Below are 53989 nucleotides of genomic sequence, written 5' to 3' on the forward strand. Positions count from 1 at the left end.
GCGAGTGCGGCAATGGCGGCAAGCAGCCGGCCACCCGCAAGGCGGTGCATCAAATTGATCATTTTGCGGGTCTCCTAGTGTGCGTGGCCGTCGCCGAAAGCGTCTTTTTCAAGCTGCGCTTTCAGGGTGAAGGCGCCCTCGGCAACGAATGCTTCGTCGGCCTCGACCCCGGAAATGATCTCGGTGTAGCCCCTCGCGCTGTTCCCTGTGCGGACCTCGCGCGGTTCGAACCCGTCATCGGTCGGGACGAAGACGGACATCCTGTCCTCGACGCTGACAATCGCATCGGAGGGAACGCGCACGACGGGGCGCCCCTCTCCCGTGTCGATCCGCGCCGTTACGAACTGACCGGGCTTCAGCCTGTGTTCGGCATTGTCGACAATGACGCGCGCTGTTGCTGTCCGGGACGCCTCGTTAATGACAGGCAGAACATTTGAAATTGTCCCTTCGGCCAGGACGCGGCCATCCTCCTGCTGGAATGTCACGGTCTGGCCTTCGCTGACCTTGCCGAGATCTTCCTTGTAGACCGCGATATCGGCCCACACGACGCTATCATCAATGATGACAAAGATGGGCGCGCCGCCAGCGGATACGGTTTCTCCAAGCGAAACGCTTCGCTGGATCACTTCTCCGGCCAGGGGCGCCGTGACATAGGCTTGCGCAAGCGACCCGTCCGCAGCCTCATCCAGCATGTCCAGCGTGCCATGACCGATGCCGATGGCATGCAGTCTGTTTTCGGCAGCTTCCCGGCCGGCATTGGCTGCGGCGAATGCCGCACGCGCCGACTGCAGATCGGCCTCGGCGGTGATTTTCTGCTCCCAGAGATTTTCCTCACGCTCAAGCTCGGCTTGCGCGAGGCGCTCGGCGCTCAGGGCATTCAGATAATCGGCCTTTAGGCCGGCAAGTTCACGACTGGTCAGCCGGGCAAGCGTGGCGCCGGCTTTCACGATGTCGCCTTCGCCTGCATAGAGCTGAGCAACGGTGCCCTCGACCTGTGGCGAGACCCTTGCGACACGGTCCGCATCGAAACGGATCTCGGCCGGCAGTTCCAGCTGGCCCGAAACCGCTCCTGTTTGGGCTGGCCCGGTCCGGATACCGGCAGCTTCCGCCTCCTCGGCGGTCAGCTCGACATGATCATTGCCGTCTTCTGCATGGCTCTCATGGTCGCCCTCGCCCTCCGGGGCCGTCTGGTCTGCAGGTGGTGAAGCGGGAGCGTCATTGCCACAGGCGCCAAGATATAGAAGCGCCGAAGAAAGCAGCGCCGCATAGAACAAATTCAGTTTCATTGGATCTCTCCGTCGAAGGGCGCTGCGCCAATCAGCGCACGCAGCCGCAGGGTTTGTGTAAGGAGCGCCAGCCGGGCATCGATCACGGCGGCGCGGGTTTCAATTAGGCTGCGTCTTGCATCGAGCGTGGCGGTGAGATCGAACTTGCCAACCCGGTAGCCTTCGGCGGCTGAAGCGTAGGCATCTTCGGCGAAGGGCAGGGCCTCTTCCTCAAGACGCTGCAATCGGGATTCTGCGCCCCGGATTTGCGCGGCGCGGCTCGCCTGCTCGGCTCTCAGCCTCGCTTCGATGGCCCTGGCATTCAGTTCGGCCCCTTCGGTGCGGAATTTGGCTGCCCTTGTAGCATCCTGGTTACGGTCAAAGACCGGCAATGGCAGGCTTACCCCCACGAGGAATGCACTGTCTCCGGTGTCCTCAAAGCGCCGGATGCCAGTAGAGACGGTAATATCCGGCCAGGCGCCGGCCCGCGCGCGGTCTGTCGCTGCCACCTTGGCTTCCGCACCGGCTTGAGCCGCTTGCAATTTTGGATGTTTAGCACCGTCAGGATCCGGTTCCGTACCGTAGAGCGCCAAGTGTGAAGCCTCTGCTCTCGGCAGGATGAAATCTACCTTGGCGCTGCCCCAGACCGAGGCGAGCGCCAGTGCACGGGCTTCCGCCTCGCCTTGGGCCGCATCGGCGGTGGCCTGAAGGATCGCTGCTTCGGCTTTTGCACGGGACAGCTCGGGCGGGGCTGTGGCTCCTGCGTCGACGCGACGCTCAACAATATATGCAAACTCCTCGGCCAGTTTGGCCGATGCATCTGCCACTGCGGCCATTTCGATTGCTGCCTGCAAGTCAAGAAAGAGTTCACCCGCAAGCCGCTGGACTTCCAATCGCTGGACGTTGCACTTTGCGCTTGCAAGCGCGGCCTCGGCCCTTGCAGCTCTCTCGGACAAGCGACGTTTGCCTCCGAGTTGGAAGGTCTGTTCCAGCGCCAGCGTCGTCTCATAGGCATTAAAGCCTTCGAGACCGCCGGTGCCCGCAAAGTTCTCGGTCTCCAGGGAAACCGCCGGGTTGAGCCGCCGCCCGGCCTGGTCGGCATCGGCCGAAGCGGCTCTCGCTTCCAAGGCGGCAATCAGGATTTCGGGCGCGGTATTGCCGGCTCGCGCAACAGCCTGTTCCAGCGTGAGCGGAGGCGTCTGATCATACTCGATCGCCCGGAGCGGGGTAGCACTGCACCCCTCGGCATAGGCTGCGCCGACCATGGCAGGCAGGCCTATTGCGGCAACAGCGCCACATAGCAGAATTTTCATTTTGGATGGTTTCCTCGTCCAGATTCAACGACAGTGCAGCCGGAGCAGCACAAAGTTTTGGTGTCGTCGGTCTAGGCGCGGGGAGGTCGGTATAGGCCATCCGGAACGAGGCTCGCGTGGAATGCCAAGCCCGGACGAAGCCGCTTAGTCTGAATCTCAGGCTGAATGGCGGCGCCGAAATAGCTCCCGCCGATCATGTGGACATGACAGCTGCCGCAATGATGGGCCTTATGTTTGTGTTCGTCATGCGAGGGCTCCTCGCGGGACCCGTCCTGCGAAAGCTCGGCGTCCGCGCACATCTCTGCGCTCTGATCGCCTGTATGCATCGTATCCACCGCCGCACTCATGGGCGCAATCACGAAAGCGACCGTCATCAACATGACGATCAATGTTCGCAAGTGCTTTATCATCCGGGGCAGGTTCATACTGTAAACTTAGATGCGAGTGAATTATTCCAAGCCCAATGCCATAGCACCTCTAGTAACTAGAGGGTCAAGCCCCGTTTTGAAGGGGCACTTTCGACCTTTTGCCCGCATGCTATTCACGCGGGCATTGCTCATGATGGCCCAGCGCTGCGAGCACTGAACAGTTCGCGACCTTCCCGCCCTCGCAGGCGGTAATCATGCGTTTTAGTTCGGCTTCAAGCGCTTCTAGCTGGGTAAGCCTGCGGCGGACCTCGCCCAGCTGGCGGCGGGCGATCTGGTCGACCAGATCGCAATCCCTGCCTGGGTCAACTTGCAATGAAATCAGTTCCCGGATCGCCGCGACGGGAAAGCCTAGGTCCCTGGCGTGCCGGATGAAGCCAAGACGCTCGACAGCCGCGTCGCCATACAGTCTTTGCCCGCTCGCGCTCCGCGCCGGCTCTTCAAGTAGGTCAATCGATTCATAGTAGCGTATCGTAGTGACCTTCACCCCGGTCGCCGCAGACAGTTTGCCGATCGTCATAGAGCTCATGCAGTGAAACCTCTTGCCTCTACAGTTGCTGTAGACTGTAGGGAATCCTTCCTGAGCCGTAAAGAGATCAAGGGAGCACGAAAATGGCTATCAAACCTCAGATACAGTTGCTTGGTACCGCCACGGGGGCGATCTTTTTCGCCGTATTCTTGTGGTCCGCTCTCTTCCCCACGCGACGGCTCTGGCCACCCCAATCCTATTCCGGTCTGACCGCAGCCATCGTTTGGCTGGGCGACCTTGTCATTCTCGGAGCGGCCCTCTGGCTCGGAATTTCAGGATGGAGCGACATTGGTCTGTCGGACTGGGTACGCTCCGGTCCGGGGCTCGCCGCCTTCATTCTCGGCAACCTCATAATCTGGCCGGCAATGATCCGCTTCGGGTTCAGCCAGAATTTCGGCGCCAAGGGCGAGTTGATTAAGGACGGGCTGTATCGTTATTCGCGTCATCCTCAATATATGGCGATCATCATATCGGCCATTGGCTGGGCGCTTCTCAGCGCTTCGAACAACGTCCTTCCGGTTCTAGGGGGCGTCGTCGCGGCCGTGATTGCAGCTCCCTTCGCAGAGGAGCCCTGGCTCCAGGAAACATATGGCGACCAATACACAGCCTATCGGCGGCGCACCCCGCGCTTCATCGGACTTCCAAAGGAGACAGTTTCATGAGCGACTGCTGTGGACAGTCATCCTTTGACGGAACATCGATATCCTATCGGCGCGCGCTTCTTGCCGTCATCGCGATCAACGCCATCATGTTCATCGTCGAGCTCTCCGCAGGTTACCTCGCCCGTTCCCAGGCCCTCAAGGCGGACGCGCTGGACTTTGGCGGCGATGCGGCAACCTATGCGATCAGCCTTGCCGTAATCGGTATGAGCGCTTCGGTGCGGGCGAAGGCCTCTCTATTCAAGGCTGGGTCGCTGGCGCTGATCGCGTTGTTCATCTTGGGATCTACCATCGCCCGTGTCTTTTCAGACGGGTCCCCGGAGACGATCACCATGAGCATTATCGGCGGTCTGGCTCTAGCGGCCAATTTGCTGAGCGTGCTGATTCTATTGCGCTGGCGCGACGGCGACAGCAATGTCCGCTCCGTCTGGCTCTGCTCGCGCAATGATGCGATCGGCAATGTCGGTGTTATCGCCGCAGCCGGCACCGTCGCTTTGACCGGATCGCCGTGGCCGGACCTGATTGTGGCCGCCCTACTGGCAGGCCTCTTCCTGCGTTCCTCCTGGGCCATCACACTGCAGGCCGTCGGCGAGTTAAGGCAACAGAAATCCGGCGCCGGATGTTCGTCGGCAAAAGCCTCATGAAGCTACGTATCCCTCCCTTGGTCCAGTTCCTGTTCTGCGCCGGTTTTGGCTGGTTGGCGGCCCGTCTTTCACCGGGTCTGGATTATGATCCGAGGCTTGCCAGTCACGCAATCGCGGCAGGTCTGGCCCTGGCTGGCGCAGCAATTCTTGCGGCCGCAGTTGTCGCCTTCCTGACAGCCCGCACGACGGTCAATCCGGTCAGGCCGACCAATGCCGAGCATCTGGTCACCACCGGACTCTATCGCGTCTCGAGAAACCCGATGTATCTCGGTTTTGCCCTAGTCCTCACCAGCCTCGCTATCTGGACCGGGAATGGTGCAGCCTTGCTCGCTCCAGTTGTATTTGTCGCCGCAATGACGGTCCTGCAAATCGAACCGGAGGAAAAGGCTCTCAAGAAAAAGTTCGGCAGTGCTTATGACGTCTATTGCCGTCGAACGCGACGATGGCTGTAGCCTATCGCATTGATGGCAGACGGCAGTCTCCGGGATCTTCGAGGGTGTTCACGTTACTGGTGATGTCTAGCCTCGCGCCAGGAATGGTCTCCTTGCGGTCGCTCGTGAACAATAGCGCCGTCAGCCCGAACATGTACCCCATGAGATTGAGCGTGAGAGCCGCGCCAGCGATCACAAAAGGAAATCCACCATAGTCGATGGCTGTCTCTATATTCGGACTAACGACGGCGAGCAGGATCAGAAGGTACAGGATTCAGCCAACTCCAGCATAGGCTCAAACTTGGCGGGCACAAAATGCTGGAAATCTGGTGCGCAAATCACGCAGTCCCGTTTGCGCTTGAACCGATCACGGAATTAAGCGCCAATCGAAGCATGGCTCGATTGAAATCACCTTCTGCACTCATGGCTGATGCGACCGCCGCGCTTGAAGATGCGCACGCAGCTGCGTCCAACGCCCAGTCGCCGAAAATAGACAACGAACAATTCAAGTCGCTCGCCGAGTGTGCGGTAGCTAAGTCATTTGAAGCTATTGGCTTGGCGGAGCAGGCCTTGGCCAACCATCAAAAGTCTTCAGAAAGCGGCTGACTTTCGGCTGGACTTCGCGCCCCAACCGAGCGTGAGTGTAGGTGCGCCGAAAACGAATTTCGGCGCGCCCGCCCCCTTCAGATGGCCGGGCCTTCAGCCAGTGGGAGCGACCGATCGCTCCTCACAAACTGAAGGAAAACCAATGACTACAACGACCAAACCGAAAACCCAGACGAAGCCGCTTACAAAACGCGAGCAGCTTGTGAACCTGCTCAACAAGAAAGACGGTGTCACGGTCAATCAGATCTCCGAAGCCCTGGACTGGCTGCCGCATACAGTGCGCGCGGCACTCACCCGAGTGCGGGCAGAAGATGGAAAGCTGGAAAAGCTCCCGCCGGCGGACGGAGACCGTTACGCACGCTACCGTCTGGATAAAGCCTGATGGTTGCCTCTCTGCCGACCAATTTGGAGACCCTGCGGGACATGCCCCGCGGGGAGCTCCTCGTCTTATGGGAGACCGTCAGTACGGAGGCGCCTCCCAATAGAACAAGCACGCCGTTTCTCGCTCGCCTCATTGCGTATGAGGCCCAGGCTCAGAAGCACGGCGATTTAGGCAAGCGCCTGCAATCCACACTCGAGCGGATCGCCGCGGGTGACCCGCCGCCAGAAGCTGCAAAGATCGCAACGCAAGGCACCCGGCTCGTGCGGAAGTGGAATGGCGTCCAGCACTCGGTCGACGTGACAGCTGATGGAGTGATCTATCGCGGCAAAACTTTTCGGTCGCTGAGTGCGGTAGCCCGAGAGATCACTGGCGCGCGCTGGTCCGGGCCTCGCTTCTTTGGCCTGCAGCGTAAGCAGACCTGACCATGGCCAAGACGACGATCCGCTGCGCGATCTACACTCGCAAATCCCATGAAGAGGGCCTCGAGCAGGGCTTCAACTCTCTCGACGCTCAATGGGAGGCCTGCAAGGCATATGTCGAAAGCCAGAAGCATGAAGGCTGGAAGCTTCTGACGACGCGATACGATGACGGCGGCATCTCAGGTGGACATATGGAGCGGCCGGGCCTGCAAACTCTTCTCGACGATATCGATGCCGGACGGATCGACATGGTGGTCGTCTACAAGATTGACCGGCTCACACGTTCGCTTGCCGACTTTGCGCGCCTGGTCGAGCGGTTCGATAAATCAGACTGTTCCTTCGTCTCCGTCACGCAGGCGTTCAATACATCAACGAGCATGGGCCGGCTGACACTCAACGTCCTTCTGTCCTTTGCGCAATTTGAGCGTGAGGTCACTGCAGAGCGTATCCGAGATAAACTGGCCGCCTCAGCTAAACGAGGGCTCTGGATGGGTGGACTGGCCCCGCTTGGCTACGACCCGCATCCTGACCCCAACAAGCGGGAGCTGGTCCTGAACAAGGGTGAGGCCGAGACGGTAAGGCGGCTATTTGCGCTTTACGACGAACACCAATGCCTTGGCGCAGTTGCGCGCGAAGCCAGCCTTGAGGGGATCCGGTCGAAGGAGCGAACGTTCAAAAGTGGCAAATCACTCGGTGGATGTGTGATGTCCCGGGGCGCGATCCATTCTCTTCTAACCAATCCTGTCTATCGCGGCATGGTACGGCATAAGGAAAATGCCTATCCCTCAACTCATCCTGCGATCATTAATGAGATGCTCTGGTCGCGCGTGCAGGATCGGTTGAAGGAGAAGAGCGCACGACAACGCGGGCAGCGAGGTCAGAAGACCAACGAAGGATCGCCGCTGACGGGTCGGCTCTATGATGAAACGGGTGAGCGCCTCACACCAACCTATGCCAACGCAAAAGGTCGCCGGTGGCGATACTATGTCTCTCGAAGCTTGCTCAACACCAAGAGTGAGGCATCCAGCGGATGGCGACTGCCCGCCGCCAAACTCGAAAAAGCCGTGACTGAGGCTCTGCGAAACTGGCTGCGGACGGCCCCTCAACATCTGCTCGCCAACCCAGATGCAGAATCTTTCGGCAGGCTCTCAGCTGGACTGGCTGAGATTGAGCTTCTGGCATCTTCCGCCACGCCTGCCAGGAGTTTCCGGTTCTTGGAGCGTATTAAGGTGGGGGTAGGGGAGTTGAGGCTGACCTTAGATGACGAGGCGCTTGCTGATGCCATCAGCATCCCAGCGAGCGAATTTTCAGCGCCAGCTTTAGTTCACGCAGAAGACTTTACATTGAAGAAGCGCGGCGTCGAGACCGTGCTCATTCTTGGCGCATCAGCGCCGCAGCGAGATACCACCCTCATCAATGCCATCGCCAGATCACATGTCTGGATGAAGACTTGGCGGGCAGGCACGTCGCTGGCCGATATCGCCTCAAGCATCGGCTGGACCCCATCGCCGCTGCGCCAGAGAATGAAGCTGGCTTTTCTTTCGCCGGCGATTGTCAAAGCGATCCTGGATGGACGGCAACCAGCCGATTTAAGTCTTGAGAAAATTCTGCGCTCAAACCTTCCGCTGGATTGGGATCGCCAAGCTGACAAGTTCGGCTTTGAGCTTCCCTGATCCGCTCGGTAAGCGTCCAGTTCTTACACGTCCGCGCGTGAAGCCGCCCAGTTCCACGGTAGCAGATCGTCGATCCGGTTCATCGGATGGCCCTGACTGAGACGCTCGAGAACATCACTCAGATAAGCATGCGGCTCGACATCATTGAGCTTTGCGGTTGTCAGCAGAGACGCGATGACGGCCCATCTCTGTGCCCCGCCTTCCGAGCCGGCGAACAGGTGGTTCTTGCGTCCCAGCGCCACCGGACGGATAGCGCGCTCGACGGTGTTCGTGTCGAGTTCGATCCGACCATCGTCGAGGAACCGGCTGAGCTCATCCCAGCGGGCAAGCGCATAGCGGATCGCATCGCCCAGCCCGCTGCGCGGCGGGATACGCTGGAGTTCGGTTTCCAGCCAGGCTTTCATCGCGCGGACCAGCGGGCGGGATTTCCGGGCCCGCACGATCCGACGCTTGTTCGCGCTCTGCCCACGGATCGTGGCGTCGATAGCATAGAGCTCGGCGATCCGCTGCAACGCTTCGGCCGCGATCGGTGAGCCTGTGGCCTGGTGCACCTCGTAGAACTTGCGCCGCGCATGCGCCCAGCAGGCCGCCAGAGTAATATCCCCACCTGTGGTCAGCCGCTCGAACCCGGCATAGCCATCGACCTGCAACACACCGCTGAAGTCTTTCAGATGGGTTTCCGGGCGTTCGGCGCGCCGGTCAGGGCTGTAGATATAGACAGCAGCCGGCGGACCGGGTCCATTCCACGGTCGATCATCGCGGGCATAAACCCAGAGCCGACCTGTTCGGGTGCGCCCGCGGCCCGGATCGAGCACAGGCAGCGGCGTGTCATCGGCGAACAGCATGTTCGAGCTGAAGACATGGTTTGCGAGCCGCTCATGCAGGGCTTCCAGCCACCAGCTGGCCCCGCCCACCCAGTTGGCAAGCGTTGACCGGTTCAGCTTCACACCCTGGCGGGCAAAGATCTGTGACTGGCGGTAGAGCGGCAGGTGATCGCAGTACTTGCTGACGATGACATGCGCGAGCAGGCCTGGCGTAGCGAGCCCCTTCGCGATCGGACGTTCCGGGGCTGATCCCTGGTGGATCTTCCCGCAGCCCCGGCAGCCATAGCGCGGGCGCTTGATCCGCAGGACACGCAGCTGCGCCGGAACATGGTCCAGCATCTCGCTGACCGTCTCGCCGATGAAGTGCAGCGCCCCGCCGCAGCATGGACAGGTGCTGGTCTCAGTGTCGACCGCCACATCCTCGCGCGGAAGATGGTCCGGCAGGCTGAACGCGCGCGTGCGGGCTGGACGATCGCCAGTCTCGACAAGTGTATCTGGCGATGCCGCTTCAAGCCGCGCCACATCACTGTCCAGATCCTCCAGGCCAAGCTGGAGCTGGCCGGGATCAAGTCCCTCGGCCCGGCGGCCGAACTGGCTGCGCTGAAGCGTCTTCACCATCTGGCGCAGCCGCTCGATTTCTGCTCGTGCTTCAGCGCGCTCGCTATGACGTGCCGCAGCCATGTCCCGGATCATGCGATGCAGCACATCCACGTCTTCAGGCAGGGCGGTGAGGTCAAGCTCCATACCACGGAGTTTACGCTGGAATCAGCGCGTTCCGCACAGCTTTCTGCGGCCTGATTCAATCGGTCGCATCAGCCCCTCAACCTGCTCGGGCGGGACGCCATCGCTCGTCCGGGGATCGCCAGTCGATGCCATCGATCAGCATCGATAACTGGTCCGATGTCAGGACAATCGACTTGCCCGGCTCATTCTCCGATGGCCAGAGGAAGGCGCCATGCTCGAGCCGCTTGGTGAACAGGCAGAGCCCGGTACCGTCCCAATAGACAATCTTGATCAGGTTCGCCTTGCGGCCGCGGAACACGAAGAGATGACCTGTGAACGGATCGCGCTTCAGAACCTCCTGAACCATCACCGACAAGCCATCGATCCCCTTGCGCATGTCGGTGTGGCCAACCGCCAGGTGAACGCGCACACCTTCTGGAAGCAAGGTCATGATGCCACCTCAACCGTGACAAAGCGCGGCGTTTCATCGGCGACAGCCAGCTCCTGCTTCCAGCGGAACAGAACACGCGGGGCAACGCCATAGCGACGAGCGACATCGGAGGTGACAGCGCCCGGTCGACATGCCGCCCTGACGATCGCGTTCTTGTCTGCGGCACTGAACTTGCGCCGACGCCCTTCCTGAACAGGCGGGAGGATCGGATCACCATTTGGAGTCGACCGAATATCGGCCGGACGGTCTGACTTAGGACTAAGCCTATGACTTAGCTTATGACTAAGGGTATGACTTAGCCTATGACTAAAGCTATGACTTAGGCCCCCGCGGCGATACAGAAGATGTACGGGTTCTGGCCGCGGCTCGCGTTTGAACTGGGCGCGCCAGTTCCCGAAACGCTTCAGCGGCAGGTCGTTCACTTCGCAATATTCGCGTTGATTCAAGTCACTGCGCTTCCACGCCTCGTGATGGGCCCACCAGAACGCTTCCAGCTCCGCACGTTTCTCAGGTGACAATCTCGGCATCGGCATCTCCTCTCGACTTTTGAACACCAGCCGAAAGAGATCGAACGCCCCACACCGCGCACAAGCGTGTCACTATTGGACGCTTACTACTCCGCTCGCGTATTTTCCCTGTTATGGAAAGCAATTTTCCCTGTTATCGATCAAAAAATTCCCTGTTATTCCGCGCAGGGAATTCATCTATAAAGCGCTGTAAACACGTAGTTTTGTGGCGCTAAAAGTCGGCTTTTCCCTGCAAAAGTGAGCGATTTCCCTGTAAATCGGCGATAACAGGGAAAATGCCCAGTAAGAGATCTGTTGAAATTGCCGGGTAGAGACTTCGGCGGGAATACCGCGGTTGTTCAGGGGTTTCGTGGAAAACAGAGACCAAAGGACATGAAAAAGCCCGCCAGTGGCGGGCTATCTCGGAAGTTTGGAGATCTGGTCTTCAAATCTAGGGGTGCGTGGCGGAGAGAGAGGGATTCGAACCCTCGGAGCCCTTGCGAGCTCACTAGTTTTCGAGACTAGCCTATTCAACCACTCTAGCACCTCTCCGTAGGGGCGGGGAGATAGCGTCACATCGGGGTGCATGCAAGCCCCCGGATTCATGCAGGACAGGGTTTGACATCAGATGGCCGATAGTGTTTATCCGCGCCTTCATGTCCGGCGCCGTGCGCGTGCGGACACTCAACTAATTCACCTTCCGGAAGGATGAGGCCATGTTCGCGGTCATCAAGACTGGTGGCAAACAATACAAGGTTGCCGAAGGCGACCAGATTGTTGTCGAGAAACTCGCAGCCGATGCTGGCGCTGACGTTACGTTCGACGTGCTGATGCTGGGCGACGGCAAGTCCGTCACGCTTGGTGCGCCTGTCGTTGATGGCGCAAGTGTCGTCGGTGAAATTGCCGCCCAGCGTAAGGGCGACAAGAAGCTGATCATGAAAAAGCGTCAGCGTAACACCTATCGTCGCAAGAAAGGCCACCGCCAGCTCGAAAGCGTCGTCACGATCACCTCGATCCTGACCGACGGCAAGAAAGCCCCGGCGAAGAAGGCTGCCGCGCCGAAGAAGGAAGAAGCTCCGAAGGCAGAGGCCAAGGCGCCTGCTGCCAAGAAGGAAGCTGCTCCAAAGCCAGCGGCGAAAGCTGACAAGCCGAAGACCGACGATCGCGGCCGCCTTGAGCAGGCTGAGGGCAAGGCAGACGATCTAAAAAAGATCTCCGGTGTTGGCCCGGCCATGGAGAAGAAGCTCAACGCTGCGGGCATCTTCCACTTCTGGCAGGTTGCCGAGCTGAATGCGACGCAGGCCCAGGAGCTCGACGATGAAGCCGGTCTCGGCGGTCGTATTGAGCGTGACGAATGGGTCAAACAGGCCGATCAACTGGCGAAAGACGCCTAAAGCCTCTTACAGGCTTTACTTAAGGATCAAGGAGCGCCCTCATGGCACATAAGAAATCAGGCGGCTCGTCACGTAACGGTCGCGATTCGAACCCGAAATACCTTGGCGTGAAGAAGTATGGCGGCCAGCACGTGGTCCCAGGTAACATCATCATCCGCCAGCGCGGCACCAAGACCTATGCAGGCAAGGGTGTCGGCATGGGCAAGGATCACACGCTCTTCGCGCTCGAAGAAGGCCGCGTCGAGTTCAAGCGTACCCGTGGCGACCGTCAGTATGTGTCGGTTGTCCCAATGGCTGACGCTGCAGAATAAGCGATCGGCTGCAGGCGGCCGGGGCGCTGCCTGACAATCGAACCGCACAAGATGTGAAGGGGAGACAGGTGGCTGTCTCCCCTTTTTCTTGCGCGGTTGGCCGCGATCGCCGTGGAGAGTAACGGATGGTTCAGGAGTTGAAGACGCCCAGATTGCGCCTTCGCCGCCCCATGGTGAGCGATGCGCCACTTATCACGGCCTGCGTCAACGATCCCCGCATCTATGAGAAGGTGGCTCGCATCGCGCCCGGCCAGACAGTCAAAATTACCACCGGCTGGCTGGAATCGGTTGCCCGCGGCGCGGCAAGCGACCTGGATCATGTCTTTGTGGTCGAGGTGGAGGGGGCCTTTGCCGGCATTGTTGGGGCGCACCGCACGCACGTCGGCGATCCGTTCGAGATCGGCTACTGGCTCAGCCCCGGATATTGGGGGCAGGGCATCGTGACCGAAGCGGCCCGCGCCCTTGTCGGCTGGCTGGAAGAATCCGGCCGCGGTGATCGCTTCACGTCCGGTTATTTTGCCGACAATCCCGCTTCCGGCAGGGTTCTTGAAAAACTCGGCTTCCGAAAAACCCATAACTCTCCTGTCTTCTGCCTCGGGCGCGGACAGGATGTTGATCATGTCTTCATGGTGCGCGAGCCAAAGACGCGCTAAGGACCACACAATGAAATTTCTCGACCAGACCAAGATCTATGTGAAAGCCGGCGATGGCGGACGGGGCAGTTCCTCCTTCCGGCGCGAAGCCTATGTGGAATTCGGCGGTCCCGATGGCGGTGACGGCGGGCGCGGCGGGCACGTCTATGCCGAAGCGGTTGAGGGGCTCAACACGCTGATCGATTACCGCTACCAGCAGCACCACAAGGCGGAACGCGGCGGCCACGGCATGGGCAAACAGCGCCATGGGCGCGGCGGCGAAGACAGGATCGTCAAACTTCCTGTTGGGACGCAAATTTTTGAAGAAGACCAGGAAACGCTGATCGCGGACCTGACAGAAGTTGGTCAGCGCGTTCTTCTGGCGCGCGGCGGTAATGGTGGCTGGGGCAATCTGCACTTCAAGACATCAACGAACCGGGCTCCGCGCCGCGCCAATCCCGGCGAGGAGGGCGAAGAGCGGACTGTCTGGCTGCGCCTGAAACTGATCGCCGACGCAGGTCTGCTCGGTCTGCCAAATGCAGGCAAGTCCACCTTCATGCGTGCGGCCACCGCCGCAAAGCCGAAAGTTGCAGACTATCCCTTCACTACGCTTCATCCGGGTCTTGGCGTTGTCGATCTGGGCCCCGGTACGCGCTTCGTACTGGCGGACATTCCGGGCCTTATCGAAGGCGCGGCAGAAGGCGCCGGCCTCGGCCATCGCTTCTTGGGCCATGTGGAGCGCTGCAAGGTGCTGCTTCACCTGATCGACTGTACGCAGGACAATCCGGGCGAAGCATGGCGCACCATCCGCAAGGAGCTTGAGGACTATCAGCCGGAGATGGCGAACAAGCCCGAAATCGTAGCCCTGACCAAGATTGATGCGCTTACGGAAGAGCTTGTCGACGCGCAGGCGGCAGAGCTCGAGGCGGCGTGTGGCCACAAGCCGATGCGGCTTTCCTCGGTGGCCCGGACAAATGTGCGTGAAGCGCTGATGGCGCTCGCCCGTCACCTTGGCGACCTGCGCATTGCAGAAACCGAAGCCTCTGACGAAGAAGAAGAGGACTGGCGCCCCTGATGGGATCGCCGCTTGATAGGGCTCGCCGGATTGTCATAAAGACCGGCTCTGCGCTCATCGCCGCGAAGGGCGCGCCGCGTCGCAACTGGATTGACGGGCTGGCGGCGGACATCGCTGCTCTGCGGGCGGCAGGCAAGGACGTCGTCTGGGTCTCCTCCGGCGCTGTCGCGCTCGGCCGTCCGCACCTTGGCAAGGGAAGCCAGAAGAAGCTTGAGGAAAAGCAGGCGGCTGCAGCGTTGGGCCAACCGCTGCTCATGTCGGCAATTGCGGATGCACTCGCCCCGCACGGCATCAAGGCCGCGCAGGCGCTTCTCACGTTGGAAGATACTGAGCGCCGCCGACGCTGGCTCAATGCGCGCGCGACGCTGGATACACTGCTGGCGGCCGGTGCTGTGCCGATCATCAATGAGAATGATACCGTTGCCACCGAAGAAATCCGCTATGGCGACAATGACCGGCTGGCCGCACGCGTCGCCCAGATGCTGAGTGCCGATGTGTTGGTGCTCCTGTCCGATATCGACGGGCTGTACACTGCGGACCCGCGCAAGGACCCTGCAGCAACGCACATTGCCGAAGTGCTGGAGCTGACGGATGCGCATGACGCCATGGCTGGCAGCGCAAATGCCGGTGCGGGCGTTGGGACTGGTGGTATGGCGACGAAGCTTGCAGCCGCGAGAATTGCTTTCGGGGCAGGCTGCGCGACCGCTATCACACTCGGTGATCGACCGCGTCCCATCGAAGCGCTGCGCACTGGTGAACGGGCGACATGGATTACGCCGTCCGTCTCCCCGGACACGGCTCGCAAGGCCTGGCTCAAAGGGCATCTGACACCTGAGGGCGCGGTTCTGGTCGATAATGGGGCCATGGGCGCGCTGCTCAAAGGCTCCAGCCTGCTCGCGGTCGGGGTCACAGGCGTTGAGGGACGTTTTGAAAAAGGGGCGGCCGTCGCCATCAAAGGCCCGGACGGCGTCGTTATCGCGAAGGGCGTGACCGCTTACGATGCCGCCGATGTGCAGCGTCTCGCCGGCGCCCATAGCGATGATATCGAAGTGCGGCTCGGTTATCGTGGGCGCCCGGCCATCATACACCGCGACGACCTCGTTCTGGGCAGCTGACCGCCGCGTGAACTTGACGAAGCGGGCCGGTCCTGACCAGTGTCGCCCTCAAACGTCTTTGAGGGAGGACGCCCATTAAACCCAAGCGTATTGGATTGTGGCTCGGACCGCTGCTTGCGGTCGGCATGGCGCTGGCTGGAACGCCGGAAGGTCTCGACTGGGCAGCGTGGGGCAGTGCCTGCCTGCTGGCCTGGATGGCTGTCTGGTGGATGACGGAGCCGATCCCGATTCCGGCGACATCACTTCTGCCGCTTATCGTTCTGCCGCTTGTCGGCGCAGGCAATCCAACCGTCGTGGGCGGCGATTATTTCAACCATATCGTGGTCCTGCTGCTTGGCGGTTTCATCGTTGCCATGGGCATTGAGCGCTGGGATCTGCACAAGCGGATTGCGCTCAACGTTGTCGCAAATGTCGGGACAAAGCCCCGGACCCTCATCTTCGGCTTTATGGCAGCCACCGCGCTTCTCTCCATGTGGATTTCGAATACGGCGACGACGATCATGATGGTGCCGATTGCGCTTTCTGCAGCGGCCGCTCTGCCCGGCGACACCAGGCTGTTCAAGACGGCACTCCTGCTCGGCGTATGCTATGCGGCCTCGATTGGCGGGGTCGGCACACCAATTGGCACGCCGACAAACCTGATCGCGATGGACTGGCTGCAGAACAATACAGGCGCGGAAATCGGTTTCCCGCAATGGATGGCCTTTGGTGTGCCAGCCGCCTGCCTGCTGGTGCCGGCTGCATGGTGGTCGGTTACGCGTGAATTGCCCAAGCGGGGAAACGCCGAGAACATCTCGAACGAGATCAAGAGCCAGCTTGGTGCACTTGGCAGGATTTCTACGCCCGAGGCGCGCGCTGCCGGTGTATTCGCCATAGTGGCAACGCTGTGGGTTCTACAGCTGCCTCTGCTTGCTCTGGCGGAAACAGCCGGCCTTGATCTTCTCGTCTCTTACAAGGGCGCGCGAATGGACATGATCACGGCCATCTTTGGCGCCGTTCTGATGTTCATTGTGCCTGCGGGAAAGGAAGAGAAACGCCCGCTTCTCAATTGGGAAGAGGCCGAGAAGCTGCCTTGGGGCGTGCTGATCCTGTTCGGCGGGGGCATTGCGCTCGGCAAGGCGATCTCGCGCACGGGGCTTTCTGAGTGGATCGGCAGTCAGCTCGAAGCCGTTTCGGTCCTGCCGCCCCTCTTGATCATCGTCGCCGTCGTGGCGCTGGTCATTTTCCTGACAGAGCTCACCTCAAACGTCGCGACGATGACAACGCTGGCGCCCATTCTCGGCTCACTTGCCCTCGCCATAGGTGCCGCACCCGAAAGCCTTCTCGCGCCTGCGGCTGTGGCGGCGTCCTGCGCCTTCATGTTGCCTGTGGCGACGGCGCCGAATGCAATCATTTACGCGACGGGTGAGGTGTCAGTGGCGCAGATGATGAAACGCGGTCTGCGGGTCAATCTGATCGGCGTGGTGGTGATCAGTGCGATCGGCTACTGGCTGGCGCCGATTTTCCTCTAGGCCCTGCGCCTAGTCGTCATCGTCATTCTCGCCGAAGCCGTCTTCGATCAGGGCGCAAACCGCGTCCACAGACGGGCCCGCTTCCGCCCCGCTCGCGCGGACCTCAACCTCGCTGCCCTGATGAGCGGCGAGCATGAGAAGGTCCATGATTGAGTGAGCGTTCGCGGTCTCTCCGTTGCGGACAACGAAGACCTGCGCCGGCAGGGTCATGGCAAGGCGGGCCAGTTTTGCCGATGCGCGGGCATGCAACCCTTTGCGGTTAACGATCTGGACCCGGCGGTCGACCAGGCTTTCTCCATCAGCGCTCATGCGGTCTTGTCCATGACTTCAGAGGCAATGCGGATGTAGGACTGGCCAGCATCTCGCGCGGCTTTTACGGCGTCGGCCAGCTTGGCCTCTGCCCGGACTTCGACGAGCTTGATCAACATGGGCAGGTTCACCCCGGCGATCACATCGATCCGGGCATCCGGCATGACGGAGATCGCAAGGTTCGACGGCGTGCCGCCGAACATGTCAGTCACAATGATGACGCCCTTGCCGGTATTGCAGGCCGCGACCGTCTCACGGATCTGTTCGCGCCGCGCGTCGATATCATCCTCAGCTTCGATCGAGATTGAGCGAAAGTACTCCTGCTCCCCGACAACATGCTCGGTTGCTCTGACAAGCTCCCGCGCAAGCTTTCCGTGGCTGACGACAACAATTCCGATCATCTGGCAGTCTAGTCCGTATTCCCACTGATTAACGAAGCTGACAGGGTTTGGCTGAACGTCAAGCTTTCGCTATGCGGTGCAACTTCAGCTTGCGGGCAGTTCGACCACAAAGCGTGCGCCGCCGCTTTCGCGGTTCTCGGCCCAGACCTGGCCGAGGTGTGTGGCTGCAATCTGCTGCACGATGGAGAGGCCAAGCCCGGAATTGCGCCCGAATGCAGAGCCTTTGGGCCTGTCGGTGTAGAAGCGGTCGAAAATCTTCTCCAGCTTGTCATCTGGTAAGCCGGGGCCGGTGTCTTCCACCACGATCCGTGCGGTTGTCTGCGGACCGATCCGGTCCTGTTCGACACGTACGGTTACGGTGCCATCCTGCGGGGAGAAAGACAGTGCATTGTCGATCAGGTTGCGGATCACCTGGCCGAGCGGGCCCTCACGCCCGCGCACGCGCAGTCCTGCGCCCATGGTAGCGTCTTCAAAGCTGACTGTCGGGCCAGTCTCATCAAGCTTCAGATGCTCGTAGGTCGAGACAATGTCCTGCACGAAGCGAGCGATGTTCAACGTCTCGGTCGGTACGCGGGTGATCTCTGCCTCGAGGCGCGATGCGTTGGAAATATCGGTGATCAGCCTGTCGAGCCGGCCAACATCATGGGCGATGACCTCGTGCAGCTTGGCCATTGCTTCTGGATTGTCCTTGACCCGTTCAGCGGTCTCCACAGCAGAGCGGATGGAGGTCAGTGGATTCTTGATCTCATGGGCCACATCGGCGGCGAACTGCTCGTTCGCACTGATCCGCTCGAACAGGGCGTCTGTCATCGACCCCATGGAGTTTGCAAGCGCGCCGATCTCGTCGCGCCTGCGGGCAATGCGCGGCAGATCCAGCCTCTGCGAGGAACCGGACCGCACATCATCAGCAGCTGCAGACAGCCTGCGAAGGGGCCGGGCGATACCAATTGTCAGGAGGGTCGAGGTGATGAGAGCGACGAGCACCGCAACGCCGATAAAGGGTATGAGGGCAGCGCGCTCGGCGCGAATGATCTCGTCAATGTCGTTTGATTCCACTGTCAGCACGCCGACAACCGCAGAGACGTGCTGGACCGGAACGGACACGGAAATGATGCGCTGGCCGCGGTCATTGAAGCGCTGGCTTGCCGCTTCTGCGCCAGAGGCAGCGACAGCGAACTCGTCTTCGAAGGTCTGCGTGCGTACAGCGTCGCCGCCGCGGTCGGGCACGATGGCGCCAAAGGTCGATACAGCCCACTCAGACAGGGATCGCCCCCACCGGGATAGGCGGCTCGGCTCCTGTAGCGGCGGGAGGGACGACACAACGACCCGGTCGGACAGGAAATAGCTGTCGCCGATCAGGCTGCCCTCCGACCCGTAAACCTTGCCGCGTATGGAAACCGGCAGCGAAAGGTCCGCCAGCGTCGCGCGGGCAAGATCTCCATCCATGACGGGCTGTGGCTGACCGAATGTGGCGCCTTCTGCCAGCAGGTTCGAGAAGACCTGTGCCTGGCCGACAAGGTCTTGCTTCTTCGCAACCACAAAGCTGGCGCGCATCTCATTGAGCACCATGGCGCCCAGAATGAGAATGGCGAGGCCGGCAAGGTTTGAAGCAAAGATGAGCCGCGCAATGCGCGAGGAGAGCGGGTTAGCGCCTTTCAGGTCAGGCAACCGCCATTTTCGCTTGGGCTCTTCCATGTGTTCCCTGCCGGGCCTCAATGATTGAACTGCTGATCAGGCGTCAGCTTCGACTTTCAGTGATTTGATGGAGTCCGGGTCACGAACTGGCTCGCCGCGTTTCAGCTGGTCGATGTTTTCCATACCTTCGACGACCTTGCCCCATACCGTGTACTGGCGGTCCAGGAAGCTGGCTTCGTCGAACACAATGAAGAACTGCGAGTTGGCCGAATTTGGCTGGTTGGTGCGAGCCATGGAGCAGATGCCGCGCACGTGCGGCTCGTCATTGAACTCGGCCTTCAGGTCCGGCTTGTCAGAGCCGCCTGTACCGGTGCCGTTCGGGCAACCGGCCTGCGCCATGAAGCCGTCGATCACGCGGTGAAACACGATGCCGTCATAGAAGCCTTCGCGTGCGAGCTCCTTGATGCGGGCCACGTGGTTAGGGGCAAGGTCCGGGCGAAGCTCGATCTTCACCGGACCCTTGGTCGTCTCCATCAGGAGCGTGTTTTCTGCGTCTGCCATGATGTCTCTCCATGTTTCATCTGGTTGCAGCTGGCATAAGCCTGACGGGGCCGCCGGGCAAACCCTCCATCGCATTCTCTTGCTCAGGTGTGCTCTGACATGTAGCCCTCGTGCAGACCCATCGAAACGCTAGGAGCCCCCATGAGCCTGTCCCTCTACGAAGCCGTCGTTCTGCCAATGCAACAGACCGTTGGCTCGGTACAAGGCGTCCTCGAAAAGGGCGCGCAGCATTATGAAGCCCGCGGATTGAACCCGGACGATCTGCTTGGCGAGACGATCCATTCGGACATGTTTCCCCTCACCTTCCAGCTTCATTCAGTCATGCACCACTCGCTCGGTGCCCTGGAAAGCGTGCGCCGCGGCGAAGCCACCCCGCCGAACAAGCTCGAAAGCCTCGACTATGCCGGTTTTCAGGCCAAGCTCGCTGAGACCGCGCAGACACTGGCCGCAATGAAGGCCGATCAGGTCAATGACTGGTTGGGCAAGGACGTGGTCTTCAAGCTTGGAGAAATGTCGATGCCGTTCACCGCTGAAGGCTTTCTCTTCTCCTTCGCCAAGCCGAACCTCTATTTCCACGCAACGACGGCTTATGACATTCTGCGCATGAAAGCGGTGCCGATCGGCAAGCGCGACTATCTCGGCCGGATGCAGCTGAAGAGGTAAGGGGCCTCAGCCAAGCAACGATACACGAGCCCGCTGCGCGCGCTGGGGGGAAAGGTCGCAATGAAACATATAATTTTGATCTGCCTCACGGCCCTGATGGGCTGTGGCAACTCGAATGGACAGGAGAGCGCGCGCTTGGCTCCGGACGGATTTGTGAAAGTGGCCGATCATGTCCCCGGCCTGATCGAGGATATGCGATATCACACGGCTGGCAATTTCGTTGGTGCCCCGGTCGATGGTTACGAGGCGCCGATCTGCTGGCTCACCCGCGAGGCAGCAGATTCACTGGTTGAGGTGCAGGCCCGGCTCGGCGAATTTGGGCTCGGCCTGAAGGTGTTCGATTGCTACCGCCCGGCCCGCGCTGTCGCGCATTTTGCGCGCTGGGCCCGGGATATCGAAGACCAGTCTACCAAGCCCGTCTATTATCCAAATGTCGAGAAAGCGGAGCTTTTCAGCCTCGGCTATATTGCCGAGAGATCAGGCCATTCGCGCGGAAGCACGATGGACCTCACACTGGTTGATATCGCGACAGGTGACGAAATCGATATGGGCTCACCCTTCGATCTGTTCGACCCGATATCGTGGCCGTCGGACCCGCGCCCGACCGCGCAGCAGCGTGCCAATCGGGCCTTCCTGCAGTCCATCATGCAGGCGCACGGGTTCAAAGGTCTCAAGGAAGAGTGGTGGCATTTCACCCTCGTCGAGGAGCCTTATCCGGATACCTATTTTGACTTCGTGATCAGGTAACGGCCCGTTCGGGCTCAGCTTTCATTGTAGCGATAGCCGACGCCATAGAGGGTCTCGATCGCGTCGAATTCGCCGTCCACTTCGCGGAATTTCTTGCGCAGGCGCTTGATGTGGCTGTCAATGGTGCGATCGTCGACATAGATCTGGTCGTCATAGGCCGCGTCCATCAGCTGGTCGCGGCTTTTTACATAGCCAGGGCGCTGGGCCAGCGACTGCAGGATCAGGAATTCAGTGACGGTCAGGCGGACCGGATCGCCGTCCCATGAACAGGCATGACGGTTCGGATCAAGCGTCAGGCGGCCACGAATGATAGGCTTCTGGTCGCCGTCTTCAACCTGGCCTTCGGTCGTGCGAGAGCGACGCAGAACGGCTTTCACACGCTCTGACAGAAGGCGGTTGGAGCAGGGTTTACGGACAAAATCGTCGGCGCCGATATTGAAGCCAATGACCTCGTCGATCTCTTCATCCTTGGAGGTCAGGAAGATGACCGGCAGTTCGGAGTTCTGGCGCAGGCGCCGCAGAAGCTCCATGCCATCCATCTTGGGCATCTTCACATCGAGGATTGCAAGATCGGGCGGGGTCTCAGTCAAGCCAGACAGGGCGGCGAGGCCGTCATGATAGGTTTTGACGTCGTAGCCCTCGGCTTCGAAGAACATTTTCAGCGAGGCGACAATGTTCTCGTCGTCGTCCACCAATGCCAGCGTTGTCATCTTAGCCTCCTCTCAACCCATTGCGGCTATACAGTTTGCAAGGCCAAGGGTTTCTGCCCGGCGTTGAACCACGGTTCGCGCCTTCGAGGAAGCCCCCGGCCCGACACCAAGAGACCCCCGGCCTGTGGCGAGGCTTGGAAGGCTCTGGGGCAATTTGGGGGCATGTGGCGGCGAGGGCTGCCACAATTCGGGACGGCATATCCTGAAAAGTGAGCACAGATCTTGCAACTCGCCTGACAGGCTAGTCTTGAGGGACCGGAAATGACCAAGCACCGCATTGATTGGGTCGATTACGGCAAGGGTATCTGCATCATCCTCGTGGTGATGATGCATTCGACGCTGAATTATGGCGAGATGGTCGGCAGCACCGGCTGGATGCATGATGTTGTCGCTTTCGCCAAGCCGTTCAGAATGCCGGACTTTTTCCTGATCGCGGGTCTTTTCCTCTCGCGCTCCATCAATGGCCCGCTGGTCGACTATATTGACCGGAAGGTCGTCCATTTTGCCTATTTCTACCTGCTCTGGCTGGGTCTTCAGACCGTTGCGTTCGAGGCTGATATGCTGCTCTCGGACCCTGCAGGCGTTGGTCTTATCTTTTTGAAACAACTCATCTTTCCGGCCTCCAGCCTCTGGTTCATTCACCAGCTTCTCTTCTTCTATGTGGTCACGCGTCTCATCGCCCGTGTACCCGTGCTTGCCGTCTTCGCTGTGGCGGCGCTCGCCCATATCGCTTTCTATGCAGGCTGGATCGCGCCGTCCTGGTCGGTGACCGAACGGTTTGCCAACTGGTATGTCTTCTTCTTTGCGGGCTATGCCTTCGCGCCGCTCATCTTCCGCGTAGCCGACGCCGTGCGGGGACATGGCATGGTGGCTGTTTCGGCCCTCGCTGTCTGGGCGATCTGGAATGCGCAGCTTGTCAGCGTCGGCCTTGGCGACGCGCCGGTGATCAGCCTTGTCCTTGGTTTTGCAGGCGCTTTTGCCATTGTCAGTGTCGCCGCGCTGCTTGCGCGCTTCGATATTGGCAATGCGATCCGCTATGCGGGCAAGCACTCCATCGTCATCTATCTGACCTTCTTCATTCCAATGAAGGTGGCCCAGAAGGGTCTGGCAATGACCGGGCTCATTCCGGATGTCGGCTGGGCGTCTCTGTCGATCCTGCTCTTCGCGCTGGCCGCTCCGCTCGTCTTCCACTTCGTGATCCGCAAGACACCGCTCGCTTTCCTTTATGAGCGCCCGGGCATGTTCCGGATCAACAATGCGAAGACGCCGCGCCCCGCAAAGGAAACGATCGGCCCGGTGGAAGCCTGAGGACAAGCGCCGCGCCATACCGTCGGAAAGTGCTGCGCGCTTCCTGCAAGAACGATGGTGCACTGACGGTGTAGTGGCGGTGTTTCTAGAAGGTGTTTCGTAGCGCGGCCCGAGAGTTTCTGTGGATAGAGACAGTAACGCCTTGCCCTTGCGATAGCTGACGTCGGCGTCACCTTTGCTTCGCCAGAGACTTGCTATACCTCTCGCCCGGCATGGCTGCTTCACCTCCCCCTTCGTCCGGGCAACGCCCAGAGACATCAGACCCGGCAGCCCCAGCTGAACGACGTCTTTCTTCGACAGAGCTTCTATTCCTGACGCTGGCCTCGGCAGTGGTGACGGCCAACGCCTATTACATTCACCCGATCATCTCAGAAGTCGCGCGCGGCTTTGAGGTGAGGGATGCGGTGATTGGCATTGTGCCGGGCGCCAACCAGCTCGCGCTGGCGCTGGGTGTGTTCCTGCTCCTGCCGCTGGGCGACCGGATCTCGAACCGCAAGCTGGTGACAATCACGGTGGCCGGACAGTTCCTGTCGATCACGGGCATGGCGTTCGCGACCGATTTCAGGCTGTTCACGCTCGCCTCGACCATACTCGGCTTCTTCACGATCGCGCCATATCTGTTGCCCGCCTATGCCTCCAAACGCGTAGATCCAGCCCAGCTTGGGGCGGTGACGGCCATGCTCACGACCGGTGTCATCGGCGGCATTCTCGTCGCGCGGGCCGGGGCTGGCATTGTGGCTGAGACGTTTGGCTGGCGCACTGTCTATTATATCGCGTCCAGCTTCATGCTGATCGTCTCGATCCTGATGCCCTTCATCATGGATGAACGCGAGGCAGGCAACGATGATGAGCCCAAGCAGAGCTATCTCAGCCTGCTCTTTTCCATGGTCGCACTTGTGAAGCGCTATCCGGAGATCATCATTTCCGGCGCCATGCAGGGGCTTGGCTTTGGCGTATTCCTGTCGGTCTGGATGGGCCTTGGCCTGCACCTGCCGGACATGGGCTATGGCGTAGACGTGGTCGGCTACCTCGCCGCCTTTGCAGGCTTCAACCTGTTCACCACGCCCGCGCTCGGGCGCTGGGCCGACCGGGTGGGGCCGTACAAGGCGCGTATCGTTGCGGCGGCCGTCAATTTCATCGCCGTCTGCCTGCTCTGGCCGCTTGGCTACAATCTCTGGCTGCTCATCATTCCGGTCGTGCTGATGACACTTCTGGGGCCGCTGGTCGATATCTGTAACCGGATGACATTCCTCTCTCTCGAGAAAAATATCCGCACCCGTCTCATGACCATTTATATTGTGATGATGTTCATTGGCGGCGGCATTTCGAGCTCGGCTGGCACAGCCGTCTATGACTATGCAGGCTGGTCCGGGAATGCGGTTCTCGCCGTCTGCATGTCGGGCGGCCTATTCACGCTGGCGATTATCGCGTGGCGGGTTTTCGGGCGGAAGATTGACGGCGCGCCTGCCAGGTGAGAACCCCCTGAAGGGCGGACCTGCCAGTCCGGCGCGTATCTTGCTTTGGGAGTGGCAACGCGCCAGTGCGAAGGCGCTTTGACGAGGGATCACTATGCGACACGCCGCTTTCACTGCGATCATGTTCACCGCTGCCATTGCAGGGTGCCAGACCTTGCCGGAAGAGCTCGGGCCACAGGATTATAGCGTCATTGAAGCAGCCTCTGCCGACTGGGTTGCGGCCTATAATGCGAATGACTGGGAGCTGCTCGCCTCCTACTTCACCTCAGACGCCATCCTGATGCCGCCAAACGGACCTGCCGTGACAGGACGTGAGAACATTGCGGTCTGGGAAGCGGAAAACGAGACTGGCTACCGCATCGCGCTCGATATCGAGAATATCGGCGGCGGCGGCGACACCGCCTATGTGCGCGGGCGCTCCTGCGTCTTCGTTCCGCTGGGTGACGATGAATACGGCGTCGATGCAGGCAAGTTCCTCGAAGTACGCAAGCTTCAGGAAGACGGCGCCTGGCTGGTCGATGTCGACATCTTCAATTCCGACACGCCTGAAGAGGCTGGCCTGCAGGCCGTCTGCCCGTTTGCGGATGGGTGGGAGTAGGGCTGCCCAAGTTCGCTGGTTCGCGGGCGGCCGCGTCTATGCAAAAGATACCAGATAACTTTAAGGGCCGTTACGCCCGTTGGGCGTAAGCCCATCTGGGTGTCCAACTCCGGATGGGAAGCGGGCGCATGGGGTGTGACGGCAGAAGCTGGACCCCCAGACGGCTACGCCGTCGAGGATGACGCCTATAACGCTCCGCAAGTGCGGAGCCGTCGACTCAAGTGTCGAACTATCTTAAGTTTATAACTGTTTTCGCTCACTCTGCGATAGTATTAACTTTGCTGACTTTGGAAGGAGAATACAAATTTGATTCCAGACGAAAAGATGGGTGAGTTCACTCTTCGCTTCAGAGAGTCCTTGGAGGGATTCTCCGGGCTGGCCTTTAATGCAAATCGCAGAAGCGAAGTGATGCACGCGTCATCCCTCGAAAAATTGAGAGCGAAACTTTCCAATTTCGTGGGACGTGTGCACCCTAACTACTTCGGTTGGGACGGTGCCTATCAACGTTTTGTAGGGGTATTCCCGGGCGGGTTTCATTCTGACGACTACAAGAGTGCTGAACGTAATTATAAGGAAGACGCTCGAAAACTGCTTGAGGAAAGGCTCCCGCTTTCTTCCGTGCAATCAAATTCGGGGATGGGGGAGGCTGCGCTAGCAGTATTCAGGAAGACGAATTTGTTGTCACCTTTCGAGCAAACGAGAATTCAAGCTTTATTGAGAAGTCGGAGGGCGGACGACTTTGTTCGTGCGGCCGCAACTTTCACTCTTGGCGATCGTGCCAATGGGCTACGTTCAATGGAGCACGCGGCGCTAGAGTACGACGTCGCAAAATGGACGGCCATTTCATACCTTCCGTATCTTTGGGCGCCTACAGTACACATGTTCTTGAAACCGGAAGTCACAAGAGACTGCGCCGAGCGGGTAGGGCATGAATTCCAGTATAAGTACGAGCCGGCCCTAAATCCATCTGTATACGAATCGCTTATTGATTTGACCCATACCGCGAAAGCCGAACTGGAGGCGCGAGGTGCCCTTCCGTCAGACAACATTGATATCCAGAGTTTCATCTGGATAGCGGGCAAATATGAGTAGAGCGATCACCCTAAACTCCCGTCACGAAGGTCGAGATGACCTTCTTCAGGCCAACATTCTTGAAGTTGACCTGTAGCTTGGTGCCGTCTGCGCTGAGGACCTGGCCGTAGCCGAATTTTTCGTGGTGGACGCGTTGGCCGATTTTGAAGCCGGATTTGCCGGAGCTGGTGGCGATAAGCTCGGCCTTGCCGTCGATGACGGGGCCGGTCTTTGAGCCTTTGCCGGCGTTTTCCTTGAGGCGGCGCCAGCCGGGGGAGGTGTAGTTGGACCGTTCGCCGAGATCCTCGATCGTGCCCTGGAAGCCCTGATCGGCGCCGGGCATGGTGGAATAGCCGGTCTCGCTGCTTGCCTCGACATTCTCGTGCGGGAGTTCATCGACAAAGCGCGATGGCAGGACGGACTGCCAGCGCCCGAAGATCATCCGGTTGGCGACAAAGCTGATGGAGCATTTTTCGCGCGCGCGGGTGATGCCAACATAGGCAAGGCGGCGTTCTTCCTCGAGACCTTTCATGCCGGACTCGTCCAGCGAGCGGCGGGAAGGAAAGACTTCCTCTTCCCAGCCGGGCAGGAAGACCATGGGCCATTCGAGCCCCTTGGCAGCGTGCAGGGTGAGGATCTGGACCTCGTTGCCTGAACTCTGACCGCCAACATCCATGACCAGCTGCACGTGTTCGAGGAAGCCTGCGAGGCTGTCGAACTGGCCGATGGCGTGGATCAGTTCCTTGAGGTTGTCGAGCCGCGTTTGGGACTGCGGGGAGCGGTCCTTTTGCAGCATGTCGGTATAGCCGCTCTCGTCGAGGATGACTTGTGCGAGCTCGTGGTGCGCCATTCCGTTATTGAGACGGTCACGCCACAGATTCACCTGGTCCATGAAGGTGGTGAGGCCGCGCTTGGCGGGGCCTTTGACCTCATCGGTCTGCAGGATCATCGGGGTGAGCGTGAAGAGCGAACGGCCATCTTCGCGGGCGAGGCTCTGCAGCTTCTGGATCGTGGTTGCGCCGACACCGCGCTTTGGCTGGTTCACCACACGCTCAAAGGCGAGGTCGTCATCGGGACTGCGCACGAGGCGAAGATAGGCGAGGGCGTCGCGGATCTCGGCGCGCTCGAAGAAGCGCGGACCGCCGATCACGCGGTAGGGGATACCCAGCATGATGAGGCGTTCTTCGAAGAGGCGCATCTGCCATGAGGCACGGACGAGGATGGCGCAGTCTTCGTACTGGCCGCCCTTGTTGATGTAGCTTTCGATGTCATCGCAGATGAGGCGCGCTTCGGCTTCCCCGTCCCAGAGGCCGCGCACCTGGACTTTCTCGGCGTCCGGACTGGCCTGCTCACCGTCGCCGACAAAGAGCGTCTTGCCGAGGCGGCCCTTGTTGAAGTCAATGACGGAGGAGGCGGCGGCGAGGATGTGTTTGGTGGAGCGGTAGTTGCGCTCCAGCCGGATGACCTTGGCGCCCGGGAAGTCCTTTTCGAAGCGCAGGATATTGTCGACCTCTGCGCCGCGCCAGCCATAGATCGACTGGTCGTCATCACCCACACAGCAGATATTGTTCGAGCCGCGCGCCAGCAGGCGAAGCCAGAGATACTGGGCGACGTTCGTATCCTGATACTCGTCCACCAGGATGTATTTGAACCGCTGGTGATAGTCCGCCAGCAGGTCCGGATTTTCCTGGAAGATGGTGATGTTGTGGATCAGCAGGTCACCGAAATCGCAGGCGTTCAGGACCTTCAGGCGGTTCTGATACGTCTCATAAAGCTGGATCGCCTTGCCATCGGCGAATTGCCAGGCTTCGTCCTTGGGGACTTTCGATGGCGTCAGCGCGCGGTTCTTCCAGCCATCGATGAGGCTTGAGAGGTGGCGCGGCGTCCAGCGCTTGGTGTCGATATTTTCGGCCTCGATCACCTGCTTGCAGAGACGGATGACGTCGTCTGTATCGAGGATGGTGAAGCTGGATTTGAGACCTGCAAGTTCGGCGTGGCGGCGCAAAATCTGCGCGCTGATCGAGTGAAACGTGCCGAGCCATCTGAGGCCTTCACCGGCATCGCCGATGAGGTGAAGCGCGCGTTCGCGCATTTCGCGCGCGGCCTTGTTGGTGAAGGTCACCGTCAGTGTCTGGCTGGGCCAGGCGAGCTTGGAGCCAATGATATGGGCAAGACGGGTCGTCAGGACACGCGTTTTGCCGGTGCCAGCACCTGCGAGAACCAGGAGCGGGCCTTCGGTCGTTTCGACCGCATCGCGCTGTTCGGGGTTCAGACCGTCGAGATAATTGGCATTCGTGTCCGGCACCGGCGCACGGGCGGCGGCCATTTCCGAGATAGATGGGCGGCGATTCGGGCTGGAACTCATGGAGAACATATAGCAGGGATTGGCCCTAATGGCAGGGGCCGACTGTGCCCTGTGCTGCCGCCGCAGAAGCTGCCCCAGCGGGGCGGGACTGAACCGCGCTGTGCTTCCTTGGCCCCGGCATGGCGACGGAAGTGCCATGGCCCGCTGGAACTGACTTAACGCCTCATGAATTCCGGCACGGAAATTGCGGATGCCTTCTTCTTTGTGCTGACAGAATGGGGCAGGTCATGGCGAAACCAGAACGGATCGTTTTCGAATATGGGTATGGGGCGCGGATTGCCTCTGCGTTCGTGGCCCTTCTGATGTGGGGGCTGGTGCTCGCGTCGCTGTCCGGTGCGATATACCTGCTCGTTCAGGGCAGTGCGCTGGCCGCGACCATTGCCTGCGCGATCGGTCTCATCCTTGCGCCGCTCGCCATCAATCACCAGCACGTCATGCGCCTCAAGCATCAGTGGCATCTTTCGCTTCGGCCTGGCCATGTCATGCTGGTGCTACCTGCCCACCGCGCCGCGCACCACAAGACGAAAAGCTTTGAGGGCGAGATCAGCTATCGCAGTATCAAGGGCATCTCCCGCCGCCGGGAGACCCATAGCGTGTTTGGCCTGAAGATGAGTGTCATGGCCTATTGGCTCGAGCTGCAGGACGGCCGGCTGATGCTGCTGGGCGAGGACCGCAATCCGGGTGCCCACGAAAATGGCCGCAAGACGATTGTGGCGCGCGCGAGTGAAGCTGTCAGCCGGACATCCGGTCTGCCGCTGCGCCGTGCCGAACCAGCACATACAGATCGGCGTTTCTTTGGCCTGATCGGCAGCGGCGCGCCTGCCTGGACGCAGGACGCCTAGCTTAGCCAGCGCCTGGTTTGCGGAAGGCGATGGTCACTTCGCCAATCCGCAGACCGAAGCGGGTGACATAGGCCCTGTTCAGCAGCACCCCATCCTGTAGCAGGTACATCCAGTCGTCGAAGCCGACATTCCAGGTGCCGTCGCCAACCTTGAGATCGACCCGGTAGGTCCAGTTGAAGGCGTTGCCGACGGCCTGCCCCTGCGCCGTGTCCGGCACGTCATTCGCGGTGCCGCGATAGCGACCATTGGGCAGGATTTCGATGGTCCAGGTACGGGTGTCCTGCTCGCCATCGCTATAGTCGAATTCCTCGACAAGCGTCAGCGTGTCACCTTCTACCGTACCGGTAATGTCGACCTTGAACTGGCGTCTGATCTTGCCGAACCGGTCCTCGAAAATGCCATAGGCTGTTGTCTCGCCAAGAAAGTAGTCTTCCAGACGGAGCGTCTGCTCCGCACTCGAAAACTCTTCCAGGGAGTTCGAGACGCAGCCGCCGGCTGCGACACTGGCGGCAAGAAGGGCGGGGGCAAGGCGGGCTTTGAAGCGCATGGGTGTGGTCCTCTTTGACCCGTTTACGCAGATGCCTGACGGCCAGATCATCGCGCACAGCTCGCGCGTCCTGAACTTGACAGATTCCCATAATGGGGTCTGATAACCTTAACGTGCATGCAGGCTGTGAGTGGGGGGGAGCACATCATGGCGAAATCACAGGACGAAATACTCGCGGCTCATATCGCCGGCATGGAGTCCAAGACCGGTAAACCGCTCGCGCACTGGGTGAAAGTCGTTCAGTCGAGCGGACTGGAAAAGCATGGCGAACAGGTAAAGATGCTGAAAGAGCAGCACGGCTTTGGACATGGGCACGCCAACATGGTCTGCCAGGCCGCGAAGGGCCGGTTTGATGCCGATGAGGGGGACATGCTGGCCGGACAGTATGAGGGCAAGGAAAGCCTGCGGCCGATCTATGATGCGCTCGAAGCCTTTGCGAAGTCGCTGGGCGATGATGTCGAAATCTCGCCGAAGAAGACCTCGGTCGCATTTCGCCGGTCAAAGAACTTCGCGGTCGTGACCCCGGCGACCAAGTCGCGCGTGGATCTTGGCCTGAATTTGAAAGGCGAAGATGGCACGCTGCGGCTTATCGAAGAAAAGCCGGGCAGCATGTGCACGCACAAGATGAAGATCCAGATGGTCGAAGAGGTCGATGATGAGCTCAAGGCCTGGATGAAGGCGGCTTACGAGCGGGCCTAAGGGCCGGGTGGGGCCCTGCGCCTACTCTCTAACCTTCGCCCGCGCGGCCTTGAAGTCGGGGGCGCGTTTTTCGGTGAAGGCGGCGACCGCTTCCTTGTGCTCTGGCAGGGTGTAGCAGACCTCAAGACTTTCATGCTCGCGCGCCTGTATGCGGGCCGTGTCGGTGTCGCAGCTATTGGCGCTGAGGAGTTGTTTGGTCATGCGCAGCATGGGCGATGGATTGGCGGCCATCTGGCCGGCGAGCGCCAGCGCATCGTCCAATAGGGTTTCAGGTTCTGACAGGCGGTCTGCGAGGCCGAGCTCGACGGCTTCTGCGCCGGAAACAGGCCGGGCAGTGAGCAGGAGGTCATGCGCCTTACCCCAACCGACGCGCTGGACGAGAAAGTGAGAACTCGCAAGCTCCGGAACGATGCCGACGCGCACGAAGACGAGGCCGAACTTCGAGAGGGTCGAGGCGACAATCATGTCGAAGGGCAGGATCTGGGTCACGCCAATGCCGAAGGCGGGGCCGTTGACCGCAGCGATGCAAGGCTTTGACGAGCGGATGAGGGAGATCCAATCGATACCGCCATCGCGCTTGTGGGCCTTGGTTTCGGACGCGTCGATATTGTTCTGGAAGTAGGACATGTCTGCACCCGCGCAGAAGCCGCGGCCCTCGCCGGTCATGACGATGGCACCAATGTCTTCGTCTTCATTCGCCGCCGTGATCGCCTGACCCAATTCCCGGCTCATGTCCGGGGTCCAGGCGTTCAGTTTTTCCGGGCGGTTGAGCGTGATGAGGCAGACATTACCTCGCGTCTCAACCTTGATCTGCTCGTAGGACATGGCTTTCTCCCTGATTTTTTGTCAGGGTGATCGGTCTGCCGCTGGGGTAGTCACGCGAATTTTTTAGGTCTGCGTGCTCGTTCGTTAAGGCGAGGAATGGAAAGGGTTCGGAACGGGGCCGGGAGACTGCGCGTTACTTGATCTGAACAAAAGGAAACATTCATGTCACTGGTCCAGATACTTCTATCCATCTTCTTGCCACCAATCGCGGTCTTCCTGAAAGCTGGCGTTGGTCTGCAGCTCATCATCAATATCGTGCTGTGCTTCTTCTTCTGGCTGCCTGCGGTTATCCACGCCCTGTGGATTAGCGCGAAGGGCGGGCCAGAACCGGTCTGATACCGGCAGGATATAACGCCATAGAAAAAGGGCGGACCTTTCGCGAGGTCCGCCCTTTCTGCATTGGAGACGATTGCTCTAGTAGAGCGTGGCCATTGCCTTGGCGTCATAATCGGCAAGCTCTTCCGTGCGGCCTTCCTTGACCTTGGTTGCCCATTCCGGGTCCTGGAGCAGGGCGCGGCCAACGGCGACGAGGTCGAACTCGCCTTTTTCCAGACGCTCGACCACGTCGGTGATGGGCCGGGTCTTCGATCCTTCGCCGCGCATTGCGCCGGTGAACTCCGATGAGAGGCCAACAGACCCGACCGTGATGGTTGGAAGGCCGGTCAGCTTCTTCGCCCAGCCTGCCGTGTTGAGGCCCTTCTCGCCGTCGACTTCCGGGAATTCTGCTTCCCAGAAGCGGCGCTGGCTGGCGTGCAGGATGTCGACGCCTGCATCGACGAAGACCTTGAGGAAGGCTTCGAACTCTTGCGGGGTCTCAGCGAGGCGTGCGGCGTAGTCCTGCTGCTTCCACTGCGAGAAGCGGAGGATGATTGGCATATCGGGGCCGACCGCCTTGCGGATTTCAGAGATGATCTCACCGGCAAAGCGCGCGCGCTCTGGCAGGCCGCCGCCATACTTGTCTTCGCGCCTGTTCATGACGTCCCAGAAGAACTGGTCGATCAGGTAGCCGTGTGCGCCGTGGATCTCGAGCGTATCGAAGCCAAGGTCTTTTGCGCTCTTTGCCGCATCGGCATAGGCCGCAACCATATCGGCAACTTCCTCGTCAGACGGCGCGTCGAAGAGCTGTTTGCCTTTGTGAGTGATGCCGGATGGGCTGTCGGACGGAGCGTCGGGGAAGTGACCGGTGCCGGTCTTGCGCAGGAGGCCCTGGTGCCAGATCTGAGGGCCCATCTTGCCGCCTTCGGCATGGACAGCCTCGATGACCTTCTGCCAGCCGGACAGGGCCGCATCGGTGTGGAAGAGGGGATAGTTCGGATTGTCAGATGCGCCCTTGCGGCGCACCAGCGTGCCTTCGGAAAGGATTAGGCCAACATCGGCAGCGGCGCGGCGAGCGTAATAGGCGGCAACATCATCGGTCGGTACGCCGTCCGGGCTGAAGCCGCGGGTCATCGGCGCCATGACGATCCGGTTGTCGAGCTCCAGCGATTTCAGCTTGAAGGGTTCAAACAGGGCGGCGGCTGAGGACATGCGAATACTCCCATTGCAAAAGTCTGGTCTGGCAGATGGCGTATGAGGGAGGGAGGTTCAATGTTTTTCTTATTGAGAAAGTATTCAGGGTCAGTTCACTTGATGATTGCGAACACTGGTGCCACTCTCGACAGATAAATGGGGGACCGGAAATGAAATTAGCATTCAGTCTGATAGCTGTCGCAGGACTAGCAGCATGTGCAACGCCGGGCATTGACTATTCAGCGCGGCTTGTCCCTGCGAACACTGAAGCGGTTGAAACCCGAACGGTCGATGTTGGCCGGTTTAATGGGCCTGCGGGAAACTGGTACGCGTCGGAGTTCGAGGCGATGCTCTCCAACGCGACCTTTGACGGTATGCCCTGGTTCAGCATTGCCCGGTACAGTGATGGCTATGTGCCCGATGGGCAGCGTGCTGGCATCTATGAAGGCAATATCGATATTGAAGGCTATGAGGCCGAAGAATACTCAACCTCCCAGACCGAGTGTGTGGAATGGGATGGCCCGTTTGACTGTGAGCGCCGGGCCGAAGTCGAACAGATCTGCCTGCGCGAGACGGTGAATGTCTCGGTTACGCCGCGCCTCATCGAATATGGCACGGGTCGCATGATCTATCAGGACACCTTCTTTGGCAGCTCCACGGCTGAAAGCTGCGAGGATGTCTATATCGTCGGGCGGCGGGGACGCCGGGGATATGGCGGAGGCTGGACCTATGGCCTTTCTGCGGGGATGCAGCCCCCGCCAGGCCTGGTGCGCGATGCACTGGCCAGCACGCTGAGCGACGTTCGCAATGAGATCGCACCGCGCAATGCGGTCATGAGAGCCGTTTTCGTCAAGGATGCAGTCGATCCGACTGTCGCGGCGGACCCGCGCTTTGAATCGGCCGTCGATGCAGGCAACCGGTCACCTGATGCATCCTGTGCGGTGTGGCAGGATCTGCACGCGCAATACCCGGCGGCGCCTGCGGTGACACACAACCTGGCGGCCTGCTATGAATCCGCGGCGAATTTCGATGAGGCACATGCGCTTTACGCTGAAGCGGCCCAGCAGGCCCGCGCTTCGGGTATGACGGACACCGGCCAGTATCACGAATCTCTATCGCGCCTGTCGGCCTATCGTAATGGGCTGCAGGTCCTCGACCGGCTGATGGGCTACACGCCAGCCATAAACTAGGTGGTGCAGGCGTCGTTCAGGCGGCGCCCATCAGGAAACCGATCATGGTCGCCAGCAGGAAGCTGACCGACACGACGCTGGCGGTATGCATAAAGCGGGACATGGGCGTTCTATTCCTTTCTGGAAGTTAACCGTCCAGATTTGAACGCCGCTTTGCCCGCTACTGTTCCCGCTTTGCGCCGTCGAGATCTTTGCGGGCGCGGTCTGTCTCTGACTTCCCGGCGGATTTTTCCGCCTTGGTGCGACCGAACTTCACCCGGTTCTCTGCGGCCTTTTTCTCGGCGTCGGTGCGCTTTTTCTGTTTGCGTGCCTTGTTGAGATTGATCGGCGTGGTCATGGGGCTCTGCCTCCATCTGAAAGACGCGCATCGAGCCGGTCGCGGACCTTCGGCCATTCTTCCGCGAGGATAGAAAAGACAACGGTATTGCGCAGGAAGCCGTCCGGCAGGATCCGGTTATGCCGCAATATCCCCTCCTGTGTGGCGCCCAGCTTCAGCACGGCGCGGCGCGAGCGGGTATTGCGCTCATCGACATGGAAATAGACGCGGATGGCGCCTGCGTTAAAGGCATTTGCAAGGAGCAGGCGCTTGCAGGCCGGATTGACGATGCCGCCCTGGAACTCCGGGGCATAGATGGTCATGCCGACCTCGACATTGCGCCAGTCGGTATTTGGATTGAGGTAGGCCGTCATCCCGGCAAAGCGCCCATCCGGCATAAGGACCGCGAAGGGCCGCAACGTGCCCGCCTCGGTGCGTTGCCGGATGGTTTTCGTCCAGGGCGTGATCCAGTCGCCGGGTGGATTGTAGAACGGCCAGGTCGCGAGGCGCTCCCCCGACCGCTCTGCCATGTCGCGCAGCTGGCTGGCATGAACGCCCGGATCAAACGGCACGAGCCGAACGTAATCACTGGCGAACGGGGCGTCCGGCAGCCGCATCGCGCTAGTCCTGGTGCTGGTCGCGCCACTGCTCCATCGCCAGCGAGATGGCAAAGGTCTCACGGTATTTCGGGCTCGAGGCCGGGCGCGGGGCACGGGCGGAGGTGAGCGCCATGATCTCGGCGAGCTTGTTATGTGCGGCGCCGGCCTGACCTGCGCCAATATAAGCGTGTAGCTCAACCAAGGCCGAAGAGAGCGGGTCATGCGCGCGGATCACGAAGTAGGGCTCGTCCTCACCAAGCTTGGACAGGACGTCAAATTCTGACGGGTTGGCTTTGGAGCCGACAGGGGCTTTGGACATGATCAGGCGCGCCTTTTTTGATTCGGATTGAGGTCCAATCGAGCATATCCCATCAAGCGGGGCACGCCCAAGATGTCAGGCTCGGGTCACCAGTTTCAGCTTTTTGAGCATCACGCCGATATTGTTGTGGGTCACAATCCCCTCAACGCGTTCGCCGCCTATGAGGCGTGTCCCCGCTTCCAGCAGGGAGTTGTCCAGCACCGCAAGCACCGAGGTATAGTTCTCATACCCGTCCACGATTTCGACCAGGCAGGCCCGCCGCGACAGCACCCGGCGCACGAACCCCTGGCACGGCTTTTCGCGGGCGCAGACGAGGTAGGCCGGTTCCCGGTCGTCATTGGCGGCGGTTTTCTTGTTAGACGTCATGAAGAGGACGTCGTCTCCGGTATCCGGGAAGCCTTCGCTGCACAGGCTGACCCTGTTGAAATAGAAGCGCTCACGCAGCTCACTGAGATTAGTTGAGTCGTTGGCGACCCGCTCATCGATGAAGCCGAACCGTTCATTTATGGCGTTCTGTACAGTGCCGATCTGCCAGGGGCGCTGTTTGCGGCCATCGCGTATCCCTTTGGCGAGGACGGTCGGCATCTCCTTGCGCGGCGGGCTGAGGAAGGAGCTGAACCTGTCACTGGTGGCTGGGGACACGGCCTCTTCGGCATCAACATCCAGCTGGGCATCGCTTTTATGTCTGACATTCAGGCGGCTACGTTTGCTGAGCGTCTTTTCCTGCAGCCGGACGATTTCGGTGCGGCGACGCTCTTCCCACTGGTCCCAGTTGGCGAAGGTGCGGGTCCAGAGCCATCGATGAAGGAGGGCGGCGAGGGCGATGAGCGCGAAAATGATCGCGCCGGCGAGGGCCATATCCTCAAACGCTACGCCGAACAGGGCGATGTCATGAAGTGGCGCGTACGACCTTAGCCAGCCAAGCGCGCTGGCCAGGATTGAGAAGAGCGAGAAGACGGCGAACTTCTGGTCAAGAAGGGAAGCGTGAAGCTGCGGAGAGTCGTGAATTTTCCGCTTTTCGTCATAGTCTGCCTTCAGGGCCGCAATCCGTGCGGGCCGGGTCCGCTCCTGCCAGCGCCTGACATAGATCGTGGCAATGAAGCCCGAAACGATGACGAGGATTGCACCGCCCAGATACGCGGCTGCTGCGGGATAGGTCTCAACCAGACGGGTGATCTGCCCGGCGAACGAGCTAGTCACATCCCACATCTGCTGCATGAAATCGTTCACGCATGCCCCCCGCTAACCCCGGCGCGTGGCTACCTGCTTAAGGGCTAGGGGCGCGAAACCCAAAGTAAATTCAGGTCTGAGGGGAAAAGTCCCCCTCCTGTTCGCGCGGGGGGAAGTAAGTCGGATGCCGCCTAGTGGCCGCTGCCAAACGCGCCGGTGCGGACCGAATAATCTACGGCGACAGCATAGTCCGGGTCATCATCGCTATCGACCATGAGCTGGCCGGCCCGTTTCAGGAGCTTGTGGCAGTCACGTGAGAGGTGGCGCAGGCGCAGCGTCTTGCCGTGCGCTTCATACTTGGCGGCAAGATCCTCAATAGCCTGAAGGGCCGACTGGTCTACGATCCGGGACCGCATGAAGTCGACGATAACGACTTCCGGATCGGTCTCTGGGTGGAACAGCTCTGCAAAGCCTTCGGTGGAGCCGAAGAAGAGCGGGCCTTCGATCTCATAGACATGGGCGCCGGGCGTGCGCACGCTATCGCGTTCGATGATCCGGATGCGGCGCGCATTGTTCCACGCATAGGCGAGCGCAGAGACGATGACGCCAACGATGACGGCGGTGGCAAGATCATAGGCAACGGTGACGCCTGTCACCAGCACGATGACGAGCGCATCGGTCAGCGGAATTCGGGTCATGATGCGCAGGCTGTTCCACGCAAAGGTGCCGATAACGACCATGAACATGACGCCGACAAGGGCGGCGAGGGGGATCTGCTCAATCAGGGCAGAGCCCACAAGGATAAAGGCGAGCAGGAAGAGCGCTGCCGAGAGGCCGGAGAGGCGCGTGCGGCCACCTGATTTCACATTTATCATCGACTGGCCGATCATGGCGCAGCCGCCCATGCCGCCGAAGAAGCCGGTGACGAGGTTTGCAGCGCCTTGGGCCACGCACTCCTGGCTGGCGCCGCCGCGCTTATTGGTCATCTCGCCGACAAGGTTGAGCGTCAGCAGGCTTTCGATCAGGCCGATCGCTGCGAGGATCACCGCATAAGGGAGGATGATCTCGAACGTCTCCCAGGTCAGCGGGACCATCGGAATGTGGAAGCTTGGCAGCCCGCCTTCGACGGAGGCGAGGTCGCCGACGCGGGGTACGTCGAGACCGAAAACAATCACGACCGCCGCGACAATTGCGATGCCTGCAAGCGGGGCAGGGATCGCCTTGGTGAGTTTTGGCAGGCCCCAGATGATTACCATCGTGAGAGCCACCAGAAGCAGCATCAGGATCAGCGGCCAGCCGCTCAACCATTCGCCGCCGGACATGCCATGGCCGGAAACTTCAGCCGTGCCCGGCACCTGGAACTGGGTTAGCTGGGCAAGGAAGATGACGATAGCGAGGCCATTCACGAAGCCAAGCATGACGGGATGAGGTACAAGCCGGATGAACTTGCCGAGCTTGAAGATGCCGGCCGCAAGCTGGAGAATACCCATGAGAACGACAGTCGCGAAAAGGTACTCAACGCCGTGCTGAGCTACGAGCGAGACCATGACGACGGCGAGCGCGCCGGTCGCGCCGGAGATCATACCTGGACGTCCGCCAATGGCAGCCGTGATCAGGCCAACGATGAAGGCGGCATAGAGCCCCACCAGAGGATCAACGCCGGCGACGAAAGCGAAGGCCACCGCTTCAGGTACCAGGGCAAGCGCCACTGTCAGACCAGCCAGAAGCTCAATCCTGATCCGGTTTGGCGTGAACTTCGAAAGATTGGCTTGCGAAAGATTCTGTGCGCCGAGGCGATCTGCGAAAGCAGCGAATGGAGATTTGCTTGTCACGGGCTTGCTCAGTCTGTTGGCGTTAAACGTCAGGCGCCCGTATGACGGGCTTTATGTTGCGGTGCAACACATAGGCCGCCATCGGAGCTGACTCTTATGCGGCGTTCTGCCTAGCTAGACGAGATGATGCCGCCGTCACACGGAATGGTGTGGCCAGAGATATAGGCGCCGGCGCGCGAAGACAGGAACATGGCGAGGCCTGCAATGTCCTGCGGGGTGCCGACGCGGCCGGACGGGTTTCCTTTGGCGACCGAGTCCCAGTCGACGCCTTCGGTCTTGCCGCCGAAACCGACACCGGTCGACAGCATCCAGGTCGGGAAGGGCCCCGGCGCGATGCCGTTGACGAGGATATGTTCACCCACATGCTGGGAGGCCATGAAGCGCGTCAGGTGGATGACGGCTGCCTTCGACGTGCCATAGGCATAGCCGCTGAAGGGCGAGGTATGCATGCCGTCGATCGACGCGATGTTGATGACGCGGGCCGGGTCATCCGCGCTGGCGGACTTGCGCAGCAGTGGCATGAGCTTCTGGAACAGGAAGAAGATGCCCTTGACGTTGACGTCCATCACCTTGTCCCAGCCGCTTTCCGGGAATTCTTCCAGCGTGGCGCCCCAGGCGACGCCTGCATTGTTGATCAGGACGTCGACCTTGTCCTCACGCTTGGCGATTTCATCGGCGAGGTGCTGGATGCCCACCATCTGGCCGACGTCTGACGGGATGGCATAGATCTCACCGCCATACTGGTCTTTCAGGCGTTTGACCGTTTCTTCGCAGGCATCGGCCTTGCGCGAAGAGATGATGACCTTGGCGCCATTGGCGAGATAGCCTGCCGCCAGCATCTCACCGATCCCGCGTGAGCCACCTGTGATGACGACCGTTTTGCCCTTTACCGAAAAGAGATTGCTGAAATCATTGCTCATGGCGTGTCCTCCGCTTCGTTTGCTTCATGCGGTTTGGAGGAGGCATGCCGCGCTGGCAAGGGCAGTGGGCGTCAGTTGCCCGAGAAGAGCCGTGAAAGTGCTCGCTGGATTTCATAGTCATAAGACAGCAGCGACCCGACCTCATCCCTGAGGGCGGCTTTGCGTATGCTCGCCATCAAATGAACACCCAAAAGATAGGCCTTTCCGTCCAGCTCAACGCGAGGCGTAATGACGTCGATGGGTTCTGCTGCTTCGACGGGGTAAAGGGGCGCGGCAAGAACAAAGTTGCCAGTGTCGATCCCGGGGTATTGAAGAATCACGATGGGCGGGCGCCCATCGCCAACGTCGAAAACGGCAAGGTGCTGCATGTTTCAGAACGCTCTTAAGCCGTCCGACCAGAGGCCTTCGCGTTCGACAAGCTTATTCCAGCTCTCGATGGCTTCGCGGTTTTCCTCCGAGAAGCGCTTCATGCGCTCAGTTTTGACGGCGCGCTCGACAGCATTGTGTGCGATTTCGACCACGTCCAAATCAAGCTGATCAACTTCCATTTGCGTTTCGCGCGACATTTTCACGGTAACGCGTATGTCTGCGCTCATCGTGGATCGGTAGGGTGCCGCGCTCTCGGCAACCCCGCGCATTGATCTGTTGTCGAATTTGCCGAACATCTGCCCGACCTTTTCGACAGTTAACGCCCTTAGGCTGGCAGTTTCACCGTTTGCAAAGCGTGTAAGGGTAGACTCGGCGACGCCTGCTCGCCTCGCCACTTCCGAGAGTGTCAGCAACTCCCTCTCGCGGATTTTATTGAGCCACGCTCGAACTTGGTTTGCATTCGTCATTTGCGAGATTATGCAACAATTGCATAATCTCGCAAATGAAAATCTAGGGTCAGCCCGGCGAGATCATCTTGGACGGGTCGACGATGGCGTCGAAATCGTCTTCCGGGATGCCGTCTTTGATGGCTTCTTCTTTTAGCGTGGTGCCGTTCTTGTGGGCGTTCTTGGCGATGGCCGCAGCGCGGTCATAGCCGTACTTTTCCTTGAGCGGGGTCACCAGCATCAGCGAGTTTTTCAGGCCGCGCTCGATATTGTCGAGGCGTGGCTCAATGCCGACGACGCAGTTCTCGGTGAAGGATACGGCTGCGTCTGCCAGAAGGCGAACCGACTGGAGGAAGTTGTAGGCCATCATCGGGTTGAAGACATTCAGCTCAAAATGGCCCTGGCTACCGGCAAAGCCGATGGCAGCATTGTTGCCGTGGATATGCGCGCAGACCTGCGTGATGGCCTCACACTGTGTCGGGTTCACCTTGCCCGGCATGATGGAGCTGCCCGGCTCATTCTCTGGCAGGGCAAGCTCGCCAAGGCCGGAACGTGGACCCGAGCCGAGGAAGCGGATATCGTTCGCGATCTTGAAGCAGGACATAGCGACCGTGCTGATCGCCCCATGCGTGAAGACCATCGCGTCATGGGCCGCGAGTGCTTCGAACTTGTTCGGCGCGGTGCGGAAATTGAGGCCGGTGATCTGTGCGATCTTGTCGGCGACCATGGTGTCGAAGCCTTTCGGGGAGGCGAGACCTGTGCCGACAGCGGTGCCGCCCTGCGCCAGTTCCATCAGCTTTGGCAGCGTCATTTCGATACGCTCAATGCCATTGGCGAGTTGCTGGGCGTAGCCGGAGAATTCCTGACCGAGCGTGACAGGGGTCGCATCCTGCGTATGGGTGCGGCCGATCTTGATGATATCTGCCCACGCCTTCGCCTTGTCGTTCAGCGCATTGTGAAGCTGCTGCAGCGCCGGGATGAGGCGGTGGGTGACTTCCTCGGCGCAGGCGATGTGCATGGCGGTTGGGAAGGTGTCGTTCGAGGACTGCGACATGTTGCAATGGTCGTTCGGGTGGACGGGAGACTTGGTGCCCATCTCGCCGCCAAGGATCTCGATTGCGCGGTTTGAGATCACTTCATTGGCATTCATGTTGGACTGGGTGCCCGAGCCGGTCTGCCAGACGACGAGCGGAAAGTGCTCATCGAGCTTGCCTTCGATAACTTCGTCGGCGGCCTGAACGATGGCCTTGCCCAGTTTTTCATCCAGCTTGCCGAGCGCCATGTTCGTTTCGGCGGCGGCCTTTTTCACGATGCCGAGGGCGCGGACGATCGGGGCCGGCTGTTTTTCCCAACCGATCTTGAAGTTGCCGAGGCTGCGTTCTGCCTGCGCGCCCCAATATTTGTCGCCGGGAACCTCGACAGGTCCCATCGTGTCGCTTTCGGTACGTGGTTTCGGCTGCTTGTCGCCAAAGATGCCCATCGGGTCGGCTCCTGTTCGTGTGTCAGTTGAATAGTCGAGTCCCGGGCGCTTTAGCATGGCCGCCGAGAAGCGCAAAAGCGCGTTTGCGCCCGCGTGTCGCAGCGCCCGCACTTGTCGCCCGGCCTGCCGCCCTATCTATGAAGACATGAGACGCGGAGGGGTATCCGATGGTTGAGACAGGCAAGGTACTTGAAGGCAAGCCGCCGCACGCGCCGGATGGGCACCCGAGTGTGACGCAGGGCAAGGTTGGCCTGTTGCTGGTCAATCTCGGTACGCCTGACGGCACGGACTACAAGTCGGTACGCCGCTATCTTTCAGAGTTCCTCTCCGACCCGCGGATCATCGAGGTAAGCCCACTGATCTGGCAGCCGATCCTGCAGGGACCGATCCTGACATTCCGGCCGAAGAAGTCCGGCGAGGCATACAAGAAGATCTGGACCGATGAGGGCTCTCCGCTTCTGGTCTATACGAAGCGTCAGGCCGAGATGTTGAATGCGCGCATCGGTAGTGAGCGATTGGTAGTCGATTTCGCGATGACCTATGGCAATCCCTCCATCGCCTCGAAGATCGAAGCACTGAAGGCGAAGGGCTGTGACCGGATCGCTGTCGTGGCGCTGTATCCGCAATATTCGGCGACGACGTCCGCCAGCGTCTACGACCGCAGCTTTGACGCGTTGAAGGACATGCGATGGCAACCAGCCGTCCGTACGGCTGCGCCATTCCATGACCACCCGGCTTACATCGAGGCGCTGGCCGCTTCTGTTTCCGAGCATATCGCGAGCCTCGACTTCGAGCCTGAACGCGTGCTGATGAGCTATCACGGCATCCCGAAGGCTTATTTCGAGAAGGGCGATCCGTATCATTGCCACTGTCACAAGACGACGCGGCTTGTCTCCGAAAAGCTTGGCTGGGCGGACGGATTTGCGATGACCACCTTTCAGAGCCGTTTCGGGCCGACCGAATGGTTGCAGCCCTATACCGACAAGACGCTGGAGGCACTGCCGGAGCAGGGCGTGAAGAAGGTGGTTGCTGTCTCGCCAGCCTTCATCTCCGACTGTCTTGAGACGCTGGAAGAGATCGCCATGGAGGGGCGCGACAGCTTTATGGAAGCAGGCGGGACGCATTTCTCGGTTGCGCCGTGCCTGAATGATTCCGATCGGGCGATTGACCTGCTCGAAACACTGGCCGCGCGCGAACTCGCGGGCTGGATCTAGCGCGCAAAGGTAAAGGGCGCGCCTTTCGACGCGCCCTCTCTTAGTCGTCCGAACCAGACGCCTAGAAAGACTTGCGGATGCGTGCGCCGTAGAAGGTTGGCGTGCCCGCAATGAAGGTCGGGATGCCGAAGCCGTCGCCGGTATTGCCTGCATCGATGATATAGTCTTCGCCGGTGAGGTTGTTGACGTAAGCTTCGATGCCAAAGCCGTTCTCAAGGTCGAGCTGGACGTTGAGGTTCACAAGGCCATAGGAGTCCTGGCTGATCAGGTCACGCTCGGTGTTGTCGAAGTAGACCTGCGACTGCCAAGTGTAGCTCGGCACGAGGCTGAGCGTGCCGAAGCCTGCATCCATCAGGAAGATACGGGCCGCGAGGCTGGCCTTGTGATCTGGCGACAGGCGCAGCTTGTTGCCGCCGAATGGGGCACCTGGCTCATCGTCGAAGCGGGCGTGGTTGTAGCCATAGCTTGCGATGATGTTGAGGGCGTCGGAGAGGTACCAGTTAGCCTGCGCCTCGAAACCTTCAGCCGTCGCGTCGCCGGCATTGATCGGTTCGATCAGGCCCTGTGCGTTGATCTGCGTCGACTGGAAGTTGTTGTACTCATAATAGAAGGCGGAGGCTTCGAGACTAAGATCGCCGCCGAGAAGCGAGCTTTTCGCGCCGACTTCATAGGCGTCGACGATCTCTGCGTCGAGGATGGCAAAGCCTGCGGCTGGTGCTGATGCCGACGCCGTGATGACTTTCGGGCGGCGGCCACGGGCATAGTTGGCGAAGAGGTTGACCGTATCGGTCAGTTCAAACTTCGCAGCTGCACGCCAGGTGAGGTCATCAAAGGTCTCACTGCGCGAGATGCGCCCGCCAGATGGCTGGACGAAGAGGCCGGCACCGGTCACGGCGCTTGGCCCGTTCAGGAGTTCGACGAGCAGGCCGCTCTCCTTGTCTTCAGTTGTGTAGCGAAGGCCGCCGGTCAGCTGGAGGCGGTCCGTCACGTCGACCGTGGCGTCAGCGAAGACCTCAAAGGCCTGCGTTTCGCCGTCATTGACGAAGCGCTCATTGTGGATCGGTTTCAGCGGGACCAGAACCGTGCCGCCTGACTGCTGGAAGACCGTCAGGTTGATACCCGGCAGTGCATCGACCGGTGGCGCGAGCGGCGGGGTCAGGAAGCCGCCGAGCAGGGCCTGAACAGCCCGCTCATCAAAGGTGAGCGGGACGTTCTGTTCGCCGGTCTCGTCGAAATAGCTCGCCCCGATGAAGCCGCGGATGCGACCGCCTGCGTCATAGTTGGTGCGGAATTCCTGGCTGAATTGCTCACCCGAGGCGTCTTCACCGAAGATAAGGAGCTCAAGACCGAAACCGTCCGGATCGAACACTTCAAGGCTGTCGAACTCGCGGTAGCCAGTGATCGAGGAGAGCGAAATGCTGTCAGAAACCTGCCAGTCGCCGAGAAGCGTGACGCTGGTAACGTCGCGCTCAAGGCCGAGAGGTTTGCCGCCGAGGAAGTTGCCAAATGTGTTGAGGTTGGCTGGATCCCATGGTTCCGAAGAACCAGTCGGGCTGGGCAGGAAGGCCTTGGACTTGAAGCTCGTGCCAGATGGGCTGTCTTCCTGATAGTTGGCGATGAGGTCGAAGCGCAGGTCTGCGCTGGGCGTGAAGGCGAGCGAAGCGCGCACAGCCGACATGTCCTGACTGTTGAAGTCTTCCTCGGCTGGATTGACGCTTTCGACATAGCCGTCGCGCTCACGCAGGCGGCCCGCGATGCGGAAGGCGAGGGTGTCTTCGATGATCGGGCCGGTGACGAAGCCGTCGAGATAGACCTCATCATAGTTGCCGATACCGGCAGTTGCCTGACCGGAGAATTCGAATTCCGGCTTGGCCTGGATGACGTTTACGCCGCCGATCAGGGCGCCGCGACCGAACAGGGTTGGTTGCGGGCCCTTGGCGACCTCGACGCGTTCAAGGTCGAAGAGTTCAACAACGGAGCCGCGCGAACGGGAGATCGAGACACCGTCCTGGAAGATAGCGATGCGTGGTTCGATGTTCGATTCGCCGCTATCGGAGGTGATGCCGCGGATGACGAAGCCTGGATTGTTCGGGCTCTGCTCCTGGACCTCAAAGCCGGGCACGAACCGGGCAACATCAGAGAACTCATCGAGGCCCAGATCATCAAGAAGTTCGCTGTCGACGGCCGAGACGGCCACCGGAACATCGCGCAAGTTTTCCGCGCGCTTCTGGACGGTAACCGTCACCGTCGTCTGGCGCAGCTCATCTTCGCCGGCGTCCTGCGCGAGGGCAGGGGCGGCAATCGTCGCGGCGAGGGCTAATGTCGTCGTTGAAAGAAGGAAGTTTTTCATGGGAGGCTCCGCTTGCAGTGTTCTGCTGGCGTGCCTCCTATGCGCGCATTGCAACAGTCGTGAGACGGTTTGACTGATACCGCCTCAAATATGGGCGATGTTGTTAATCGGTCACGTTCGCCGGTGCTCTCAACGCATGAGGGCGATGACCTTCTGCTCCGTGTCTGTTCTGCAAACTGTGCAGTTGCGACCCTCTTTCTTGGCTTCATACAAAGCGCGGTCTGCTTCGCTGAGCGCATGGCGGAGCGGCGTATTGGCGGTGAATGACGTGACACCGAAGCTGGCCGAAACAGACAGGCCGGGCGCAATGTTCTCAAAAGCAGCCACATCTATGATACGGCGAAGTCTTTCGGTGACTGCATAAGCCTGCTCCGAGGTAACGCCGGACAGGAGGATCGCGAACTCTTCGCCGCCCCAGCGGGCCAGCGCGTCGAGAGGGCGGCGTAAAACCCCGCCTGCCAGCCCGGCGACCGTTTTCAGAACTTCGTCGCCTGCTGCGTGGCCAAAATTGTCATTGATCGATTTGAACCAGTCGAGGTCAAACAGAATGATTGCGGCGGTTTCGCCTGATCGCGCCATCCGCGCGCGTTCTTTTTCCGCAAGACGCTCAAAAGTTCGGCGGTTCATGATGCCGGTGAGGGCGTCGGTCGCGGCCAGTTCCTGAAGTTTTTCCTGATGCGCGGCGATTTCAACCTCGCGCAAATAGTGAATGATGCCAGCCGGAATGGCGATCGCGCACGAAATGAAGAGCGCGGTCGCAATGAACAGGGCGCCATTGTGGTGCAGGCCGAATGCAACCGTGATCGACGCGCTGACGGTGGCAAGCGTAATGGCTGTGCCGCTGACCAGAATGGGAAGGCGGGTCGGTTTTTGTTGGACGAAGTCCGATATAAGAGAAGCAAATCTATGCATGCGTGGCTTGTCGCATGACAAGGATGACGGTCTCTCTCTCAATCCTGTTTAATTTCATACATCACGTGCAAAACGAAAAACGGGCATAAGCGCGTTTCGGGTGGTGGCGCGTGATGCAGTGGCGCTCTAGGTGTCAGCGTATGGACAACTGGATCAAGTCTGGAAAAGTGCGCGCGCGGATCACTGACGAAGGTGCGCTAGAGGTGCGTTGCTTTGGCCTCACGACGCAGGCGAAATACTACAAGCCTCTGCTGAGAGAGTTCTTTCGCAAGGACTTTACCCGCTTGCGTCCAGGCCATGGTGATTATGCGGTCCATATCGTGATGGAATATACAGGCGATCCGCCCTGGATGGATCTCGACAATCTGGCAAAAGCGTTGCTCGACAGTGTATCGGGCAACGCTTTCGCGGATGATCATCAGGTCGCACGCCTTCTGGTCGAGCGCCGGGTGGGGGATCGGGAAGGCATATATATGCGCGTCGAAGCGATGGATTGAGGGGCCGCGCATGGCGGTCCTTGATCGGTCCTAGTTCGCGGCGTTTGCCGTATCGACGGCCATCAGGAAGTCAGACGGTAGCTGACGGCCGAGCGGACTGATCGACGCCATCATGTTCGCAGCTGTCGTGTCGAACTCGCGATAGTCGCAGGTCAGCTCCACGCCTGCCGGGATGTCGAACAGCGCGTAGCCCGCATCAATCGAGGAGAAGTCGGTGTTTGGCTGCTCGCTATGGTTCATATAGCGGCCCTCATCGCCGTCCAGAATACAGACCTGGCGGTCATATGGTGGGATATAGGTGTAGCGCTTCAGGAAGTCTGAAAGACGTTCATCAGCGTCGGTAAAGCTGTCGAGGGAAATCATCCGGTCGACGCGCGGGTCGAAGCGCCAGATTAGCTGACCGCGACTAATTGGCTCGCGGGAAAAAACACCCAGACCTTCAATGTCAGAGGCAGCAAGATAGCAGGGGACCAGCATCATTGACTGGCAAGCTCCTGAAAGGCCGGGTCGCCGCCCGGGAACGGAATCAGGGTTTTGCCCGCGCTGGCGTCGCGCAATTGCTGTAAATGCCCGCTGCGGGGCAAATATCAAGTTAAATTATAGAGTGGTTTGAGCGCCGACAGAGAGGCGTTTAGAACCGCTTGAAGGGGCGGGGGGAAGCGGTTGCTGTCGCCGTCGCCACAAGCTTTCCGTCGGGGTCAAAACACCGGGCCTCGGAGAAGCAGACCGACTTACCAAGCTTGAGGATTTTGGCCTCGACCTTCGCCCGACCAATAAAGAGGGGAGCCAGGTAGGAGACCTTCATTTCAAGCGTCGGCGCCGTCATCGTCACGTTCGAGGCGATAATGATGTTGGTCGAAATGGCTTCGTCCAGCATTGCCGCAATAAAGCCGCCCTGAATGGCGCCGGTTGGATTGGCGAAGCTTTCGTGCGCGACAAAGTTCACGACAACGCGCATCTCGTCCTGATGAACTTCAGCGAGGTCCATACCCAGCGTGTCAGAACAGGCGGGGCGCTTTTTCGAGTTGCGAAAGCGCGCAAGCATGTCGGCGTCGCTGAGGCGCGGCTTTTCAGTCTGGTCAGCCAATACTTATTTCCGGCGGAAGGCGTCGATGCTGACGACCGTTGAACCGCTACCGTCGCCCGACGCTTTCGCTGCAGGCTCTGGTTCTTCCTTTATTGCTTCAGCCGGTGTTTCGCTGGCCGGGCTGATGATCTCAGGTTCGCCCTTCGTCAATTCTTTCTCGAATGACAGGCCAAAGTTTACGGCCGGATCGACGAACCGGGTCATGGCTGCATATGGAATCGAGAGGTGCTGCGGCACGCCGCTGAATTTCAGGATCAGTTCGAAATGGCTATCATGCACTTCGAGGTCCCAGAACTGATGCTGGATGACAATCGTCATTTCATCAGGGAAACGCTCAATCAGTTGGTCCGCCATCTTCACGCCAGGCGCTTTCGTGCGGAAGGTGATATAGAAGTGATGTTCACCCGGTGCCGCGCCGTTCTCTGCAGTCTGGCGAAGAGTTTGCCTCACAACGCCGCGCATTGCGGCCTGGGTCAGCGCTTCATAGCCGATATAGTCGGTCATCCAAAAATCCTCTCAAGGTTTCCGTTTGTACCGGTAACAACGGCCGGTTCAACATGCTTCATCCATGAGGCGAAGCGCCAAGCAGCGTTTCGCCCGTACTCTTGATGACGATTGCGTCACAAACGAGGCAGGGTCAGGCATGCCGAACCAGAGCCTTTCAACTGCGCTAGTTGCTTGGTTCGCCTTCTGTGGCAGGCGTTTCATCTTTCCGGCGCGTATTCGTGACAGCCGTTATCAGACCAAGCCCGCCGAGAATGACGGCACCGATAGCCACCCACTGACCGGGGACGCCGAGCGCAACTGCCGCCCAGATAAGCCCGCCAAGGAAGATGATGAAGCCGATAGTATAGATCGCGAATGAGGACATCTGTTCTCTCCTTTAGATGAGAGCCAAACGCGGCTTGGCGTGCTCGCGTTCCAAATGGGCGCCGGGATGCATTCTAAAGGGGGGGAGGTGGAGGCTTCTGTTGCCAGGCGCCTCCGGGCCCCGCCTAAGGCGCTGAAGCCCTAGGAGTTAAGTTCGGTAAACCGAGCGCAGACTAGGCTGCGAGCAGTTCGCCTTCAGCAAAGTTGTCATTTGCAACTATTGTTGAGTGAGCTTCTAACGGAGCTCATCCGGGCGAAGGCATCGTCTTTACACGTCCGTCGATCCTGTTTCGCCCCCAAAGCCGTCCCGCTGAAGGATGGGAATTGGTGGAGGCGCCGGGTACCGCCCCCGGGTCCGAACCGCTTATTGCACGCGCGTTTATCGCCATAGTCCCCGAGAGGACGAATTGAATATAGGCCGCGATCCGCGCCGATGAAAGGGGTCAGAGTGTGATCCGCAAATCGGAGATGGAGCTTGCGATAGACTGATAGGCATCCTGAAGCTGCTGGCCATTCTCTGGACGGAAGAAAAATTCCGATCCGCTGGAGCAGTACTGGAGCACCTCGCGGCCCGCTTCCGGGGCCTGAAAGGCGACCGAATAGATGCGTATGCCCGCAGCTTTGGCTTGATCGCAGAGCTGCTTTGCCTGCCAGGTGGAATTTCCATTGGAGCTGTCTCCAACCGTGTTGAAAGCCCCGTCCGTCATCAAGATGAGAGCCTTGGCGCTATCTGGTTCATCATAGGAGAGTGGCGCTGCGCTTTCAGGAAACACGGTGCTCCATGCAGGCGAAATCATGTACCAGCCCCAGGCGACGCCGAGATGGCCGGCCGTGTTCCCTTCAGCGCCCAGCGCCGTGATATAATCGTAGAGCGGCTGGCGCGAACTTGTCAGGGCGAGCGGCTCGGCATCGCCGCAATCATTCCGGCGATAGACGTCTGCTTTCACTATGTACTGGCCGGGGCCAGGGGCAGCGCCGGTAAACGCCTGACCCCCTTCGCGCTCAAACACGCAGGTCGAGTCGTAATGGTAAGTGTACCAGTGGCCATTGTGATAATAGTTGACGCTTTGCGAGCTAGAGCTGCCCGTTGCGGCCTCGAAATAATCGCCCGCATTGAAGGCCCCATTATAGGCGACCATGGAAATGCGAATGTCGTCTTCGTGGCCGGGTTTTGGTTCTTCGACCAGCAACGTATCTACAGCGTCGCGGGCGGCAATCTTGAGGTCGGCGATACGTTGGCCGTCCATGGAGCCGGATACGTCGAAAACGAAGGAGACATCGACCTTGCCGATGCCGTAAGTGGTCGCTGTTTCGACGTCGAACTCAAACGTGTCGATATCCGCTATTTTCGCCAGAAAGGTTTCCATCGTGCAGCGGGTCGTCGCTTCCACGTCGGTTTCATCGATGACAACGACGGGGAGCGTGCAGGTCAACGGAAAGGGACCGTTTGAGATGAGCGCGCTGAAATAGGTGCGCACGGTCTGCTGGACCTCGAGTTTGGTTGCGCCTTCCTGATAGGCGCGTGTCCCTGCGATAACGGCCGAATCGATGCTGCTCTGGGCTTTGGACTTGTTGGTGGTCAGCACCTGGAAGTCGACCGCGAAACCCGCGATCAGGGCAATCGGAAACAGCGACAGCGCGAACAGGATGGCCATCTGGCCATCACTGTTTCGCTGATAAGCGCTATTTCGAAACATTCTGCCCATGTCGCCAGTTCTGGATCATCAGGACTTTCGGCACGCTTCATTTCCGCCGTGAAATTGAAGCGCGCTGGGCAGGCCGTGATTAACCTAGAGCCCTGGACCTAGTACTTGATGCGGAGGTCCGAGATCGATGTGGCGATCGACTGGTAGCTCGCGCTCAGTTCAGCACCATTGGACGCCTTGAACGCGTGCTCACCGCTTGATGCGCAGTAGTTCAGCACATCTTCGCCCGCGGGCGGCGCCTGGAACGCAATCGTGAAGATCACGACGTTCTCTTCCTTGATGCTGTCGCAAAGTGCGCGGGCCTGTTCGGTCGAGTTGCCCTGGCTGCCATAGAGGTGGGAGTTGAACTCACCGTCCGTCATGATGATCATTGCTTTGGTTGTATCGGGCTCGTCATAAGACAGAGGCTCGGCGCTATTGTCGAAAACGTCCGACCATTCCGGTGAGATCAGATACCAACCCCAGGCGATGCCCTGATGACCAGCCGTGCCGCCATTAGCATAGAGGCTCTGGATATAGAGCTGGATCTGGGTGGCATTGTCGCTGAGCTCGAACGGTTTGACGCTCAGACAGTCATCGCCAACCACGTTCCAGGAATTGCGATAGGAGTCGTATTCGGCATACGCCGTCGACAGGTAGCCGGACGAGTTCGTGCCGTCTGTCGTGGCCCGGCGCTGACCGGCTGGCAGCGTATCGATGAGGTCGGGTGTAGAGCGCTGCGTTGGTTGATGCTCGTCGAACCGGAAATCGCCATCGCGCTCATAGACGCATGTGGAGTTGACGGACTTCGTGGCTGTCAGTTCCCGCTCTACATCACGGCACTGGTTTATCCAGCTGAGGCAATAACGGCCGATCGCGAACCGGCAGACCCATTCACACTCTTCGGCCTGTCCCGTGTAACTCGCCGTGTATGTGCGGTTCTTGGTAAGGCCGGTGACTTCTTCAAAGTACTGGCCCGCATCGATCATGCCATTATAGGCGACCATCGCGATACGCACGTCGCCATCACTGGATGAGCCCGGAAGTGGGAGGAGCGTGGTCGCCGCATCAGCTGCAGCGAGCTTCAGCGAAGCCAGACGGCCGTGCGAATTCATCGATCCGGAGATGTCGAACACAAAGGCCACATCGAGCTTGCCGACGCCATAGGTCGCCGTCGATGTTACGTTGAATTCAAGCTGCGAGCGGCCAACAATACCGCTCATGGCGGTGTCCTGAAAACACCGGACGTCGGCCCGAATTTCTTCGTCTGCCGGATAACTGATCACGACCGGCTCGCAATTCAGGCCCGCATTATTGGCGACAAGTGAGTCAAAATACGTCTCTGCATGCGTGCGCCCGTTTTCCTGCGAGTTGGACGACTGAAGCATCCGGGCCCCAGCTAGTACGGCTGAATCCAATGATTGTTGCACCCTGCTTTTCTTGCTGAAGGCGATCTGTGAATCGAGTGTCAGACCTACGACAGCGAGGATAGGGAGTATCGCGAATGCCCAGATCACCGCGACATTGCCGCGTTTGTTCGTGAACAGATTTCTCAGACGGGTCGTCAGCATATGCTCTCATCCAGGTCGAAGCGGGTCGATCAATAGACGGTTGTACTCTCGTGATCTTAGGATGCCGCTTCACCGATCCCGTTCTTTTAATGTGCACAGGTAAGCTTGCATTAAGATCTGAAAGCCGCCGCGCGCTGTGCGGCTGAAGCCTGCTCAGTCTGAAAAGTGCGCAGAGTCTCTGGACTCACGCTGGCGAGTCGTCATTGCTTACGGCATGCGCCAGTATCTCGACCTGTTATCCGATGTTCTTGAAAACGGTGTTGCGCGCGGTGATCGCACCGGCACCGGCACGCTGGGCGTATTCGGTCGTCAGCTACGATTTGACCTCGCAGACAGCTTCCCATTGCTGACCACCAAGAAGCTGCATCTGCGCTCGATCATCATTGAGCTTCTCTGGTTCCTGAAGGGTGATACCAATATCAAGTACCTCAAGGACAATGGGGTCTCGATCTGGGATGAATGGGCCGACGAGAACGGTGACCTTGGCCCCGTCTATGGCAAGCAGTGGCGCTCGTGGGCGGCCCCGGACGGGCGCACCATCGACCAGATCGAATGGGTGCTGAACGAGATCCGCTGCAATCCGAATTCGCGCCGGCTTGTCGTTTCGGCGTGGAATCCGGCGGACGTCAACGAGATGGCCTTGCCGCCGTGCCACTGCCTGTTCCAGTTCCATGTCGCTGACGGCAAGCTCAACTGCCAGCTCTACCAGCGCTCGGCCGACATCTTCCTCGGCGTTCCGTTCAACATCGCGTCCTATGCGCTGCTAACCATGATGATGGCGAGGGCCACAGGCCTGCAGCCGGGTGAGTTCGTCCACACGCTGGGCGATGCGCACCTTTACTCAAACCATGTCGAGCAAGCCAAGCTACAGCTGACGCGGGAACCTTTCGCCCCGCCAAAGATGCTTCTCAATCCCAACAAGACTGATCTCTATGGCTGGGAATATGAGGATTTCGAACTGGTCGGCTATCAGGCGCACAAGCATATCAAGGCGCCTGTAGCCGTCTGACCGAAGCTAGTCCCCAGTCTGCTGCCACGCCGTCCATGTGTCGGCGGCATACATCAGTGAAGGCCCACCGCCCATATAGACGCTGACCCCGAGCATCTCGGAAACTTCCTCATCGCTGGCGCCGAGCTTGCGGAGTGCCTGCGTGTGAAAGCCGATGCAGGCGTCACACTGCTTGGCCACGCCAATGGCGAGGGCAATCAGTTCCTTGGTCTTCTTGTCCAGCGCGCCGTCTGTCATGGCAGCTTTTGAAAGCCCGCCAAAAGCCTTCAGGACTTCGTCGCCATGATCACGAAGGCCGCCAATCCCGTCATTCACAGAAGATGTGATCGCTTTGTAGTCCTTGGGTCCGCCTGCCATGTGCTTGCTCCTTGTTGCTGGACTTCCAGCTTACATCGGATCACGCATGGCAGACGGCGATAAGGATAATTACTTGGGCGGCCCGTCTAGCGCGGCGCCATCCGGATAGACCCGTCGAGGCGGAAATTATGACCGTTGAGGTAGGTATTGCGGGCGATTTCCACCGCCAGCGAGCCAAACTCTTCGGGCTTGCCGAGGCGTTTGGGGAAAGGCACCGACGCGGCAAGGCTGTTCAGAACCTTCTCAGGCGCACCAAGCATCAGCGGGGTCGCGAAGATGCCCGGCATGATCGAGTTTACACGGATGCCGACATCCATCATGTCGCGCGCCATGGGAAGGACGAGCCCGTTCACGCCGGCCTTGCAAGACCCATAGATCACCTGACCGATTTGCGCGTCCTGCGCGGCGACGGATGCTGTCAGCGTAATCGAGCCACGCTCGCCGTCATCATTCAGAGGTTCAGAATTGGCCATGCCCTCTGCGGACATGGAGCCGATACGGTAGGATGAGACCAGGATACCTTGCGCGCCACGGTCGTACTGATCGGTAGGCGTGCGCTTATAGCTCATCGTTTCCTTGTCGAAGGAAAGCGTCTTGCCGCGGCCAGATGTCATGGCGCAGTGCACGGTGATGCGTTCCTGTC

General features: G+C 59.7%; 61 protein-coding genes, 1 tRNA gene and 1 other RNA gene (1 of these 63 cut by a window edge). 26 read left to right on the plus strand and 37 right to left on the minus strand.

The genetic code is table 11. The annotated features are described in order from the left end of the window. Positions 1-74: 74 nt before the first annotated feature. From D1224_RS12995 to D1224_RS13010, 4 genes are all read right to left on the minus strand, one after another. Positions 75-1286: an efflux RND transporter periplasmic adaptor subunit gene (locus tag D1224_RS12995; protein ID WP_119380391.1), complete on the minus strand. Its 1212-nt coding sequence runs from the start codon at positions 1284-1286 to the stop codon at positions 75-77. Then, positions 1283-2578 (minus strand): TolC family protein, encoded by a 1296-nt coding sequence (locus tag D1224_RS13000; protein ID WP_119380392.1) that lies wholly within the window; start codon positions 2576-2578, stop codon positions 1283-1285. The genes D1224_RS12995 and D1224_RS13000 overlap by 4 nt, the downstream gene beginning before the upstream one ends. Positions 2579-2649: 71 nt before the next feature. Then, positions 2650-2976 (minus strand): DUF2946 family protein, encoded by a 327-nt coding sequence (locus D1224_RS13005; RefSeq protein ID WP_182482294.1) that lies wholly within the window; start codon positions 2974-2976, stop codon positions 2650-2652. Between the two features lie 139 nt (positions 2977-3115). Continuing rightward, on the minus strand, positions 3116-3532 hold the full coding sequence (locus D1224_RS13010) for a MerR family transcriptional regulator (RefSeq protein ID WP_119380394.1): 417 nt from the start codon (positions 3530-3532) through the stop codon (positions 3116-3118). Positions 3533-3615: 83 nt separating this feature from the next. On the opposite strand from D1224_RS13010, the gene D1224_RS13015 reads away from it, so the two are divergent. From D1224_RS13015 to D1224_RS13045, 7 genes are all read left to right on the plus strand, one after another. Continuing rightward, positions 3616-4194 carry a methyltransferase family protein gene (locus tag D1224_RS13015; protein WP_119380395.1) on the plus strand — a complete coding sequence of 193 codons (579 nt, stop codon included), beginning with the start codon at positions 3616-3618 and terminating at the stop codon, positions 4192-4194. Next, complete coding sequence (locus D1224_RS13020; RefSeq protein ID WP_119380396.1) at positions 4191-4835, plus strand: cation transporter; 645 nt, start codon at positions 4191-4193, stop codon at positions 4833-4835. The genes D1224_RS13015 and D1224_RS13020 overlap by 4 nt, the downstream gene beginning before the upstream one ends. Beyond that, positions 4832-5287, plus strand: coding sequence for a methyltransferase family protein (locus D1224_RS13025; protein ID WP_119380589.1), 456 nt, complete (start codon positions 4832-4834; stop codon positions 5285-5287). The genes D1224_RS13020 and D1224_RS13025 overlap by 4 nt, the downstream gene beginning before the upstream one ends. Before the next feature lie 372 nt (positions 5288-5659). Then, positions 5660-5872, plus strand: a complete 213-nt coding sequence (locus tag D1224_RS16345) for a hypothetical protein (protein WP_182482295.1) — start codon at positions 5660-5662, stop codon at positions 5870-5872. 142 nt (positions 5873-6014) lie between these two features. After that, a complete protein-coding gene (locus D1224_RS13035; RefSeq protein WP_119380398.1) occupies positions 6015-6254 on the plus strand; it encodes a DUF3489 domain-containing protein in 240 nt (79 codons plus the stop codon). After that, on the plus strand, positions 6254-6676 hold the full coding sequence (locus D1224_RS13040) for a DUF2924 domain-containing protein (protein WP_119380399.1): 423 nt from the start codon (positions 6254-6256) through the stop codon (positions 6674-6676). Before D1224_RS13035 ends, D1224_RS13040 begins: the two co-directional genes overlap by 1 nt. A 2-nt stretch (positions 6677-6678) precedes the next feature. Then, positions 6679-8346: a recombinase family protein gene (locus tag D1224_RS13045; protein WP_119380400.1), complete on the plus strand. Its 1668-nt coding sequence runs from the start codon at positions 6679-6681 to the stop codon at positions 8344-8346. Between the two features lie 23 nt (positions 8347-8369). On the opposite strand, the gene tnpC is transcribed toward D1224_RS13045, so the two are convergent. From tnpC to D1224_RS13065, 4 genes are all read right to left on the minus strand, one after another. Further along, on the minus strand, positions 8370-9914 hold the full coding sequence (gene tnpC / locus D1224_RS13050; RefSeq protein ID WP_119380401.1) for an IS66 family transposase: 1545 nt from the start codon (positions 9912-9914) through the stop codon (positions 8370-8372). A gap of 76 nt (positions 9915-9990) precedes the next feature. Continuing rightward, positions 9991-10344: an IS66 family insertion sequence element accessory protein TnpB gene (tnpB, locus tag D1224_RS13055; protein ID WP_119380402.1), complete on the minus strand. Its 354-nt coding sequence runs from the start codon at positions 10342-10344 to the stop codon at positions 9991-9993. Continuing rightward, positions 10341-10871: an IS66 family insertion sequence element accessory protein TnpA gene (tnpA, locus tag D1224_RS13060; RefSeq protein ID WP_119380590.1), complete on the minus strand. Its 531-nt coding sequence runs from the start codon at positions 10869-10871 to the stop codon at positions 10341-10343. Before tnpA ends, tnpB begins: the two co-directional genes overlap by 4 nt. A 441-nt stretch (positions 10872-11312) precedes the next feature. Next, positions 11313-11402 (minus strand) — tRNA-Ser (locus D1224_RS13065). Positions 11403-11566: 164 nt separating this feature from the next. Between D1224_RS13065 and D1224_RS13070 the strand changes: the two genes are divergently transcribed. The 6 genes from D1224_RS13070 (at position 11567) to D1224_RS13095 (ending at position 16888) form a co-directional block, all read left to right on the plus strand. After that, the gene (locus tag D1224_RS13070) at positions 11567-12244 is read left to right on the plus strand and encodes a 50S ribosomal protein L21 (protein ID WP_119380403.1); all 678 of its coding nucleotides are present in this window, start codon (positions 11567-11569) and stop codon (positions 12242-12244) included. 41 nt (positions 12245-12285) lie between these two features. After that, complete coding sequence (rpmA, locus tag D1224_RS13075) at positions 12286-12555, plus strand: 50S ribosomal protein L27 (RefSeq protein WP_119380404.1); 270 nt, start codon at positions 12286-12288, stop codon at positions 12553-12555. Positions 12556-12680: 125 nt separating this feature from the next. Next, entirely contained in the window at positions 12681-13208 is a 528-nt protein-coding gene (locus D1224_RS13080; protein ID WP_119380405.1) for a GNAT family N-acetyltransferase, read from the plus strand. A gap of 10 nt (positions 13209-13218) precedes the next feature. Further along, positions 13219-14262, plus strand: a complete 1044-nt coding sequence (gene obgE, locus D1224_RS13085) for a GTPase ObgE (RefSeq protein WP_119380406.1) — start codon at positions 13219-13221, stop codon at positions 14260-14262. Further along, the gene (proB, locus tag D1224_RS13090; RefSeq protein ID WP_119380407.1) at positions 14262-15377 is read left to right on the plus strand and encodes a glutamate 5-kinase; all 1116 of its coding nucleotides are present in this window, start codon (positions 14262-14264) and stop codon (positions 15375-15377) included. The genes obgE and proB overlap by 1 nt, the downstream gene beginning before the upstream one ends. Positions 15378-15472: 95 nt before the next feature. Beyond that, positions 15473-16888, plus strand: coding sequence for an SLC13 family permease (locus D1224_RS13095; RefSeq protein WP_233350548.1), 1416 nt, complete (start codon positions 15473-15475; stop codon positions 16886-16888). Positions 16889-16897: 9 nt separating this feature from the next. Here the strand turns inward: D1224_RS13095 and D1224_RS13100 are convergent, their stop codons facing one another. From D1224_RS13100 to D1224_RS13115, 4 genes are all read right to left on the minus strand, one after another. Beyond that, positions 16898-17197 (minus strand): HPr family phosphocarrier protein, encoded by a 300-nt coding sequence (locus D1224_RS13100; RefSeq protein WP_119380408.1) that lies wholly within the window; start codon positions 17195-17197, stop codon positions 16898-16900. Then, a complete protein-coding gene (locus D1224_RS13105) occupies positions 17194-17598 on the minus strand; it encodes a PTS sugar transporter subunit IIA (RefSeq protein ID WP_119380409.1) in 405 nt (134 codons plus the stop codon). Before D1224_RS13105 ends, D1224_RS13100 begins: the two co-directional genes overlap by 4 nt. A gap of 84 nt (positions 17599-17682) precedes the next feature. After that, on the minus strand, positions 17683-19293 hold the full coding sequence (locus D1224_RS13110) for a stimulus-sensing domain-containing protein (RefSeq protein WP_119380410.1): 1611 nt from the start codon (positions 19291-19293) through the stop codon (positions 17683-17685). A gap of 36 nt (positions 19294-19329) precedes the next feature. After that, positions 19330-19794 carry a peptidylprolyl isomerase gene (locus tag D1224_RS13115; protein ID WP_119380411.1) on the minus strand — a complete coding sequence of 155 codons (465 nt, stop codon included), beginning with the start codon at positions 19792-19794 and terminating at the stop codon, positions 19330-19332. Positions 19795-19935: 141 nt separating this feature from the next. On the opposite strand from D1224_RS13115, the gene D1224_RS13120 reads away from it, so the two are divergent. Both D1224_RS13120 and D1224_RS13125 read left to right on the plus strand, forming a co-directional pair. After that, positions 19936-20457 carry a DUF1993 domain-containing protein gene (locus tag D1224_RS13120; protein WP_119380412.1) on the plus strand — a complete coding sequence of 174 codons (522 nt, stop codon included), beginning with the start codon at positions 19936-19938 and terminating at the stop codon, positions 20455-20457. Between the two features lie 60 nt (positions 20458-20517). Beyond that, positions 20518-21204 carry a M15 family metallopeptidase gene (locus D1224_RS13125; RefSeq protein ID WP_233350549.1) on the plus strand — a complete coding sequence of 229 codons (687 nt, stop codon included), beginning with the start codon at positions 20518-20520 and terminating at the stop codon, positions 21202-21204. A 14-nt stretch (positions 21205-21218) separates the two neighbouring features. Here the strand turns inward: D1224_RS13125 and D1224_RS13130 are convergent, their stop codons facing one another. Continuing rightward, positions 21219-21914 carry a response regulator transcription factor gene (locus D1224_RS13130; RefSeq protein WP_119380413.1) on the minus strand — a complete coding sequence of 232 codons (696 nt, stop codon included), beginning with the start codon at positions 21912-21914 and terminating at the stop codon, positions 21219-21221. A gap of 261 nt (positions 21915-22175) precedes the next feature. On the opposite strand from D1224_RS13130, the gene D1224_RS13135 reads away from it, so the two are divergent. The 4 genes from D1224_RS13135 (at position 22176) to D1224_RS13150 (ending at position 26387) form a co-directional block, all read left to right on the plus strand. Next, on the plus strand, positions 22176-23222 hold the full coding sequence (locus D1224_RS13135) for an acyltransferase family protein (protein WP_119380414.1): 1047 nt from the start codon (positions 22176-22178) through the stop codon (positions 23220-23222). Positions 23223-23434: 212 nt separating this feature from the next. Further along, the gene (locus tag D1224_RS13140) at positions 23435-24697 is read left to right on the plus strand and encodes an MFS transporter (protein WP_119380415.1); all 1263 of its coding nucleotides are present in this window, start codon (positions 23435-23437) and stop codon (positions 24695-24697) included. 94 nt (positions 24698-24791) lie between these two features. Beyond that, positions 24792-25295 (plus strand): YybH family protein, encoded by a 504-nt coding sequence (locus tag D1224_RS13145; RefSeq protein WP_119380416.1) that lies wholly within the window; start codon positions 24792-24794, stop codon positions 25293-25295. A gap of 306 nt (positions 25296-25601) precedes the next feature. Beyond that, positions 25602-26387 (plus strand): hypothetical protein, encoded by a 786-nt coding sequence (locus tag D1224_RS13150; protein WP_119380417.1) that lies wholly within the window; start codon positions 25602-25604, stop codon positions 26385-26387. Between the two features lie 10 nt (positions 26388-26397). On the opposite strand, the gene D1224_RS13155 is transcribed toward D1224_RS13150, so the two are convergent. Next, on the minus strand, positions 26398-28740 hold the full coding sequence (locus D1224_RS13155) for a UvrD-helicase domain-containing protein (RefSeq protein WP_119380418.1): 2343 nt from the start codon (positions 28738-28740) through the stop codon (positions 26398-26400). A gap of 218 nt (positions 28741-28958) precedes the next feature. Here D1224_RS13155 and D1224_RS13160 point away from each other — a divergent pair, with 218 nt between their 5' ends. Continuing rightward, on the plus strand, positions 28959-29573 hold the full coding sequence (locus tag D1224_RS13160; RefSeq protein WP_147372396.1) for a hypothetical protein: 615 nt from the start codon (positions 28959-28961) through the stop codon (positions 29571-29573). A 1-nt stretch (position 29574) separates the two neighbouring features. Here D1224_RS13160 and D1224_RS13165 read toward each other — a convergent pair whose 3' ends face one another. After that, positions 29575-30120, minus strand: coding sequence for a DUF3833 domain-containing protein (locus D1224_RS13165; protein WP_119380420.1), 546 nt, complete (start codon positions 30118-30120; stop codon positions 29575-29577). 147 nt (positions 30121-30267) lie between these two features. On the opposite strand from D1224_RS13165, the gene D1224_RS13170 reads away from it, so the two are divergent. Continuing rightward, positions 30268-30819, plus strand: coding sequence for a DUF4287 domain-containing protein (locus D1224_RS13170; RefSeq protein WP_233350551.1), 552 nt, complete (start codon positions 30268-30270; stop codon positions 30817-30819). 21 nt (positions 30820-30840) lie between these two features. On the opposite strand, the gene D1224_RS13175 is transcribed toward D1224_RS13170, so the two are convergent. Continuing rightward, on the minus strand, positions 30841-31644 hold the full coding sequence (locus D1224_RS13175) for an enoyl-CoA hydratase/isomerase family protein (protein ID WP_119380421.1): 804 nt from the start codon (positions 31642-31644) through the stop codon (positions 30841-30843). A gap of 162 nt (positions 31645-31806) precedes the next feature. Between D1224_RS13175 and D1224_RS13180 the strand changes: the two genes are divergently transcribed. Then, a complete protein-coding gene (locus D1224_RS13180) occupies positions 31807-31980 on the plus strand; it encodes a YqaE/Pmp3 family membrane protein (RefSeq protein ID WP_119380422.1) in 174 nt (57 codons plus the stop codon). 78 nt (positions 31981-32058) lie between these two features. On the opposite strand, the gene D1224_RS13185 is transcribed toward D1224_RS13180, so the two are convergent. Then, on the minus strand, positions 32059-33171 hold the full coding sequence (locus D1224_RS13185; protein ID WP_119380423.1) for an NADH:flavin oxidoreductase: 1113 nt from the start codon (positions 33169-33171) through the stop codon (positions 32059-32061). A gap of 152 nt (positions 33172-33323) precedes the next feature. Here D1224_RS13185 and D1224_RS13190 point away from each other — a divergent pair, with 152 nt between their 5' ends. Continuing rightward, positions 33324-34343, plus strand: coding sequence for a hypothetical protein (locus D1224_RS13190; RefSeq protein ID WP_119380424.1), 1020 nt, complete (start codon positions 33324-33326; stop codon positions 34341-34343). 160 nt (positions 34344-34503) lie between these two features. Here D1224_RS13190 and D1224_RS13195 read toward each other — a convergent pair whose 3' ends face one another. The 9 genes from D1224_RS13195 to fumC form a co-directional block, all read right to left on the minus strand. Then, on the minus strand, positions 34504-34680 hold the full coding sequence (locus tag D1224_RS13195; protein ID WP_119380425.1) for a DUF4169 family protein: 177 nt from the start codon (positions 34678-34680) through the stop codon (positions 34504-34506). Next, positions 34677-35276, minus strand: a complete 600-nt coding sequence (locus tag D1224_RS13200) for a GNAT family N-acetyltransferase (RefSeq protein ID WP_119380426.1) — start codon at positions 35274-35276, stop codon at positions 34677-34679. The genes D1224_RS13195 and D1224_RS13200 overlap by 4 nt, the downstream gene beginning before the upstream one ends. Positions 35277-35280: 4 nt before the next feature. Next, positions 35281-35577 carry an aspartate decarboxylase gene (locus D1224_RS13205; RefSeq protein ID WP_119380427.1) on the minus strand — a complete coding sequence of 99 codons (297 nt, stop codon included), beginning with the start codon at positions 35575-35577 and terminating at the stop codon, positions 35281-35283. Between the two features lie 75 nt (positions 35578-35652). Continuing rightward, positions 35653-36807, minus strand: coding sequence for a hypothetical protein (locus D1224_RS13210; protein ID WP_119380428.1), 1155 nt, complete (start codon positions 36805-36807; stop codon positions 35653-35655). Positions 36808-36938: 131 nt separating this feature from the next. Continuing rightward, positions 36939-38579, minus strand: a complete 1641-nt coding sequence (locus D1224_RS13215) for a SulP family inorganic anion transporter (RefSeq protein WP_119380429.1) — start codon at positions 38577-38579, stop codon at positions 36939-36941. A gap of 110 nt (positions 38580-38689) precedes the next feature. Beyond that, positions 38690-39499: an SDR family oxidoreductase gene (locus D1224_RS13220; protein ID WP_119380430.1), complete on the minus strand. Its 810-nt coding sequence runs from the start codon at positions 39497-39499 to the stop codon at positions 38690-38692. Between the two features lie 71 nt (positions 39500-39570). Next, on the minus strand, positions 39571-39867 hold the full coding sequence (locus D1224_RS13225) for a CcdB family protein (protein WP_119380431.1): 297 nt from the start codon (positions 39865-39867) through the stop codon (positions 39571-39573). 3 nt (positions 39868-39870) lie between these two features. Then, positions 39871-40281, minus strand: coding sequence for a type II toxin-antitoxin system CcdA family antitoxin (locus D1224_RS13230; RefSeq protein ID WP_182482296.1), 411 nt, complete (start codon positions 40279-40281; stop codon positions 39871-39873). A gap of 103 nt (positions 40282-40384) precedes the next feature. Further along, on the minus strand, positions 40385-41794 hold the full coding sequence (gene fumC / locus D1224_RS13235) for a class II fumarate hydratase (RefSeq protein ID WP_119380433.1): 1410 nt from the start codon (positions 41792-41794) through the stop codon (positions 40385-40387). Between the two features lie 167 nt (positions 41795-41961). On the opposite strand from fumC, the gene hemH reads away from it, so the two are divergent. Beyond that, a complete protein-coding gene (gene hemH / locus D1224_RS13240) occupies positions 41962-43008 on the plus strand; it encodes a ferrochelatase (protein WP_119380434.1) in 1047 nt (348 codons plus the stop codon). A gap of 61 nt (positions 43009-43069) precedes the next feature. Here the strand turns inward: hemH and D1224_RS13245 are convergent, their stop codons facing one another. After that, a complete protein-coding gene (locus tag D1224_RS13245; RefSeq protein ID WP_119380435.1) occupies positions 43070-45358 on the minus strand; it encodes a TonB-dependent receptor in 2289 nt (762 codons plus the stop codon). Positions 45359-45487: 129 nt separating this feature from the next. Further along, a complete protein-coding gene (locus D1224_RS13250) occupies positions 45488-46270 on the minus strand; it encodes a GGDEF domain-containing protein (protein ID WP_119380436.1) in 783 nt (260 codons plus the stop codon). A 140-nt stretch (positions 46271-46410) separates the two neighbouring features. Here D1224_RS13250 and D1224_RS13255 point away from each other — a divergent pair, with 140 nt between their 5' ends. Beyond that, positions 46411-46767: a RusA family crossover junction endodeoxyribonuclease gene (locus D1224_RS13255; protein ID WP_119380437.1), complete on the plus strand. Its 357-nt coding sequence runs from the start codon at positions 46411-46413 to the stop codon at positions 46765-46767. 30 nt (positions 46768-46797) lie between these two features. Here D1224_RS13255 and D1224_RS13260 read toward each other — a convergent pair whose 3' ends face one another. From D1224_RS13260 to D1224_RS13290, 7 genes are all read right to left on the minus strand, one after another. Then, on the minus strand, positions 46798-47247 hold the full coding sequence (locus tag D1224_RS13260) for an SET domain-containing protein (RefSeq protein ID WP_119380438.1): 450 nt from the start codon (positions 47245-47247) through the stop codon (positions 46798-46800). A gap of 151 nt (positions 47248-47398) precedes the next feature. Then, the gene (locus tag D1224_RS13265; RefSeq protein ID WP_119380439.1) at positions 47399-47854 is read right to left on the minus strand and encodes a PaaI family thioesterase; all 456 of its coding nucleotides are present in this window, start codon (positions 47852-47854) and stop codon (positions 47399-47401) included. Between the two features lie 3 nt (positions 47855-47857). Further along, positions 47858-48358: an SspB family protein gene (locus D1224_RS13270; RefSeq protein WP_119380440.1), complete on the minus strand. Its 501-nt coding sequence runs from the start codon at positions 48356-48358 to the stop codon at positions 47858-47860. A 166-nt stretch (positions 48359-48524) separates the two neighbouring features. Beyond that, positions 48525-48725 (minus strand): hypothetical protein, encoded by a 201-nt coding sequence (locus D1224_RS13275; RefSeq protein ID WP_119380441.1) that lies wholly within the window; start codon positions 48723-48725, stop codon positions 48525-48527. An 86-nt stretch (positions 48726-48811) separates the two neighbouring features. Continuing rightward, positions 48812-49167: a transfer-messenger RNA gene (gene ssrA / locus D1224_RS13280) on the minus strand. Continuing rightward, the gene (locus D1224_RS13285; protein ID WP_182482297.1) at positions 49168-50379 is read right to left on the minus strand and encodes a pilus assembly protein TadG-related protein; all 1212 of its coding nucleotides are present in this window, start codon (positions 50377-50379) and stop codon (positions 49168-49170) included. A 149-nt stretch (positions 50380-50528) separates the two neighbouring features. Further along, entirely contained in the window at positions 50529-51980 is a 1452-nt protein-coding gene (locus D1224_RS13290) for a TadE/TadG family type IV pilus assembly protein (protein WP_119380443.1), read from the minus strand. Between the two features lie 214 nt (positions 51981-52194). Between D1224_RS13290 and D1224_RS13295 the strand changes: the two genes are divergently transcribed. After that, positions 52195-52989 (plus strand): thymidylate synthase, encoded by a 795-nt coding sequence (locus D1224_RS13295; protein WP_119380594.1) that lies wholly within the window; start codon positions 52195-52197, stop codon positions 52987-52989. Positions 52990-52995: 6 nt separating this feature from the next. Here the strand turns inward: D1224_RS13295 and D1224_RS13300 are convergent, their stop codons facing one another. Together D1224_RS13300 and D1224_RS13305 are read right to left on the minus strand one after the other, a co-directional pair. Then, positions 52996-53346 (minus strand): carboxymuconolactone decarboxylase family protein, encoded by a 351-nt coding sequence (locus D1224_RS13300; RefSeq protein WP_119380444.1) that lies wholly within the window; start codon positions 53344-53346, stop codon positions 52996-52998. A gap of 86 nt (positions 53347-53432) precedes the next feature. After that, positions 53433-53989, minus strand: partial view of an SDR family oxidoreductase gene (locus D1224_RS13305; RefSeq protein WP_119380445.1) — the 3' portion only. The gene runs 229 nt beyond the window's last position; 557 of the gene's 786 nt are visible here — the last part of the coding sequence; the start codon falls outside the window, past its right edge; it ends in the stop codon at positions 53433-53435.

The organism is Henriciella barbarensis, from assembly GCF_003576345.1.
In the GTDB taxonomy this organism is placed as follows: domain Bacteria; phylum Pseudomonadota; class Alphaproteobacteria; order Caulobacterales; family Hyphomonadaceae; genus Henriciella; species Henriciella barbarensis.

Excerpts from the sequence above, each read along its gene's own strand:
- D1224_RS12995 (WP_119380391.1), bottom strand. The coding sequence starts at position 1,286 with ATGAAACTGAATTTGTTCTATGCGGCGCTGCTTTCTTCGGCGCTTCTA.
- D1224_RS13000 (WP_119380392.1), bottom strand. The coding sequence starts at position 2,578 with ATGAAAATTCTGCTATGTGGCGCTGTTGCCGCAATAGGCCTGCCTGCC.
- D1224_RS13010 (WP_119380394.1), bottom strand. The coding sequence starts at position 3,532 with ATGAGCTCTATGACGATCGGCAAACTGTCTGCGGCGACCGGGGTGAAG.
- D1224_RS13015 (WP_119380395.1), top strand. The coding sequence starts at position 3,616 with ATGGCTATCAAACCTCAGATACAGTTGCTTGGTACCGCCACGGGGGCG.
- D1224_RS13020 (WP_119380396.1), top strand. The coding sequence starts at position 4,191 with ATGAGCGACTGCTGTGGACAGTCATCCTTTGACGGAACATCGATATCC.
- D1224_RS13025 (WP_119380589.1), top strand. The coding sequence starts at position 4,832 with ATGAAGCTACGTATCCCTCCCTTGGTCCAGTTCCTGTTCTGCGCCGGT.
- D1224_RS16345 (WP_182482295.1), top strand. The coding sequence starts at position 5,660 with ATGGCTCGATTGAAATCACCTTCTGCACTCATGGCTGATGCGACCGCC.
- D1224_RS13035 (WP_119380398.1), top strand. The coding sequence starts at position 6,015 with ATGACTACAACGACCAAACCGAAAACCCAGACGAAGCCGCTTACAAAA.
- D1224_RS13040 (WP_119380399.1), top strand. The coding sequence starts at position 6,254 with ATGGTTGCCTCTCTGCCGACCAATTTGGAGACCCTGCGGGACATGCCC.
- D1224_RS13045 (WP_119380400.1), top strand. The coding sequence starts at position 6,679 with ATGGCCAAGACGACGATCCGCTGCGCGATCTACACTCGCAAATCCCAT.
- tnpC (WP_119380401.1), bottom strand. The coding sequence starts at position 9,914 with ATGGAGCTTGACCTCACCGCCCTGCCTGAAGACGTGGATGTGCTGCAT.
- tnpB (WP_119380402.1), bottom strand. The coding sequence starts at position 10,344 with ATGACCTTGCTTCCAGAAGGTGTGCGCGTTCACCTGGCGGTTGGCCAC.
- tnpA (WP_119380590.1), bottom strand. The coding sequence starts at position 10,871 with ATGCCGAGATTGTCACCTGAGAAACGTGCGGAGCTGGAAGCGTTCTGG.
- D1224_RS13070 (WP_119380403.1), top strand. The coding sequence starts at position 11,567 with ATGTTCGCGGTCATCAAGACTGGTGGCAAACAATACAAGGTTGCCGAA.
- rpmA (WP_119380404.1), top strand. The coding sequence starts at position 12,286 with ATGGCACATAAGAAATCAGGCGGCTCGTCACGTAACGGTCGCGATTCG.
- D1224_RS13080 (WP_119380405.1), top strand. The coding sequence starts at position 12,681 with ATGGTTCAGGAGTTGAAGACGCCCAGATTGCGCCTTCGCCGCCCCATG.
- obgE (WP_119380406.1), top strand. The coding sequence starts at position 13,219 with ATGAAATTTCTCGACCAGACCAAGATCTATGTGAAAGCCGGCGATGGC.
- proB (WP_119380407.1), top strand. The coding sequence starts at position 14,262 with ATGGGATCGCCGCTTGATAGGGCTCGCCGGATTGTCATAAAGACCGGC.
- D1224_RS13100 (WP_119380408.1), bottom strand. The coding sequence starts at position 17,197 with ATGAGCGCTGATGGAGAAAGCCTGGTCGACCGCCGGGTCCAGATCGTT.
- D1224_RS13105 (WP_119380409.1), bottom strand. The coding sequence starts at position 17,598 with ATGATCGGAATTGTTGTCGTCAGCCACGGAAAGCTTGCGCGGGAGCTT.
- D1224_RS13110 (WP_119380410.1), bottom strand. The coding sequence starts at position 19,293 with ATGGAAGAGCCCAAGCGAAAATGGCGGTTGCCTGACCTGAAAGGCGCT.
- D1224_RS13115 (WP_119380411.1), bottom strand. The coding sequence starts at position 19,794 with ATGGCAGACGCAGAAAACACGCTCCTGATGGAGACGACCAAGGGTCCG.
- D1224_RS13120 (WP_119380412.1), top strand. The coding sequence starts at position 19,936 with ATGAGCCTGTCCCTCTACGAAGCCGTCGTTCTGCCAATGCAACAGACC.
- D1224_RS13125 (WP_233350549.1), top strand. The coding sequence starts at position 20,518 with ATGAAACATATAATTTTGATCTGCCTCACGGCCCTGATGGGCTGTGGC.
- D1224_RS13130 (WP_119380413.1), bottom strand. The coding sequence starts at position 21,914 with ATGACAACGCTGGCATTGGTGGACGACGACGAGAACATTGTCGCCTCG.
- D1224_RS13135 (WP_119380414.1), top strand. The coding sequence starts at position 22,176 with ATGACCAAGCACCGCATTGATTGGGTCGATTACGGCAAGGGTATCTGC.
- D1224_RS13140 (WP_119380415.1), top strand. The coding sequence starts at position 23,435 with ATGGCTGCTTCACCTCCCCCTTCGTCCGGGCAACGCCCAGAGACATCA.
- D1224_RS13145 (WP_119380416.1), top strand. The coding sequence starts at position 24,792 with ATGCGACACGCCGCTTTCACTGCGATCATGTTCACCGCTGCCATTGCA.
- D1224_RS13155 (WP_119380418.1), bottom strand. The coding sequence starts at position 28,740 with ATGTTCTCCATGAGTTCCAGCCCGAATCGCCGCCCATCTATCTCGGAA.
- D1224_RS13160 (WP_147372396.1), top strand. The coding sequence starts at position 28,959 with ATGGCGAAACCAGAACGGATCGTTTTCGAATATGGGTATGGGGCGCGG.
- D1224_RS13165 (WP_119380420.1), bottom strand. The coding sequence starts at position 30,120 with ATGCGCTTCAAAGCCCGCCTTGCCCCCGCCCTTCTTGCCGCCAGTGTC.
- D1224_RS13170 (WP_233350551.1), top strand. The coding sequence starts at position 30,268 with ATGGCGAAATCACAGGACGAAATACTCGCGGCTCATATCGCCGGCATG.
- D1224_RS13175 (WP_119380421.1), bottom strand. The coding sequence starts at position 31,644 with ATGTCCTACGAGCAGATCAAGGTTGAGACGCGAGGTAATGTCTGCCTC.
- D1224_RS13180 (WP_119380422.1), top strand. The coding sequence starts at position 31,807 with ATGTCACTGGTCCAGATACTTCTATCCATCTTCTTGCCACCAATCGCG.
- D1224_RS13185 (WP_119380423.1), bottom strand. The coding sequence starts at position 33,171 with ATGTCCTCAGCCGCCGCCCTGTTTGAACCCTTCAAGCTGAAATCGCTG.
- D1224_RS13190 (WP_119380424.1), top strand. The coding sequence starts at position 33,324 with ATGAAATTAGCATTCAGTCTGATAGCTGTCGCAGGACTAGCAGCATGT.
- D1224_RS13195 (WP_119380425.1), bottom strand. The coding sequence starts at position 34,680 with ATGACCACGCCGATCAATCTCAACAAGGCACGCAAACAGAAAAAGCGC.
- D1224_RS13200 (WP_119380426.1), bottom strand. The coding sequence starts at position 35,276 with ATGCGGCTGCCGGACGCCCCGTTCGCCAGTGATTACGTTCGGCTCGTG.
- D1224_RS13205 (WP_119380427.1), bottom strand. The coding sequence starts at position 35,577 with ATGTCCAAAGCCCCTGTCGGCTCCAAAGCCAACCCGTCAGAATTTGAC.
- D1224_RS13220 (WP_119380430.1), bottom strand. The coding sequence starts at position 39,499 with ATGAGCAATGATTTCAGCAATCTCTTTTCGGTAAAGGGCAAAACGGTC.
- D1224_RS13225 (WP_119380431.1), bottom strand. The coding sequence starts at position 39,867 with ATGCAGCACCTTGCCGTTTTCGACGTTGGCGATGGGCGCCCGCCCATC.
- fumC (WP_119380433.1), bottom strand. The coding sequence starts at position 41,794 with ATGGGCATCTTTGGCGACAAGCAGCCGAAACCACGTACCGAAAGCGAC.
- hemH (WP_119380434.1), top strand. The coding sequence starts at position 41,962 with ATGGTTGAGACAGGCAAGGTACTTGAAGGCAAGCCGCCGCACGCGCCG.
- D1224_RS13245 (WP_119380435.1), bottom strand. The coding sequence starts at position 45,358 with ATGAAAAACTTCCTTCTTTCAACGACGACATTAGCCCTCGCCGCGACG.
- D1224_RS13250 (WP_119380436.1), bottom strand. The coding sequence starts at position 46,270 with ATGCATAGATTTGCTTCTCTTATATCGGACTTCGTCCAACAAAAACCG.
- D1224_RS13255 (WP_119380437.1), top strand. The coding sequence starts at position 46,411 with ATGGACAACTGGATCAAGTCTGGAAAAGTGCGCGCGCGGATCACTGAC.
- D1224_RS13260 (WP_119380438.1), bottom strand. The coding sequence starts at position 47,247 with ATGATGCTGGTCCCCTGCTATCTTGCTGCCTCTGACATTGAAGGTCTG.
- D1224_RS13270 (WP_119380440.1), bottom strand. The coding sequence starts at position 48,358 with ATGACCGACTATATCGGCTATGAAGCGCTGACCCAGGCCGCAATGCGC.
- D1224_RS13275 (WP_119380441.1), bottom strand. The coding sequence starts at position 48,725 with ATGTCCTCATTCGCGATCTATACTATCGGCTTCATCATCTTCCTTGGC.
- D1224_RS13285 (WP_182482297.1), bottom strand. The coding sequence starts at position 50,379 with ATGGCCATCCTGTTCGCGCTGTCGCTGTTTCCGATTGCCCTGATCGCG.
- D1224_RS13290 (WP_119380443.1), bottom strand. The coding sequence starts at position 51,980 with ATGCTGACGACCCGTCTGAGAAATCTGTTCACGAACAAACGCGGCAAT.
- D1224_RS13295 (WP_119380594.1), top strand. The coding sequence starts at position 52,195 with ATGCGCCAGTATCTCGACCTGTTATCCGATGTTCTTGAAAACGGTGTT.
- D1224_RS13300 (WP_119380444.1), bottom strand. The coding sequence starts at position 53,346 with ATGGCAGGCGGACCCAAGGACTACAAAGCGATCACATCTTCTGTGAAT.